Origin of the sequence: Streptococcus sp. SR1 (assembly GCF_000526075.1) — a bacterium.
Classification (GTDB): domain Bacteria; phylum Bacillota; class Bacilli; order Lactobacillales; family Streptococcaceae; genus Streptococcus; species Streptococcus halitosis.
Genome location: NZ_JATR01000020.1, coordinates 1 through 54,343, shown reverse-complemented (window position 1 = coordinate 54,343; position 54,343 = coordinate 1). Strand labels below are relative to the sequence as shown.

At 40.1% G+C, this 54,343-nt stretch carries 74 protein-coding genes and 1 pseudogene (1 of these 75 cut by a window edge); 2 read left to right on the top strand and 73 right to left on the bottom strand.

The features are described 5' to 3' along the window. From gap to tgt, 30 genes are all read right to left on the bottom strand, one after another. A protein-coding gene (gene gap / locus HMPREF1518_RS07065; protein WP_000260673.1) for a type I glyceraldehyde-3-phosphate dehydrogenase crosses the window boundary here: on the bottom strand, positions 1-130 show its 5' end (the start). The gene continues 881 nt to the left of window position 1, outside the view; 130 of the gene's 1,011 nt are visible here — the first part of the coding sequence; the start codon lies at positions 128-130; its stop codon lies off the left edge, out of view. A 165-nt stretch (positions 131-295) separates the two neighbouring features. Beyond that, on the bottom strand, positions 296-1,597 hold the full coding sequence (locus HMPREF1518_RS07060; RefSeq protein ID WP_162281873.1) for an ABC transporter permease: 1,302 nt from the start codon (positions 1,595-1,597) through the stop codon (positions 296-298). Further along, positions 1,566-2,249: an ABC transporter ATP-binding protein gene (locus HMPREF1518_RS07055; protein ID WP_033585165.1), complete on the bottom strand. Its 684-nt coding sequence runs from the start codon at positions 2,247-2,249 to the stop codon at positions 1,566-1,568. Before HMPREF1518_RS07055 ends, HMPREF1518_RS07060 begins: the two co-directional genes overlap by 32 nt. After that, entirely contained in the window at positions 2,230-3,438 is a 1,209-nt protein-coding gene (locus tag HMPREF1518_RS07050; protein WP_033585163.1) for a hypothetical protein, read from the bottom strand. Before HMPREF1518_RS07050 ends, HMPREF1518_RS07055 begins: the two co-directional genes overlap by 20 nt. 11 nt (positions 3,439-3,449) lie before the next feature. Further along, the gene (locus tag HMPREF1518_RS10695; RefSeq protein WP_142357862.1) at positions 3,450-4,034 is read right to left on the bottom strand and encodes an ABC transporter ATP-binding protein; all 585 of its coding nucleotides are present in this window, start codon (positions 4,032-4,034) and stop codon (positions 3,450-3,452) included. Between the two features lie 495 nt (positions 4,035-4,529). Beyond that, complete coding sequence (locus HMPREF1518_RS07040) at positions 4,530-4,820, bottom strand: hypothetical protein (RefSeq protein ID WP_033585161.1); 291 nt, start codon at positions 4,818-4,820, stop codon at positions 4,530-4,532. A gap of 153 nt (positions 4,821-4,973) precedes the next feature. Continuing rightward, positions 4,974-5,894 (bottom strand): helix-turn-helix domain-containing protein, encoded by a 921-nt coding sequence (locus HMPREF1518_RS07035; RefSeq protein ID WP_033585159.1) that lies wholly within the window; start codon positions 5,892-5,894, stop codon positions 4,974-4,976. Between the two features lie 124 nt (positions 5,895-6,018). Next, positions 6,019-8,670, bottom strand: coding sequence for a bifunctional acetaldehyde-CoA/alcohol dehydrogenase (gene adhE / locus HMPREF1518_RS07030; RefSeq protein WP_033585157.1), 2,652 nt, complete (start codon positions 8,668-8,670; stop codon positions 6,019-6,021). A 295-nt stretch (positions 8,671-8,965) separates the two neighbouring features. Further along, positions 8,966-9,379 (bottom strand): MORN repeat-containing protein, encoded by a 414-nt coding sequence (locus HMPREF1518_RS07025; protein WP_000413196.1) that lies wholly within the window; start codon positions 9,377-9,379, stop codon positions 8,966-8,968. Further along, a complete protein-coding gene (locus HMPREF1518_RS07020; RefSeq protein WP_033585155.1) occupies positions 9,366-9,809 on the bottom strand; it encodes a low molecular weight protein-tyrosine-phosphatase in 444 nt (147 codons plus the stop codon). The genes HMPREF1518_RS07025 and HMPREF1518_RS07020 overlap by 14 nt, the downstream gene beginning before the upstream one ends. 47 nt (positions 9,810-9,856) lie before the next feature. Next, positions 9,857-10,177 carry a preprotein translocase subunit YajC gene (gene yajC, locus HMPREF1518_RS07015; RefSeq protein ID WP_001069055.1) on the bottom strand — a complete coding sequence of 107 codons (321 nt, stop codon included), beginning with the start codon at positions 10,175-10,177 and terminating at the stop codon, positions 9,857-9,859. A gap of 117 nt (positions 10,178-10,294) precedes the next feature. Then, a complete protein-coding gene (gene tkt, locus HMPREF1518_RS07010; protein ID WP_033585153.1) occupies positions 10,295-12,271 on the bottom strand; it encodes a transketolase in 1,977 nt (658 codons plus the stop codon). Between the two features lie 117 nt (positions 12,272-12,388). Further along, the gene (locus tag HMPREF1518_RS07005; protein ID WP_033585151.1) at positions 12,389-13,012 is read right to left on the bottom strand and encodes a hypothetical protein; all 624 of its coding nucleotides are present in this window, start codon (positions 13,010-13,012) and stop codon (positions 12,389-12,391) included. Between the two features lie 51 nt (positions 13,013-13,063). Further along, on the bottom strand, positions 13,064-14,050 hold the full coding sequence (gene jag / locus HMPREF1518_RS07000) for an RNA-binding cell elongation regulator Jag/EloR (RefSeq protein ID WP_033585149.1): 987 nt from the start codon (positions 14,048-14,050) through the stop codon (positions 13,064-13,066). 14 nt (positions 14,051-14,064) lie between these two features. Further along, complete coding sequence (locus tag HMPREF1518_RS06995; RefSeq protein ID WP_002879448.1) at positions 14,065-14,892, bottom strand: membrane protein insertase YidC; 828 nt, start codon at positions 14,890-14,892, stop codon at positions 14,065-14,067. Further along, positions 14,867-15,238, bottom strand: a complete 372-nt coding sequence (rnpA, locus tag HMPREF1518_RS06990) for a ribonuclease P protein component (protein WP_033585147.1) — start codon at positions 15,236-15,238, stop codon at positions 14,867-14,869. Before rnpA ends, HMPREF1518_RS06995 begins: the two co-directional genes overlap by 26 nt. A gap of 149 nt (positions 15,239-15,387) precedes the next feature. Beyond that, positions 15,388-16,578, bottom strand: coding sequence for an acetate kinase (locus HMPREF1518_RS06985; protein WP_033585146.1), 1,191 nt, complete (start codon positions 16,576-16,578; stop codon positions 15,388-15,390). 51 nt (positions 16,579-16,629) lie between these two features. Beyond that, positions 16,630-17,583, bottom strand: coding sequence for a class I SAM-dependent methyltransferase (locus tag HMPREF1518_RS06980; protein WP_033585145.1), 954 nt, complete (start codon positions 17,581-17,583; stop codon positions 16,630-16,632). A gap of 58 nt (positions 17,584-17,641) precedes the next feature. Next, on the bottom strand, positions 17,642-18,232 hold the full coding sequence (locus HMPREF1518_RS06975) for a class I SAM-dependent methyltransferase (protein WP_033585144.1): 591 nt from the start codon (positions 18,230-18,232) through the stop codon (positions 17,642-17,644). 32 nt (positions 18,233-18,264) lie between these two features. Next, a complete protein-coding gene (gene comGG / locus HMPREF1518_RS06970) occupies positions 18,265-18,678 on the bottom strand; it encodes a competence type IV pilus minor pilin ComGG (protein WP_033585143.1) in 414 nt (137 codons plus the stop codon). Beyond that, positions 18,656-19,117 (bottom strand): competence type IV pilus minor pilin ComGF, encoded by a 462-nt coding sequence (gene comGF / locus HMPREF1518_RS06965; protein WP_002876748.1) that lies wholly within the window; start codon positions 19,115-19,117, stop codon positions 18,656-18,658. Before comGF ends, comGG begins: the two co-directional genes overlap by 23 nt. Continuing rightward, a complete protein-coding gene (comGE, locus tag HMPREF1518_RS06960) occupies positions 19,080-19,382 on the bottom strand; it encodes a competence type IV pilus minor pilin ComGE (protein WP_000413368.1) in 303 nt (100 codons plus the stop codon). Before comGE ends, comGF begins: the two co-directional genes overlap by 38 nt. Beyond that, entirely contained in the window at positions 19,345-19,779 is a 435-nt protein-coding gene (gene comGD / locus HMPREF1518_RS06955) for a competence type IV pilus minor pilin ComGD (protein WP_001180051.1), read from the bottom strand. The genes comGE and comGD overlap by 38 nt, the downstream gene beginning before the upstream one ends. Next, positions 19,742-20,065, bottom strand: a complete 324-nt coding sequence (comGC, locus tag HMPREF1518_RS06950) for a competence type IV pilus major pilin ComGC (RefSeq protein ID WP_000735798.1) — start codon at positions 20,063-20,065, stop codon at positions 19,742-19,744. Before comGC ends, comGD begins: the two co-directional genes overlap by 38 nt. A gap of 1 nt (position 20,066) precedes the next feature. Then, positions 20,067-21,083, bottom strand: a complete 1,017-nt coding sequence (gene comGB / locus HMPREF1518_RS06945; RefSeq protein WP_081730835.1) for a competence type IV pilus assembly protein ComGB — start codon at positions 21,081-21,083, stop codon at positions 20,067-20,069. Then, entirely contained in the window at positions 21,031-21,972 is a 942-nt protein-coding gene (gene comGA, locus HMPREF1518_RS06940) for a competence type IV pilus ATPase ComGA (protein WP_033585142.1), read from the bottom strand. Before comGA ends, comGB begins: the two co-directional genes overlap by 53 nt. A gap of 61 nt (positions 21,973-22,033) precedes the next feature. Continuing rightward, on the bottom strand, positions 22,034-22,399 hold the full coding sequence (locus tag HMPREF1518_RS06935) for a DUF1033 family protein (protein ID WP_000286396.1): 366 nt from the start codon (positions 22,397-22,399) through the stop codon (positions 22,034-22,036). A 156-nt stretch (positions 22,400-22,555) separates the two neighbouring features. Beyond that, the gene (gene nagA / locus HMPREF1518_RS06930) at positions 22,556-23,707 is read right to left on the bottom strand and encodes an N-acetylglucosamine-6-phosphate deacetylase (protein ID WP_001134442.1); all 1,152 of its coding nucleotides are present in this window, start codon (positions 23,705-23,707) and stop codon (positions 22,556-22,558) included. Positions 23,708-23,847: 140 nt separating this feature from the next. Next, positions 23,848-25,665, bottom strand: coding sequence for an acyltransferase family protein (locus HMPREF1518_RS06925; RefSeq protein WP_033585141.1), 1,818 nt, complete (start codon positions 25,663-25,665; stop codon positions 23,848-23,850). Positions 25,666-25,795: 130 nt separating this feature from the next. Further along, positions 25,796-26,938: a tRNA guanosine(34) transglycosylase Tgt gene (gene tgt, locus HMPREF1518_RS06920; protein WP_033585140.1), complete on the bottom strand. Its 1,143-nt coding sequence runs from the start codon at positions 26,936-26,938 to the stop codon at positions 25,796-25,798. A gap of 609 nt (positions 26,939-27,547) precedes the next feature. On the opposite strand from tgt, the gene HMPREF1518_RS10935 reads away from it, so the two are divergent. Together HMPREF1518_RS10935 and HMPREF1518_RS06915 are read left to right on the top strand one after the other, a co-directional pair. Then, positions 27,548-27,697 (top strand): hypothetical protein, encoded by a 150-nt coding sequence (locus tag HMPREF1518_RS10935; protein WP_197018565.1) that lies wholly within the window; start codon positions 27,548-27,550, stop codon positions 27,695-27,697. A gap of 141 nt (positions 27,698-27,838) precedes the next feature. Then, complete coding sequence (locus tag HMPREF1518_RS06915) at positions 27,839-28,018, top strand: hypothetical protein (RefSeq protein ID WP_033585139.1); 180 nt, start codon at positions 27,839-27,841, stop codon at positions 28,016-28,018. A gap of 14 nt (positions 28,019-28,032) precedes the next feature. On the opposite strand, the gene HMPREF1518_RS06910 is transcribed toward HMPREF1518_RS06915, so the two are convergent. The 43 genes and pseudogenes from HMPREF1518_RS06910 to HMPREF1518_RS10915 form a co-directional block, all read right to left on the bottom strand. Continuing rightward, positions 28,033-28,635: an AP2 domain-containing protein gene (locus tag HMPREF1518_RS06910; RefSeq protein ID WP_033585138.1), complete on the bottom strand. Its 603-nt coding sequence runs from the start codon at positions 28,633-28,635 to the stop codon at positions 28,033-28,035. Between the two features lie 5 nt (positions 28,636-28,640). Continuing rightward, positions 28,641-29,036: a hypothetical protein gene (locus HMPREF1518_RS06905; protein ID WP_231458942.1), complete on the bottom strand. Its 396-nt coding sequence runs from the start codon at positions 29,034-29,036 to the stop codon at positions 28,641-28,643. A 16-nt stretch (positions 29,037-29,052) separates the two neighbouring features. Then, on the bottom strand, positions 29,053-29,262 hold the full coding sequence (locus tag HMPREF1518_RS06900; RefSeq protein ID WP_033585134.1) for a hypothetical protein: 210 nt from the start codon (positions 29,260-29,262) through the stop codon (positions 29,053-29,055). Between the two features lie 13 nt (positions 29,263-29,275). Next, the gene (locus HMPREF1518_RS06895; protein WP_197018564.1) at positions 29,276-29,605 is read right to left on the bottom strand and encodes a hypothetical protein; all 330 of its coding nucleotides are present in this window, start codon (positions 29,603-29,605) and stop codon (positions 29,276-29,278) included. A gap of 212 nt (positions 29,606-29,817) precedes the next feature. Further along, a complete protein-coding gene (locus HMPREF1518_RS06890; RefSeq protein WP_033585131.1) occupies positions 29,818-30,822 on the bottom strand; it encodes a GH25 family lysozyme in 1,005 nt (334 codons plus the stop codon). A 9-nt stretch (positions 30,823-30,831) separates the two neighbouring features. Continuing rightward, positions 30,832-31,062 carry a phage holin gene (locus HMPREF1518_RS06885; protein WP_033585128.1) on the bottom strand — a complete coding sequence of 77 codons (231 nt, stop codon included), beginning with the start codon at positions 31,060-31,062 and terminating at the stop codon, positions 30,832-30,834. 14 nt (positions 31,063-31,076) lie between these two features. After that, on the bottom strand, positions 31,077-31,355 hold the full coding sequence (locus tag HMPREF1518_RS06880; protein ID WP_006154951.1) for a DUF7365 family protein: 279 nt from the start codon (positions 31,353-31,355) through the stop codon (positions 31,077-31,079). A 9-nt stretch (positions 31,356-31,364) separates the two neighbouring features. After that, a complete protein-coding gene (locus HMPREF1518_RS06875; RefSeq protein WP_033585125.1) occupies positions 31,365-31,973 on the bottom strand; it encodes a hypothetical protein in 609 nt (202 codons plus the stop codon). Beyond that, the gene (locus HMPREF1518_RS06870) at positions 31,960-32,172 is read right to left on the bottom strand and encodes a hypothetical protein (RefSeq protein ID WP_033585123.1); all 213 of its coding nucleotides are present in this window, start codon (positions 32,170-32,172) and stop codon (positions 31,960-31,962) included. The genes HMPREF1518_RS06875 and HMPREF1518_RS06870 overlap by 14 nt, the downstream gene beginning before the upstream one ends. Beyond that, a complete protein-coding gene (locus HMPREF1518_RS11000) occupies positions 32,169-35,975 on the bottom strand; it encodes a phage tail spike protein (protein WP_033585122.1) in 3,807 nt (1,268 codons plus the stop codon). The genes HMPREF1518_RS06870 and HMPREF1518_RS11000 overlap by 4 nt, the downstream gene beginning before the upstream one ends. Then, complete coding sequence (locus tag HMPREF1518_RS06860; protein WP_033585121.1) at positions 35,976-36,698, bottom strand: hypothetical protein; 723 nt, start codon at positions 36,696-36,698, stop codon at positions 35,976-35,978. After that, complete coding sequence (locus tag HMPREF1518_RS06855) at positions 36,692-39,715, bottom strand: phage tail tape measure protein (protein WP_033585119.1); 3,024 nt, start codon at positions 39,713-39,715, stop codon at positions 36,692-36,694. The genes HMPREF1518_RS06860 and HMPREF1518_RS06855 overlap by 7 nt, the downstream gene beginning before the upstream one ends. A 114-nt stretch (positions 39,716-39,829) precedes the next feature. Then, positions 39,830-39,985, bottom strand: a complete 156-nt coding sequence (locus tag HMPREF1518_RS10835) for a hypothetical protein (protein ID WP_156025216.1) — start codon at positions 39,983-39,985, stop codon at positions 39,830-39,832. A gap of 8 nt (positions 39,986-39,993) precedes the next feature. Beyond that, entirely contained in the window at positions 39,994-40,413 is a 420-nt protein-coding gene (locus HMPREF1518_RS06850) for a hypothetical protein (protein ID WP_033585117.1), read from the bottom strand. Between the two features lie 11 nt (positions 40,414-40,424). Continuing rightward, on the bottom strand, positions 40,425-41,003 hold the full coding sequence (locus HMPREF1518_RS06845) for a major tail protein (protein WP_033585115.1): 579 nt from the start codon (positions 41,001-41,003) through the stop codon (positions 40,425-40,427). 11 nt (positions 41,004-41,014) lie between these two features. Beyond that, positions 41,015-41,338: a hypothetical protein gene (locus tag HMPREF1518_RS06840; protein WP_033585113.1), complete on the bottom strand. Its 324-nt coding sequence runs from the start codon at positions 41,336-41,338 to the stop codon at positions 41,015-41,017. Continuing rightward, positions 41,335-41,682: an HK97 gp10 family phage protein gene (locus HMPREF1518_RS06835; protein WP_033585111.1), complete on the bottom strand. Its 348-nt coding sequence runs from the start codon at positions 41,680-41,682 to the stop codon at positions 41,335-41,337. Before HMPREF1518_RS06835 ends, HMPREF1518_RS06840 begins: the two co-directional genes overlap by 4 nt. Beyond that, entirely contained in the window at positions 41,679-41,978 is a 300-nt protein-coding gene (locus HMPREF1518_RS06830; protein ID WP_033585109.1) for a phage head closure protein, read from the bottom strand. The genes HMPREF1518_RS06835 and HMPREF1518_RS06830 overlap by 4 nt, the downstream gene beginning before the upstream one ends. Beyond that, positions 41,965-42,246 carry a phage head-tail connector protein gene (locus HMPREF1518_RS06825; RefSeq protein WP_033585107.1) on the bottom strand — a complete coding sequence of 94 codons (282 nt, stop codon included), beginning with the start codon at positions 42,244-42,246 and terminating at the stop codon, positions 41,965-41,967. Before HMPREF1518_RS06825 ends, HMPREF1518_RS06830 begins: the two co-directional genes overlap by 14 nt. 2 nt (positions 42,247-42,248) lie before the next feature. Next, on the bottom strand, positions 42,249-42,539 hold the full coding sequence (locus HMPREF1518_RS06820; protein WP_033585105.1) for a hypothetical protein: 291 nt from the start codon (positions 42,537-42,539) through the stop codon (positions 42,249-42,251). 11 nt (positions 42,540-42,550) lie between these two features. Continuing rightward, entirely contained in the window at positions 42,551-43,714 is a 1,164-nt protein-coding gene (locus HMPREF1518_RS06815) for a phage major capsid protein (protein WP_033585103.1), read from the bottom strand. Then, positions 43,699-44,289, bottom strand: coding sequence for an HK97 family phage prohead protease (locus HMPREF1518_RS06810; RefSeq protein ID WP_033585101.1), 591 nt, complete (start codon positions 44,287-44,289; stop codon positions 43,699-43,701). Before HMPREF1518_RS06810 ends, HMPREF1518_RS06815 begins: the two co-directional genes overlap by 16 nt. Further along, positions 44,273-45,475, bottom strand: coding sequence for a phage portal protein (locus tag HMPREF1518_RS06805; protein ID WP_033585100.1), 1,203 nt, complete (start codon positions 45,473-45,475; stop codon positions 44,273-44,275). The genes HMPREF1518_RS06810 and HMPREF1518_RS06805 overlap by 17 nt, the downstream gene beginning before the upstream one ends. A 19-nt stretch (positions 45,476-45,494) precedes the next feature. After that, entirely contained in the window at positions 45,495-47,225 is a 1,731-nt protein-coding gene (locus HMPREF1518_RS06800; RefSeq protein WP_033585098.1) for a terminase large subunit, read from the bottom strand. Beyond that, entirely contained in the window at positions 47,218-47,610 is a 393-nt protein-coding gene (locus HMPREF1518_RS06795; protein WP_033585096.1) for a P27 family phage terminase small subunit, read from the bottom strand. Before HMPREF1518_RS06795 ends, HMPREF1518_RS06800 begins: the two co-directional genes overlap by 8 nt. A gap of 136 nt (positions 47,611-47,746) precedes the next feature. Further along, on the bottom strand, positions 47,747-48,067 hold the full coding sequence (locus HMPREF1518_RS06790; protein WP_033585094.1) for an HNH endonuclease: 321 nt from the start codon (positions 48,065-48,067) through the stop codon (positions 47,747-47,749). Between the two features lie 460 nt (positions 48,068-48,527). Then, the gene (locus tag HMPREF1518_RS06780) at positions 48,528-49,070 is read right to left on the bottom strand and encodes a site-specific integrase (protein WP_033585091.1); all 543 of its coding nucleotides are present in this window, start codon (positions 49,068-49,070) and stop codon (positions 48,528-48,530) included. A 192-nt stretch (positions 49,071-49,262) separates the two neighbouring features. Beyond that, positions 49,263-49,664 (bottom strand): transcriptional regulator, encoded by a 402-nt coding sequence (locus HMPREF1518_RS06775; RefSeq protein WP_033585090.1) that lies wholly within the window; start codon positions 49,662-49,664, stop codon positions 49,263-49,265. Further along, positions 49,661-49,999 (bottom strand): helix-turn-helix domain-containing protein, encoded by a 339-nt coding sequence (locus HMPREF1518_RS06770; protein ID WP_033585088.1) that lies wholly within the window; start codon positions 49,997-49,999, stop codon positions 49,661-49,663. Before HMPREF1518_RS06770 ends, HMPREF1518_RS06775 begins: the two co-directional genes overlap by 4 nt. Next, entirely contained in the window at positions 49,990-50,241 is a 252-nt protein-coding gene (locus HMPREF1518_RS06765; RefSeq protein ID WP_033585086.1) for a hypothetical protein, read from the bottom strand. The genes HMPREF1518_RS06770 and HMPREF1518_RS06765 overlap by 10 nt, the downstream gene beginning before the upstream one ends. Positions 50,242-50,260: 19 nt before the next feature. Continuing rightward, positions 50,261-50,662, bottom strand: a complete 402-nt coding sequence (locus tag HMPREF1518_RS06760; RefSeq protein WP_033585083.1) for a hypothetical protein — start codon at positions 50,660-50,662, stop codon at positions 50,261-50,263. Beyond that, entirely contained in the window at positions 50,659-50,919 is a 261-nt protein-coding gene (locus HMPREF1518_RS06755) for a DUF1372 family protein (RefSeq protein ID WP_033585080.1), read from the bottom strand. The genes HMPREF1518_RS06760 and HMPREF1518_RS06755 overlap by 4 nt, the downstream gene beginning before the upstream one ends. Next, the gene (locus tag HMPREF1518_RS06750) at positions 50,916-51,257 is read right to left on the bottom strand and encodes an HNH endonuclease (protein ID WP_033585077.1); all 342 of its coding nucleotides are present in this window, start codon (positions 51,255-51,257) and stop codon (positions 50,916-50,918) included. The genes HMPREF1518_RS06755 and HMPREF1518_RS06750 overlap by 4 nt, the downstream gene beginning before the upstream one ends. A 12-nt stretch (positions 51,258-51,269) precedes the next feature. Beyond that, positions 51,270-51,434, bottom strand: coding sequence for a hypothetical protein (locus HMPREF1518_RS10920; RefSeq protein ID WP_197018563.1), 165 nt, complete (start codon positions 51,432-51,434; stop codon positions 51,270-51,272). Further along, positions 51,434-51,721 carry a hypothetical protein gene (locus HMPREF1518_RS06745; RefSeq protein WP_033585074.1) on the bottom strand — a complete coding sequence of 96 codons (288 nt, stop codon included), beginning with the start codon at positions 51,719-51,721 and terminating at the stop codon, positions 51,434-51,436. The genes HMPREF1518_RS10920 and HMPREF1518_RS06745 overlap by 1 nt, the downstream gene beginning before the upstream one ends. 12 nt (positions 51,722-51,733) lie before the next feature. Further along, positions 51,734-52,150, bottom strand: a complete 417-nt coding sequence (gene ssb, locus HMPREF1518_RS06740; RefSeq protein WP_033585071.1) for a single-stranded DNA-binding protein — start codon at positions 52,148-52,150, stop codon at positions 51,734-51,736. Further along, positions 52,143-52,478, bottom strand: coding sequence for a hypothetical protein (locus HMPREF1518_RS06735; RefSeq protein WP_033585068.1), 336 nt, complete (start codon positions 52,476-52,478; stop codon positions 52,143-52,145). The genes ssb and HMPREF1518_RS06735 overlap by 8 nt, the downstream gene beginning before the upstream one ends. Then, complete coding sequence (locus tag HMPREF1518_RS10685; protein WP_081730834.1) at positions 52,475-52,795, bottom strand: 3-dehydroquinate synthase; 321 nt, start codon at positions 52,793-52,795, stop codon at positions 52,475-52,477. Before HMPREF1518_RS10685 ends, HMPREF1518_RS06735 begins: the two co-directional genes overlap by 4 nt. Beyond that, positions 52,792-53,055, bottom strand: a complete 264-nt coding sequence (locus tag HMPREF1518_RS06725) for a hypothetical protein (protein WP_033585065.1) — start codon at positions 53,053-53,055, stop codon at positions 52,792-52,794. Before HMPREF1518_RS06725 ends, HMPREF1518_RS10685 begins: the two co-directional genes overlap by 4 nt. Next, positions 53,052-53,372, bottom strand: coding sequence for a hypothetical protein (locus HMPREF1518_RS06720; protein WP_033585063.1), 321 nt, complete (start codon positions 53,370-53,372; stop codon positions 53,052-53,054). Before HMPREF1518_RS06720 ends, HMPREF1518_RS06725 begins: the two co-directional genes overlap by 4 nt. Positions 53,373-53,374: 2 nt before the next feature. Further along, positions 53,375-53,746 carry a YopX family protein gene (locus tag HMPREF1518_RS06715; RefSeq protein ID WP_050589086.1) on the bottom strand — a complete coding sequence of 124 codons (372 nt, stop codon included), beginning with the start codon at positions 53,744-53,746 and terminating at the stop codon, positions 53,375-53,377. Between the two features lie 12 nt (positions 53,747-53,758). Then, a complete protein-coding gene (locus tag HMPREF1518_RS06705; RefSeq protein ID WP_033583944.1) occupies positions 53,759-54,037 on the bottom strand; it encodes a hypothetical protein in 279 nt (92 codons plus the stop codon). Position 54,038: 1 nt separating this feature from the next. Next, a pseudogene (locus HMPREF1518_RS10915) lies at positions 54,039-54,343 on the bottom strand (MazG-like family protein); the annotation flags it as partial.

Below are 54,343 nucleotides of genomic sequence, written 5' to 3'. Positions count from 1 at the left end.
AGTGTGCAAGCATCACTGGATCTGTAAGGTCGTTGATGCGAGTAACTTCAACACCTTCTACGTTTTGGATACGGCGGAAAGCAAGACGACCGATACGTCCGAAACCGTTAATACCAACTTTAACTACCATTAGTGATTTCCTCCTTATGAAAATCATGAAAATTTTATTGTGAAAAGAGTAACTTGAATCACTACAAATCACCTTTCAACACACCTATTATATAACTATTTGAGTTTAATTGCAAGTATGGGCGTCGATTTTCTCTGTCAGTTTCTTTTTGATAAACTTCTTTCCCTACTCATAGCGTAAGGATTCCACTGGATCCATTTTACTAATCTTACGTGCTGGGAAGTAGGCTGAAATATAGCCAAGAAACAAAGCAAAAATAAGAGTTCCTGAAACGGAGAGAAGATTTAATTCAAAAACTTTAGAGATAGACGGATAGAAATGGTGGACAATAATATTCGCTAGGCTTCCTAGTCCTTGTGCAATGATAAAGGCTATTAGCAAGGCGATCCCTACAATCCAAAGAGCTTCGTAGATAAAGATTCCTTTCACATCTCTATTTTGATAGCCAACCGCCTTCATGACACCAATTTCCTTAGAACGTTGCATGATATTGATGTAAATAATGATCCCTATCATAACTGCTGCCACCACAATCGCTTGTGAAGAAAGCACAATCAGTAATCCCTGAATGACACGAATAAAGGTAATCACAATATCAAGAACGGCCTGTTGAGAAAGAACTGTATACTTCTTATTTTTCTGCAATTCTTCTATTACTGTTTTCGTACGAGAAGGATCTTTAAGTTCCAGAATAAAATAGGATACAGCCTTTGTAAATTCAGCTTCTTTTAAAATAGTTTCCATCTGGTTGGAAGCCATGAAACTATTGCTATCCTCTGCATCATCTTCGTCATTGATGACACGCACAATATGAGTTTGAAAACCTGCCAACTTGCTACCTTCAGCAGCATTTTCTACAATGGTTGCTGAAACTGGCTTGCCAATAACATCACTAGCTGTCAGATTTTCCCCTGTTTGTTCATTCCAATTTTTGAGCAAACTCATCGGAATCGTCAATCCCTGCTCGTTAACATCCGTATAAAGAGTGCCTGCTAACACTTTTTCTTTTTCATTGCTACTAACAGAAATACTTGTATCTTCATACAAACTCACGACTTGAGCATAAGAAGGCATAGATTGGCTAAATTCTACTTCGTGTCCGTCTATGCTAATCTTTGACATGGTCATGCCAAAAGGACTTTCTAGATATTTAATATTTTCTTTCCCAATCGTATCCACGATATAGTTCTTATCATCTTGGTTCAAAAAACCTCTGCCAGCAACACTAGAATTCAGCGCAATCTGAACTTGGGAAGGGAGCTTCCCCCCGTTGGTATTCTCATCAATCATCGAAATCAAGGCATTTCCTAGCCCAAACGAAACCAATACACCTACAAAACCAATCGAGGTCGCTACTGCAATCAGCAAGTTACGCCACTTTCTTTCCAAAAAGTTACTTAAAGAAAGTTTGAATTTGTTTTTAAAGGACAATCCTTTATTTTTTGACTTCTTCAACGACTTCACCATCCTTCATTTTGATAATCACATCTGCATATTCAGTAACCTCTGGGTTATGAGTAACAATCAGTACTGTTTTCCCAGCTTGGGCCAAATTTTTGAACACTTCTAAAACCATCTCTTGAGATTGAGAATCGAGCGATCCAGTTGGTTCATCAGCTACAATCATATCTGGTTGGTTTACCAGAGCACGCGCAATGGCTACACGTTGTTTTTGTCCACCAGAGAGCTGTTTAACATTCTTAGCCATAAAAGGCTCCATCCCTAAATTATGAAGTTGTTCTTGGGCTATTCTTGTCATTTCTTTATCCGATAAATCTTTGACATAGAGAGGCAACTTAACATTATCCAAAACAGATTGATGGGGGATGAGATTGAAGTTTTGAAAGACAAACCCAATGTTGTCTTTGCGAAATTGCGTCAATTCAACCTCTGACAATTCCTTGAGAGACTCTCCTTTAAAGTCTAAAATTCCCTCGTACTCCCTATCTAAACCGCTGATAATATTTAATAGACTGGTTTTGCCACATCCTGACGGGCCATAAATCGCAGTGATTTTCCCTTCAGCAATTTGCAGGTTAATATTCCTTAGAGCCTGCTCTTTATTATTCCCATCCAAGGCGTAAAATTTTGAAATATTTTTAATGGATAAAATGGACATTACAATCTCCTTTAATCACTTGTGATATCGTGTACCGATACAAACTAAAATAAACAATACCAATATAAATTATATTTAACAGTATTAAACTCCATAAACCAAATAATTTAATCTGATTGAATAATAAGCAAACTATGATTGGTATGAGGCGCATAATATATAACTTAATCCTCATATTCACAGGAATCGAAAAAGCTTCTAGCTCTTTCGCATCTCGAAAACGATATTCTCTAAATAGCAATACCTCTAACATTTGTATGCTTTGACATAAAAAATATGCTAGAGAAATTCCGAAAAGAAATAAGAAGATATCTATCAAACCATACCCCAAATAATTTAGAAAGAAATATAAAGAAGTAGCAGGAAATAAAATACTAATAACATTTAAAGACCAAATTCTTTTTTTTATAAATTTATTTAGATCGATTCCTACAGCCTTCAGATAAGGAAAATCTTTGTTTAAGGTAAGAAAATAGAAATTTATTCCTTTATTGCTAAAAAATATTGTCCCTGAGAATAAAGCTGTATTCAATATCATCACTTTGTTTGAGGTATCAATTCCTAAAAAATCTGGTAAAACCAACCACATAAACATAAAAATAAATGTTGAAAAGATAGGTACGGTAATAGCTTTAAACACTGTTAAGCTATCAACGACAGACAGTAAATATGACACGTTGAATAATTGTTTAGATCTTGACCTCACATATCTAATCTTTGGTATATAAAATATGCTATTAAGTAAAAAAATAAGTAAACATGAAAATAGTCCTAAAAAAATATTATAGAAAAAAATAACTACTAAGATGGGCAAAACTAGAATTAAATTCTTAAAAAATACTATATTCCAAAATTCTCTCCCTGTTATATTGAAAAATATCCTCATTGTACTTTCTGTTTTAGTTTTTAAAACATAAATATTTTCATAAAGTATTCCTAATAACAGAATTGCAGGAACCAATATTGTTGCTAATTCAAAGTATGATAGGATTCCCCAAATTTGATTTTCTTTTAATATATTATAAATTTCTGATTTAGCAATCAAAAAAATAAAAACCAAAGCAATAGAAGATAAGAAATATTTGTAAGTCAATTGAATTAGCGATAATTCCTTGACATTATTCGAATCGTTCCAGTATCCTTGTCGTGATAGGAACAACAGAGTAATAGAATAATAAAACTTTTCCATACAATTTCCCTCTACAAAGAAATAATCTGATCAACTGTCGGTAAAATTTCCTGTCTCTCGTGGCTTACAATAATGAAGTGTTTACCTAAATTTATCTTTTGCTCAATCAAATGAATCAGATTTTCAACCGAAACTTGATCTAATCCCGATAAAGGCTCGTCCATAACATACAAATCAGAATCCAATAAAAATGCTGCTATAAGCATTACTTTTTTCTTTTCTCCTAATGACAATGATTGAATTGTTTGCGTCATCAATTTCTCATTCAAATAAAATTGTTCTCGTAATTCTCTTAACCGTTCTTCAAACAAATTTGTTTCAATAAAAAATTGTTTCTGTAAAAATTCGAATAATAAATTAGGAGATAAACCGATGAAATAGTTGTCCGAAGAATCTGGAACATAACTGACCTTTTCGTCAGAAATCAATGAGCCAGAATATGGTTGAACAATTCCTAGTAATACTTTTAATAATGTTGACTTCCCTGCACCATTTTTCCCAGTAATCAGTGTGAGACCTGAATTCGAAGTATCAAAAGAAATATGATCAAACAGTATGCGACTATTTACCCTATATGAAATATTTTCTACTTTCATTTTTTCTCCTTTTATATTATAATTAAAATAGTTGATAGTTATGTCTATAATCTTTTTGAGAATGCCCATTTTCAAACCGAGACATAACTATCAATTATTTTTTTATTCAATTATAATCATTCTAGTAATTTCTAATAGAAATTATTTATTTATTTATCTGTTATTAACTAAACCATTGTTTAATCCAGCCCCAAATTGCTGTTAAAATCCAGTCAATAATAATCCATTTGATAATTTTTTTTACCCAACGCCACATAATAATTCCTCCTATTTACTAAACCACTGTGCAACCCAAGCCCAAATAGCTGTCCACATTAAATTAATTAAAATCCATTTTACAATTTTCCATACCCAACGCCACATAACAATTCCTCCTATTTACTAAACCACTGTTTAACCCAGCCCCAGAGAGCTTCCCATAGTAAATTAATTAAAATCCATCTTACAATTCTCCATACCCAACGCCACATATATTTTTCTCCTTTTCTTTGATTCTTATTTTAATCTTCTAAAAAAATTAAAATTCCTAAATGTCCTGTTATTCTCTAACGTCATATCAAGTCCTACACTTACTTCTTGAACGAGAATAAGTGCATTTTTTTTAATACCTACTAAAGGATAAATTTTTAACTTTTTGGGTTTTATTGTAATCAAATCCAGTAAGTAGCCATTAACTCTTATTTCTACTTGAATAAGATTTGATAGTGTTTGTCGAATGAGCAGTACATCTCCTACTTCTGACATGCCAGTCAATAAAACATTGTTTATTCGTTCAAATTCTAGCATATCATTCCTCTAAACTCAAGTCCACCACCCACCCGTGATAAATAGAAAAATCAGTATTTTAATCATAGTAAATTCCTTTCTCTTTATTATGAATCCATTTTAACAAAAAAGCGACATTCCTCCAATGACAGAAATGTCACTCCTATAAACTCTTTAACGATATCTTTCTAGATCCTCCGTCCATTCATTGTCTAAACTAACGATTAACTTCTCATTTCCAAACATTCTCGCCATCATTTTTGCTTCTTCATACTTTTGTTTGGCTGTTTCATAATCCATCTGAATATAATATTTCCACTCCACCATCAAGACAATTGGTTGTTTTTGAAAATCTCGTGTTTTCTGTCCTATTTTATTTAAGGTCTCAACTGCTCTCTTAAAATAATGAAACAGCCCCATAATTTCTATACAAGCTAAAGAAGCTAACAAGGAATCTCTAAGCAAGTCCAAACAATCGAACTCTATCTTATCAACCTGAGAACTTAATTTGTCATGAAAACAAAGAATGGTTTCATGCTCAGACTTTTTTATCTCACCCTCGTTTAAACCATCCATTAACTGACAGTTGAAATACAGTCTCAATTTCAACAATTCCTCAGCCCTGTATACATCTCTGGATAGTAAGTCTTGAAGACTGTCCTCAATCACACTACTTCCGTATAAGGAATTACTAGTCGCCCTCACCTCATCTATAGCTTGAAGACAATCCACTATCACTTTCTCATCACGTGGCAAATCATCATAAAAACATTCAAAAATCTCATCAAAATATTTTTCCTTTCGTTCCTGCAACTCTTTGTCTCCATAGTCAGGATGATGAAGAAGAAAGTATTTTAATTCTTGGTAACGTTTGGGCAATTCCTTGTAGTCTGGCATCAAGACATACGATGGAATACCTAGCCTATCCGCAATATATTCCAGTGTTTTTATCGTAGGACGAAACTCTCCCTTTTCAATGCGCACCAACTGACGAACGGACAACTCTGACTCATCCCCACAAAAAACTGGACGACTAAGACCCTTCTCCTCTCTAAGGAGTCTTACCTTTTCCCCTAAATCATTCACTTCTCTCATTTACCTCTCGAATCTTTTCAAAAACTTTGATATTCAAATAACTATATGCGCTTATTATAACATTTTTCAAGAAAATGTACAAAAAAAGAGACAGGATAACTCCTGCCTCTAGGCTGATAAACAATTATTTGCGACGTCCTGGTCGTTCTGCATAACCATAGTAAGCATCTGCCATGATTTCTTCCATGTCAGCTACCATTGGCAAGCGTGGGTTTGCAGGTGAACATTGGTCTTCGTAAGCAAGTAAGGCAATTTCATGCAAGCTGTCTTTCCAAGCTTTTTCATCAATTCCAAAGCCTTTGAAGTTCATTGTGATTCCAACTGCTTCACCAAGATCGTAAACTGCTTTGGCATAAGCTTCAACCGCTTCTTCTGGTGTTGAGCAAGGAAGACCTAGCATACGAGCGATATCTTGGAATTTTTCATCAGCTTTCCAGTAATTGTACTTAGGCCATGTTGTAGTTTTAGATGGACGAGTTCCATTATAACGGATAACATAAGGAAGTAAAATAGCATTTGTACGTCCGTGAATGGTGTGGTGAACAGCACCAATCTTATGCGCCATTGAGTGACTCATTCCAAGGAAGGCATTTGCAAAGGCCATACCAGCCATTGTAGAGGCATTATGCATCTTTTCACGGGCTTCTGGGTCAGCTGTTTTTACAGATTTTTCCAAGTATTTGAAGACTAACTTGATGGTTTGAAGAGCAATACCATCTGTATAGTCATTGGCAAAGTTAGAAGTATAAGCTTCAGTTGCGTGTGTCAAGACATCCATACCTGTGTCAGCAGCAATAAATGCTGGAACAGATTCTACCAAAGCAGGGTCAACAATTGCAATGGTTGGTGTCAAAGCGTAGTCAGTGATTGGGTATTTCCGGTTGTTTGCCTTGTCAGAGATAACTGCAAACGGTGTTACTTCTGAACCTGTACCAGATGTTGTTGGAATACCGATATATTGTGCTTTCTTACCAAGTGATGGGAATTTGAAGGCACGTTTGCGGATATCCATGAATTTTTGAACGAGGTCACCGAAGTCAACGTCTGGCTGTTCATAGAACATCCACATACCTTTAGCTGCATCCATTGGTGAACCACCACCAAGGGCAATGATAGTGTCTGGTTCAAACGAACGCATTACTTCAACACCACGACGAACTGTTGTGATATCTGGATCTGGTTCAACATCTGAGAAGACTTGAATCGTGACTTTGTTTTTACGAAGATTCAATTGGTCAATCACACGTTGTACAAAACCGAGTTTTTCAATTGATTTATCGGTAACAATCATGACACGTTCGATACCTTCGCAAGTTTGAAGGTATTGGATAGAATTGCGTTCGAAGTAGATTTTTGAAGGAACTTTAAACCATTGCATATTATTTCTACGTTTTCCTACTTTCTTGATGTTAAGAAGGTTGATAGCGGATACGTTATCACCAACTGAGTTGTGTCCATATGAACCACATCCAAGTGTTAATGATGGAATGAAGGCGTTGTATACATCACCGATACCACCAAAGGTAGATGGAGAGTTCCAGATAATACGCATTGCCTTTATTTCCGTACCGAAACGTTTTGCAAGAGCTTCGTCTTTTGTATGGATAGCTGCTGAGTGACCAAGACCATTGAACTCAACCATTTGACGAGCTTTCTTAAGTCCGTCTTCAGTGTCTTCAGCTTTCAATACTGCAATGACTGGTGACAATTTTTCACGAGTCAAAGGCTCGTTTTCTCCAACTTCCATACATTCTGCTGCAAGGATATTTGTTCCTTCTGGAACTGAGAAACCTGCTTGTTCTGCAATCCATGCTGCTGGTTTACCAACGATGTTTGCGTTTAGTTTAGCACCTGCACAGTTTTTGCTGTTTGCTTTCACGCCGAAACAGAATTCTTCAAGAAGTGCTTTTTCTTTCTTGTTTACAAAGTAAGTATGGTATGATTTGAATTCATCTACAAATTCGTCATACACTTCTTTATCAATGATAACGGCTTGTTCTGATGCACAGACCATCCCATTATCAAATGATTTTGACATAACGATGTCATGAGCAGCTTGACGAAGGTCAGCAGATTTTTCTACATAGGCAGGAACGTTTCCGGCACCTACCCCAAGAGCTGGTTTTCCACATGAGTATGCAGCTTTAACCATAGCATTCCCACCAGTTGCGAGGATAGTCGCAACACCTTCATGGTTCATAAGTGCCCCAGTTGCTTCCATAGATGGCTTTGTAATCCATTGAACACAGTTTTCAGGAGCACCAGCTGCAATCGCTGCATCACGAACGATTTGTGCAGCATGAGCAGAAGATTCTTGAGCTGATGGGTGGAAGGCGAAAACAATTGGGTTACGTGTCTTCAAAGCAATGAGTGATTTAAAAATCGCTGTTGAAGTTGGGTTTGTTGTTGGAGTGATACCACAAATAACTCCGACCGGCTCCGCAATCTTCGTCAAACCTGTAATTGGATCATCTTCAATAACTCCAGCTGTTTTAACTCCACGCATATTGTTCACTACGTGTTCACAGGCAAATAGATTTTTTGTCGCCTTATCTTCAAACACACCACGACCAGTTTCTTCAACTGCGTGTTGTGCAAGGATACCGTGCGCATCAAGTGCTGCAACAGACGCTTTTGCTACGATGTAGTCAACTTGCTCTTGGTTCAACTTGCGCATTTCATCAAGCGCAACCAAGGCTTTTTTCACGAGACCGTCGACATGCTTTTCAGCAGCAAGTTGTTTTTCCTCTGGTGTTACTGTTTTTTTATCAGCCATATTATCCTCCATAGCCTTTAAGGATGTTATCCTTTGTTAATTTTTTCACAAGTTCATTATAACTCTTTTTTTATACTTTGTAAACAGTTTCATAAGCATTTCACAAAGAAATTTCCTGAGTTTGTGAATTTTTTCTCAACCCACCTGTGCAATAGAGTTTTATCTGGATGATTGTGAAATTATGAAAAATATTTTTTTATTTCACAAAGTTTTTCTAGTTGATAGTTATTTATCGAATTCAAGGCAAGAAAGCGTTTTCTTTTTTGGTTTTGAAAATAGTCTCCTAACTTGGGGACTACTGTTTTTGCTGAAAAACGCCTTGTTTAAAGGTCCCTTCATAAACAACCTCTTGCTCTGTAGTCAACTTCCCTTGACCTTCAGCCTGACCATTTACAAAATCACCTTCGTATTTCCAGCCATCTTTTGATTGGAAAGTCCCTTTTCCATTAAAGGCTCCATTATTGAAATCACCTGTATATTGGTCTCCATTTTCAAAGGTCAGAGTTCCTTGGCCATTCATTTTTCCTCGTACCAAGGTACCATCATAAACAAGGGCACCGCCATCAAGTGTCAGGGCACCCTTTTTAGGTGTATTTAGTAGAAATACTGAAAGGGCACAGAGTGCAATTACGACTACTGCAATGAACTCTAGCCTAGGGCGAGTTAGGTAAACTCTATACTTTTCATAGATTTGTTTAAGCTTTTCCATTGTCACTCTCATTTTCTAATCGATCTAGCCAGCTTCGACATCCACTTGTGATGCGAGCATAGGTTTCCTCAAAATCTCCTGTATACCAAGGATCCGGGACACTTTCAGATGCAAAAGGGGAGATCTTATGCTGCAATTCCTGAGGACACATTTGACGCAGATCTGAAACGTTTGAAGCATCCATACCGATAATGTAATCAAACGATTCAAAGTCTTCTCTACGAATCTGGAGTGATGTTTTGTCTTTGTCATAAGGAATCTGATACTGCTGGAAAATTCCCTGCGTTCCCTTATGAATCGGATTGCCATGTTCCCATGATGACGTGGCACGGCTCTCGACTTGGTAATCGCTCGTCATGGATTTCATCACAAACTCTGCCATGGGGCTACGGCAGATATTTCCTAAGCACACAAATACTATTTTTCTCATCCCTTTTCCTCTCACTTCATAGAAAAACGGGAGTGACAGGTCCCGTTTTATTCTTCGATTGCTCCGCCTTCGTCAACAACTGTTCCTTCTGGTGTCACAGCCTCTTTGAGTGGCAACACTGTCTTGATAGCAGCCAATTCAAAAGTCAAATAAACGCCATCTACATCAAGTACGATTGTTCTCTTCTCAGTGTCTACTTCATCCACTGTTCCGTAAAGGCCGCCAATTGTAATAACTTCATAGCCTTTTTGAAGCTTGTTCAAGCTTTCCATACGCTTTTGAGCTTGTTTCTTTTGAGAACGTTGCATAAAGAACATCAAGGCCATCATACCTACAAGCATGATTAAAAAAGTAATATTTGGATTCATTGTTTTCTCCTTTGTCTTTTACATAGGACTACTATATCAAATTTCAGCTACTTTTACAAGGTTGTACCTTGTTTTATGATGATAAAAAAATCAGAGTGAGGACTCTGATTTCTGCGATTATTTCAAGTTTTGAACGACTTTGACTAGATTTTCAACTGTGAATCCGTACTCTGCCAATACTTTTGGTGCTGGGGCAGACGCACCAAATGTATCAATACCGAGAACTGCACCATCTAGACCAACATATTTGTACCAGTTTTGAGTTGCACCCATTTCGACTGCAACACGACGGCGAACTGCATTTGGAAGGATTTCTTCCTTGTATGCTGCATCTTGTTTATCAAAGACATCTGTAGATGGCATGCTGACTACGCGGATTTTTGCGCCTTGACTAGCTAATTCTTTGGCAGCTGCGACAGCTAGATTGACCTCTGAACCTGTTGCAATCAAGATCGTATCAAAGTCTGCCGCATTTTCATAGACGACATAGGCACCTTTCGCAACCTTGTCAAAGTCTGTCCCTTCTTCAACAGTCAAGTTTTGACGTGTCAAGACAAGAGCAGTTGGTGTTTTCTCACTTGTCACTGCAAGGTACCAAGCTGCTTGAGTTTCACGCGCATCTGCTGGACGGAAAACATTCAGATTTGGCATGGCACGGAGACCTGCTAAGTGTTCAACTGGTTCGTGAGTTGGACCATCTTCACCAACTGCAATAGAATCGTGGGTAAAGACATAAGTCACAGGAAGTCCTTGCAAGGCTGACAAACGAACAGCCGCCTTCACATAGTCAGAAAAGACGAAGAAAGTTCCACCATAAACACGAAGTCCACCGTGAAGAGCCATCCCGTTCAAAATCGTTCCCATTGCAAATTCACGAACACCAAACTGAATGTTGCGGTTCAAGCGATTAGCGTCGTCTTGAAGTCCATCCGTTTTGATATAAGTCATGTTTGAGTGAGCGAGGTCAGCTGATCCACCTAGGAAAGTTGGCAACTTAGCAGCTACAACGTTCAAAGCATCCTGACTTGAATTACGAGTTGCTTGAGAGAAACCATTTTCTAAGGCTGGAAAGTCTGCTGGAGTCACCTCAACTGGGTCACGGCCGTCGATAATGGCTTCTACTTCTGCAGCCAGTTCTGGATGTGCTTCTTTATAGTCAGCGACTAGTTTTGTCCATGCTTCATAGGCTGATGCACCACGGTCTGCAACATTTTCCTTGAAATCAGCATATACTTCAGCTGGGATTTCAAATGGTTCATAGTCCCAACCGAGAGCTTGACGAGTTGCTGCAGTTTCGTCTGCACCAAGAGGAGCACCGTGTACAGCATTGGTTCCTTGTTTATTTGGAGAGCCATATCCAATCACAGTCTTCACTTCAATCAAAGATGGTTTGCCTGAAGCTTTAGCTGCTTCGATAGCCGCATGGATTGCTTCCAAGTCTGTTCCATCTTCAACCAAGGCTGTATGCCAACCGTAAGCATTGTAACGGTCACGAACACTTTCTGTAAAGGAATCTTTTGTCTCACCATCCAAGTTGATGTCATTTGAATCATAAAGAACCACCAACTTGTCAAGTTTTTGCAAGCCTGCGTATGAAGCTGCCTCACTGGAGACACCTTCCATCAAGTCTCCGTCTCCACAGATCACATAAGTATAGTGGTCAAAGATATTGAAGCCTTCACGGTTATACTTCGCCGCAAGGAAACGTTCTGCTTGGGCAAAACCAGTAGCAGTAGAAATCCCTTGTCCTAGAGGACCAGTTGTAGCGTCAACCCCTGCTGTATGGCCAAATTCTGGATGACCAGGTGTTTTAGAACCCCATTGGCGGAAACTCTTGATTTCATCCATGCTAACATCTTCAAAACCAGAAAGGTGAAGAAGGGCATAGAGAAGCATAGATCCGTGTCCTGCTGAAAGAATAAAGCGATCGCGGTTGATCCAGTTTGGTTGGGCTGGATTGATACGAAGTTGTTTTGTGAAGAGGCTATAGGCCATAGGAGCAGCCCCCATAACCACCCCTGGGTGACCTGAGTTTGCTTTGTTGATGGCGTCAATACCTAGAAAACGAATTGCATTAACAGATAGATTTGACATAGAATTTCCTTTCTCTTTGAGGTGATTAATGAATCACACATCCTATTTTACTATTATATGAAAAAATGCATAGAATAGCAATAAAACAATTTGCGTTCATCTAACACATTTGATTTTCTATTTCCTCGTCACTTCATAGTACGGAAGCAAGCGAGTATAAGCGCCCTCTAGCTTCTCCAATATCGCTTCTACTGACTGATTTTCAATAAGGGAAACATCTGACTTGACCAAAACCTTACGGACTTCCTGACTTCTCACCTTCTCGCGTAAGAGCCGACGGTTTTCTTCATTAGCTTCTACCTTTTGACTTTGACCATCGGTGTATGCTAGATAATAGATCCCTTCTACTGGTGGAATATCTAAAATTTTGGCTTGTTTGCTCAGCGTCTGCTCATCCTTCTTGCGCTCGATGAAACTGACTTCTAAGGAAATCCCAAAATCTGAACCTTCCCCATACAAACGCAGCGCCAACATGGGTTCTGTTACCTGCCCCTCTCTCTGTAAATAGGCCCAGAAATGCGGTCGCAAGCGCTGCGCTTGATTCATCCACTGACTAGTCTGTTGCAATTGCCATTCGGGATGACTTGCTTGGAAGGTCTTGGCTAGGTTTGTAAAAGCCTTACGAGCCTCCTGGCCTTTGTGGCGCAATTCCAGCATCTTCTCTCGCTCATCCCCAGACTTATCTGGATTACGATACTGGATCCCCGCGTAAGATAGATAGTTTCTGATGGTTTCCATCATCGGTCTCTTCTCCTTTTTTCTAGCAAAAAATCAGGTCAAGCCTGATTTTGTTTATTCTGTATCTACAACAACATAACGATTTGGCTCGTCACCTTCAGAGTAACTCGTCACCCCATCCATGCGTGAAATGATGCGATGGATAATCTTGCGTTCGCTATTCGACATTGGATCTGTTTGCTGGCTACGACCTTCCTCCAAAACGCGATTCGCCAATTTTTGAGCGTAGGTTTGTAACACTTCTGCACGGTGTTCAACATAATCATTGACATTAATCGTAATGTAGAAAGTTCTTGAATAGCGATTATAAAGATAATTTTGTGCCAAGAGCTGAAGGGCCTTCAAGACTTTTCCATGATAGCCGATAATACGGCCTGGTTCGTTGGTGTCAATTTGAAGATTGATGGTACGACGATTGTAGTCGCTTGAAATCGTACCTTCAACATCCATATCATCCACAATGGTTTGAACGTAGCTCGCTACTTCTGTTGCCACTTGTTCGATATCATAACTTGGCTCTACTTTTAAGCCCAAATCTTCCAACGATTGGCTCGCTACTTCTTGCGTTTCAGCTTCTTGTTCTGGGGCAGACTTAACTTCCTCAGCAACATCTTCTGCTTGCAGTTCATTTAAAATTGAAATATGACCTGTTTCTTCCAAAATCGTGCTGGCATGTTTTTCATTTTTCAAGATTTCAGCCTTGACCTCTTCAGAAACACCTTGACCTTCTTCTTCAATCTTCTTGATGGCTTCCACTACATGCCCCAAATCAACTGTTGCTTCGCTGACGCTCTTTACTGGTTCATTCTTTTCATTGACTTCTTTTGGAACCCCTTTAATAGCCTGCTGATTGGCTTTGATCACTGTCGTTTCACTAATCGCTTCGATATCAACTTGAGCTGGCTTCTTACCAAACAAGCCTAAGAACCCTTTTTTCTCTTTCGAAACAACCTTGATGTGGGCCTTCATTCTTGGAATGTCTAATTCTTTCAATCCTTTTTGGATTGCCTCTTCAACCGTTGAACCTGTAAATAATACCATTACAAGATTCCTCCTTATTTTTTCTTTTTCTGTGCTTTTTTCAAGGCTTTTCTCTTCTTACCTTCTAAATCTTTTTCTGCTTGCGCCACTGCTTCTCTTTCAGCAATAATCTTGAAAGGATTGTTCAAGAAATAGGTTTGCAAAACTTGGTAAGCATTGGATACAGCCCAGTACAAGGCAACTCCACTAGGTGCAGAGATGGCAAAGATAAAGATCAGTACCGGCATACCATACATCATCCCTGTCGTAGCTCCACTTTTTTCGGATAAAGCTTTATTCGATAACCAGCTACTCAAGAAGGTAAAGACTGCCGCCAAAATCGGAAGGACAAAACTTGTATCTACTCCTCCCAAATTAATCCATAAAAAGTGACCTGTTTTCAAAAAATCTACTCGGCTCAAGGCTTGAAAGAGCGCCAATAGAACCGGCATTTGTATTAAAATTGGCCAGAGTGAGGATGAATGCTTAATTCCTAACTCTTTATAAACCTTGCGCATTTCCTGGTCTAGCTTGGTTCTACTTTCCATATCACGACCCGGATATTGCTCTCGCAAAGCCTTGATGCGTGGTTGAGCCTCTTGCATTTTTCTAGAGGCAACCATCTGTGTCTGAAAGACCGGTAATAGAATCGTCCGAATCAAGATTGTGAAGAGGATAATCCCCACTCCGATACTAATGTCAAAGGACAAAAAGCGGATAATTTCAGCAAAAAAATAGACGAATTTACTCCAAAAATCTGTCGAATCCGCTGTTATATCGCTAGCTGTACCATTTGTTGCACAGGCTGTCATGATAAACAAGGACAAGCCCAACAAACTAGTCAACTGTAGTTTCTTTTTCACTCCCATTTCCTTCCTGGTAAATCTTTGATAACTTTAATACGTGGAGTAGGTTTTTCTCCATCTCTGCATATTCCAAGGTTTCCACCCCTTTTCGGACAATCACGACAAAATCAACATGCTCTACTAAACTCCCTTTTACACTTTGTAGAATGTGCCGGATTCGTCTCTTAATTTGATTTCTGGTAACTGCATTCCCCAGCTTTTTGCTGACGGACAGTCCTACTCGAAAATGGTTTTGCTGGTTTTCCAATTGGTAGACAACAAATTTTCGATTGGCAAAACTTGTTCCGTCCTTGAAAATCGCCTTAAAATCTTTCTCTCTTTTTACACGAAAGCTTTTCTTCAAAACTCAACTCCATCTATTAAATTACTACTATTATACCATATTTTTTGAAAAAGCCAATAACAGCAAGGTTTTAGACATTTTCTACATAAAAAAAGCTGGAAAATCTCTTTCCCAACTTCTTTTCACAATCAAATTTTACGTGTATTTACTTATTTTTTCAAGCGCTCAACATCGCGTGCAATCACCAATTCTTCATCTGTTGGAATAACCAAGACACGTATTTTTGCTTCGTCCGTTGAGATGTCTCCCGTTACACCAAAGACATTCTTTTCTGGATCTACATCACAACCAAACCAAGAGATACCTGAAATGACATCCTCACGGAAATTTGCTGCATTTTCACCGATACCTGCTGTGAAGATAATCGCATCTGCTCCATTTAGGACTGCAAGATATTGGCCAATATGTTTTTGGATACGATCAATATACATTTCATAAGCCAAAGTCGCATCATGGTCTCCTGCTTCCATGGCAGCAATCACATCACGCATATCGCTTGACTGACCAGAAACTCCCATGAGCCCTGATTCACGATTGAGAATGCGGCTAATATCTTCTGGGGTATTGAAATCCTCTGTATATTGCATGAGATAAGGGATGATAGCAGGGTCAATATCTCCTGTACGAGTTCCCATCATCACACCTCCAAGTGGTGTGAATCCCATAGAAGTATCCACAGACTTCCCACCCTTAACAGCTGTGATAGAAGCCCCATTACCAATATGGCAGGTAATCAATTTCAAGTCTTCTAGAGGACGGCCCAAAAGTTTCGCTGCTTCTCCTGCGACAAACTGGTGGCTTGTCCCGTGGGCACCGTATTTACGAACCTTGTTTTCTGTGTAGTATTTAGTTGGTAGAGGGTAGCGATAAGCCTTTTCTGGCATGGTTGTGTGGAATGAAGTATCAAATACAACAACACTGGTAATATCTGGAAGCAATTCCTTAAATGCACGAATTCCAGCTGCGTTGGCTGGATTGTGAAGAGGAGCCAAGAGTCCCAACTCCTCAACTTTTTCTATCACATCTCCCTCAACAACTGTTGATTCCTTGAAATATTCACCACCTGCAACGACGCGGTGTCCGACACCTGTAATCTCGTCGTACCCTTTGATGATGTCAAAACGAATCAAGTCATCCAATAAAATTTTAACGGCTTGTGTATGGTCTTCAATATCAAGAATTTGTTGCTCCGAACGACCGTTAAATTTTACTGTTGAAATTGAATCTTTCAATCCAATACGTTCAATCAAGCCTTTAGCCAAAACTTTCTCTTCTGGCATTTGATAAAGTTGCCATTTCAAGCTTGAGCTTCCGGCATTGATTGCAATTGTTTTTGTCATAAGATGATACCTCTTTTTTAAGCGTTTTCATCTATTATAACAAAATCTCTTTTATATTTCAGTACCTTTGCTCCAATTTTGAAAATTTTCTTTAAAGGTCAACAAAACTGACGGATCTTGCAAGCTAGTAAGAGGATAGACAAAGGGTTCTATTTCTTTATCTCTTTTCTTCTGTAAGACAAAAATACTTTTAGCTTGGCTTGCAGTTGAGAAAATATCCTCTGGCAGAGTGATGATAGCAGCCAGACTCACTTCGTCTTTGAGCCACCCTTTTAATAAGTCACTTTGAGGACTGGTCAATAAATCACTCGGAGCTAGAAAAATAGCATAACCATCTGACTTAAGGTACTTGAGGCCTTGTTCCATTAGCAAATGGTGGGCATAGGTATGCTCTTGACTAGAAGCCACTTGATAGCGCGAAGCGATAGCATCGTCTGGGTAATAGCCAACAGGCAAGTCGCTGATGACCACGTCGCTTTCTTTAAGCATTTGCGGACGAACCGCGTCGCCTTGAACAAAACCAGCCTGTAAACCAATCACATCTGCCATACTGGCTGCCAAATCAATCAGCAAGTCATCCACTTCGATTCCCAAGTAATCTACTTTTTTAGAGAGAGAAGTCAAGAAAGTAGCCCCCAAAATGCCCATACCAGAACCTATTTCGAGGATGCCAATTTCCTCTTGTTCAAACAATTCTTCCACAACAAGTACTAAGAGGAGGGCAATGGCATCTGGAGTAAACTGGTGATTGGCCTGTAAAGGCTCCGTTTGTCCTGCCTTCATCAAGAGAAACTGGTAGGTCTTGAGCCACTCTTCCTTGCGAAGCGCTAAGCGTTTAAGGGCTTGATTGTTCTCTTTGACCTGCTCTAGTTCGGTCTCGCCATCTAGGTAGATACTATTTTGCTCTACCAAGGCATCATAAAAGTTGGTCGCCAAATCACTTTGGATGACTTGGACATTCTCTAGTAAATACGTATAAGCTTGTTCAATTTTTTCAAAATCCATATTTCTATCTTATCAAAATTCCCCTATTTTTTCCATCTGAAGAGAAAAAATCACTGCTTTAGTCAGCGAGTGATTTTTGGGCTACAGTTAAAAAGAGCTCTGCGTAATTTCCTTGAAACAAGTCTTCAGCACTGTACAGAATCTGACTGTCAATACTTGAAAAACCAAACTGGGCGAGCTTATTTTCCAGTTCAGGCAATTCAAAACCGTGATGGTTGGTATCTGTCTTGACAAAATCAGCAATAAGCACTTGTCCATTCTCCCTAAGGTGATGGTGAAACATGGCAAGAGTCGCATCTAGATCAGGCATATGATGAAGAACCCGACTGACAACAATCAGGTCAAATTGATGCTCCAAGGGATTTACTAGTAAATCCTGCTCCAAAAACTGGATATTCTTGATTTCTTGTTGCTCTGTTTTCAAACGGGCTTGCTCCAGCATTTTCTCCGAGATGTCTACAAGGGTAACCGACTTGGCCTGCTTGGCTAGGGGTAAGGCTAACAGACCCGTCCCACCACCAAAGTCCAGTATTGCCTTGTCTGATAGAAAATCAATCTGTGCTTCAACTGCTTGACAAATCAAATTTGCAAGAAAGATATTTTTGGGCGAATCAAAAGTTTCTGCTTTGTGATTAAAATCATGTTTCATGCTTTTAGTTTAGCACAAAGAAGTTGAATTGACTAGGATTTGTCTTTCTTTTCAGGCTTTTCTTCTGATTTTTTCTTCCCTGCTTGATTGCTTGAATCAGTCGCTACCTCTTCCTTTTTAGCTGTTTTCTTTTCTTGGGTTTTCAGCGGAGGAAAGAGAAATTCATAATTGCCCTTATTCATACGAACACTTGTTACAAAACCTGTTTTCGTATTTTGATACCTGACTTTTCCTAAGTTGAAGACTCGTTCCCCACTTTCTTGCTCAACCTTCTCTTTGCTTCGCTTGGCCATGGCAAAAGCTGCCAACTTTTCTTTGTTTAGGGCAAAATCTTTGTGATGGGCTACTTGCCGATTCAAATAAAACTGCAACAAAAGGCTAAAAATGGCTGCCATGGTGACTGCATAGAGGAGAACTCCTGCCTTAACTTTTTGCTTTTTCCACACGATAGATGAACTCCCTTTCTAAGCCCTTTTGAAATTGGAAACGAAAGTGAACCAATTGATTTTCCTCTGTAATTTGAGCTGATTTAAGTCCATAAACCATAGGTTGGTAGCCCCGTCCGCTGGTATCCGTTTTTCGAAAATCATCCGATTTAGACTTACCTATAGAGATATCCTTACCATCCTGTTTCATGTAGAGGCGATTGCCTTCTACCTTTTCAAACTGCGAACGCTCTAACTCTGCCTCCAGTTGACCCACAAACAAGAGCCACTCCTTTTGCTCGCTTTGCTGCTGGTAACGAACTTCTGAAATGAGGAGCTGACTCATAGCTTGAAAGAGGAGCAAGCCTCCGCTAATGACGATAAGGGCAATCAGAGATTCTAAAAGAGTGAACGCTCTTACCTTACTGCTCTTTAAGGTCGAGCAACTTCTCTGAACCATGGTAGACCTCCACTTCTTTTTCACTAGCAAGCACCTGAATCTCCACTCCATTTATGTTTACCTGATTTTGACCTGTCTGCAGAGCCATCTTAGCCACACGTAAGACTTCTTCCTTTTGCAAGATTTCTGCCTCTTCTTGTCTATTTTTTTGAATTTGTCCCAAAAGAAGGGTCGCAATGCTGGCAAACACAGCCAAAGCTACTACTGCTTCTAGTAAGATTACTGCCTTAATTTTTAGTTTCCTTAATGCGTTTAATTTTTCCATTTCCTAGATATAATTGATAGCGAATCGCTCCTTTGCTAGTCTGAAATTCAACCTTAGCCAGGGACGAATTGCCCCCAGCTCGATCAAATATAATGCTTTGTCCTGATGGTGCCTGAATTCCTTTTGGAACGGTCAAGTTTTGATTGCCATTGCTGATCGTCTGTCCATCTAAGTTCAGACTGGTTTTTTGCTGACTAGCAACACTGCGTTTTTGCGTTTCCCTATAGAGTTCTTCAAACTCCATAAAGAAAATCTGCTCCTCTACCGCTGCAAAACTGGACTGAACTGAGCCGGACAAGCCCAAAGCAAGGATACTCACAAGTCCCAAAACTAAGAGACTTTCCAGCATAGTAAAGGCCTTAATCTGCAACGGTTTGGCTTGTTTTTTGTTTTGCATGGTAGTCTTTATAAGCTTTGGCTTGCTCAGCAGTGATACGACCGTCCGCTTGTAATTTGCTGAGGCTGGCATCATCATTTTTATCCAAACGATAAAGTTCTGCCTGGCTTTCCACGACCTTGACAACAGCAGCTTTTCCTTTGTCATCTACGGCATCCTTTTGCTTGGTCAAATTGGGCACAAAGAGCAAGAGAAGAACGCTGATGATTAAAAGGACGACTAGCATTTCTACCAAAGTGAAAGCTTTAACCTTGGCTTTTTTTAAATTTGTCATGAGTTTTTTCATTTTAAAAATTTACCTCCATATTTTGATACATGGGCATAAGCATTGCCGCATAAAGTAAAACGATAATCAGGGCCACAAAGATGAAAACCAGTGGCTGTACCAGATTCATGGTACGATTAACTCGGGTAAAAAAGGCTTCCCAAGTTTTTTCAGCATAGATTTCCAACTCACTCCCCAGCTTGGACTTGACTTCCCCATACTCGATGATGAGACTCAACTCCTTTTTAAAGAAAGGATAAGTCGCTATGGTTTGAGAAAATTCGCGGCCATTTTGCAGGGCTTGAGCCAGATCTTGACCGATTTCTTTAAAGAGCTGGGAGCCTTGTTCCTGCATGATATGAAAAATCTGCGTCAGCTCCATTCCCTGTGAAACCATATTGCCCCATTCACGCGCATAATAAGCTGTCAGATAAGTCTGGACAAAGATTCCAAGAAAGGGAATCCGTGCTAACATAGAGAAGACCCGCATCTTAGAACTTCTTTTGTAGAAAGTGAGAGCTAAAAGTAGAGACAGAGAGCAAGCCAATACTAGTCCCAGAAAAATTTGTGGCAGATTGCCAATGATTTGAGTGGCGATATTGCTACTGTCCAGTTGAGGCAGCAAATAGTTTCTCAGCCCCAACATGATTAGCAGGAGAAATCCCAGTAAAATCAAAGGATAGGTCGCTACTTCAATTAACTTCTTCTTGACCTTGGACAGATTATCCAGATATTCTTCTATCTTTCCCAAACTCAGGTGAAGATTTCCATGAACTTCAGCTAGAGATAATTGGGTCACAATAGCACTTGAAAAACCCAAGCTATCCATCATCTCTGAGAAAGATTTCCCCTGAGACAAACCTTGGTGCATCTGGGCCACATAGTCCTTTTCCAGCAGGGCACTTCTGCTCAAGAAAGAAATAATTTCCACCAAATGAAAGCCACTGGAGAAGAGGTTGTTAAACAAGGTGATGATTTTCTTCTGCTTAGCTGTAGCTAATTTTTTCCGTTTCAGCCTGAAGACTTGTGATATGTCCATCTTTAAGAAGCTGGTCAATCTGCTCATTCCAGTTAGTTGGCTGGTGTTCTTGATAGTCTTTGTTTGCAAAGTCAACGATTCCTCCTCCCCCGATTAATCTCTGGTAGCAGACTCCTTGCAGAACAACTGCTAATTCCTCCTCCGTCACACCCAACTCCAGAAGGCGTTCATAAACTCCTCGGATACTCTTGGCATGAATGGTTGAAAAGACTGTCGCACCTGTCAAACTAGCTCTGACCACTGCACGTGCCGTCTCACTATCCCGAATTTCACCAATAATCAAGAGGTCCGGACGATGTCGGAGAGACAGTTTGATCAGATTTTCATAGGTCAAGCCAATCGCTTCATTCAACTGCAACTGGAGCATGTCTTCCTGCTTGATTTCTACTGGGTCTTCAATGGACATGACCTGCTGCCCCTTAAAGAGGGACTTGGCTAATTCGTGCATCAAGGTCGTCTTGCCACTGCCGACTGGGCCAGCAAAGAGATAGAGCCCCCGTTGCCTGTACTGCTCACCCAGTTCGTTCATATCCTGAAACCAGAAATGCAGGTCCTGTTCCTCATCGTGCAACAAACGAATGACCAAACTCTCATGTCCCCGATAATCTCCTACGGTGGACAAACGCAGAGAAGACACCTTCTCCCCATGCTGATAGTCGCAAGATCCCAGCTGACTACGCCTCTTCTCTCCTACATTCATACCCGCTACAAACTTAAAATGACTAATCACAGCAGCTAAAACATCAAACTCATAGGAGTCAACTAGACACCGCTCGTCTCCAATCCGCATGTGAAGCTCATAGCACTTTTCCTTGGGGATAAAATAGATATCCTGAGCCTTCTTTTCTTTCGCAGTCGCAATAATTTTCTGTGCAATTTCTTGTACCATACCGCCCTCCTTATCTAACTATTCGCAAAAAAATAAAAAAAGCAACTTAAAAAGTTACTTTTTATCTCCATTTCATACGGCAAGAACGGTGCTTTTCTTGGCCTGTTTGTTTTTCGTAGCCTGGACGTAGCTTTTCATCGGGGATGACTTGCTCATCCTGTAAAAGTGCCAAAGAATGGTACTGCTGCAAATACTCATCGCACTCATCACACCAGCGTTTATCAGCAGGATCCCAAAAAATAGTCATCAAATCACTCCGACTCTTATAAAGAGGATTCTTCTTTTCCAGCTCAAACCAGCATGATTTATAATATTTTAGAGCATCATAATACTTATCAAAAGATTGACTCATGATGACATCTTCTTCCCAACCTTCTATGAACCACCACGGTTCAAAATCCCCATACATTTCTATAACACGATACATTCTTACTACTTCCTTTGTACCGTATATTATATCTAATTTTTTAATACAAGAAAAGGATTTTGCTTATTTCCCCCATTAGAAACTTCTTTAAGAAGCCTGTTATTTTCATCTGATAATAAAAATAGGAGTCCTTTATTGACCCCTATTTTTATCTTCTTAGGCTTGATAACGTTTCACACCATCTAGGTAGGTTGCTACCAATTCCAAATCTTTATCTAGTACGATAAAGTCGGCATCGTAACCTTCACGGATTTGACCACAGACATCATCGATGTGAACAGATTTTGCTGGGTTGAGGCTGGCCATCATGACTGCTTCATGCGGATTCGCAATTCCCCATTCGACCACATTCTTCAAACCATCTTTGAGTTTAAGGATAGAACCTGCCAAATTGCCTGTCGATTTGAGGCGAGCAGTTCCATTAGCAACAACTACTGGGAATTCTCCCAACATGTAATCTCCATCTTCCAAGCCACCAGCTGTCATACAGTCTGTGATAAGGGCGATATTTTCAGTTCCTTTTTGCTTGAGCAAAATATCACAGGCCTTTGGATCTACGTGGTGACCATCACAAATCAATTCAGCGTAAGTATGTGGCAACTCATACATGGCTCCCACCATACCGAGCTCACGGTGAGTCAACCCACGCATTCCATTGTAGGCATGTACCCAAACACTCGCTCCAGCATCGACTGCTTTTTTAGCTTCATCAAAAGTCGCATTGGAGTGTCCAAGAGCAACAGTCACTCCTTCACCCGTAATTGTACGAACAAAGTCTTCTACACCTTCACGTTCTGGCGCAAGGGCAATTTTATTGAGCAGGCCATTAGCTGCTTTTTGCCAAGCACGAAACTCATCCATACGAGGATCTTTCATGTAAGCAGGATTTTGAGCTCCTTTGTATTTCTCTGTGAAATAAGGGCCTTCAAAATAGATCCCACGAATCTTGGCTCCACTTGCTTCCTGGTAACGAGCACCGATATTTTCAGTTACCGCAAGCAACTGCTCGTAAGAGGAAGTCAACGTCGTTGGCAAGAAGCTGGTAACACCTGTGCTAAGCAATCCTTCACTCATGGTATGAAGGGTTCCTTCGATATTATTATCCATGACATCGACACCGCCAAATCCATGAATATGGGTATCCACAAGTCCTGGGGCAATGCTATAACCGGTATAGTCAATCACCTCAGCTCCTTCAGGAATCTGTTCTACATGCTTGCCAAACTTGCCATCCACAAGTTCCAAGTAACCGCCACGACGAACTCCGTGTGGGTAGAAAAACTGATCCGCTTTAATATAATTAGGCATAATGATAACCTCCTTGATAGATTGATTCTAGAATTTATTATGTCAATTACATTATAAACCTTTCTTTTTCATTTGTAAATGGTATAGACCTATTTTCTAGAGATATTTTAAAAGAGCTGGATTTCTCCAACTCTTTGATCTTATTTTGATTTTACAGGTAGCTCTTGAGCAGCCTTGACAGCAGCTGCAATCGTTTCTGCGTAAAGTTTAGCACCTTCTTCAATCATGTTGCTATCATTTCCAAAGTGGACTTGGTCAGTTCCAGCCCAGATTTCAGGGTGTTCCTTAGCGACCTTATTCCAGTCAGCAATGCTCACATATGGATTCTTTTCAGCTAATTCTCTCGTATAAGCCGCATACTGCTCCACTGATGCATAAGTGTCCTTGCTCTTGTCTCCCTCATAAGGTGTCACCAGTATCAGATGGTGCCCTTTCGGTAGATTGTTCACGATACTGTCCAAATCATTCTTATAACCTTCAGGATTGTTGACTCCCGTTGCAATGACAACTGTTTTTAAAAGCGCCTTGTTCTGGCTATTATTGAGCATGATGTCATTGGCTTGCTTGGTCGTCCGACTAACCTGAGCATTGATATTTGCATCAGGAAGTGCCTCTTTTAAGGCTGTATTGGCACGTAAAGTCACTGAATCCCCAATCAGACTCGTTCCCTCAGAAATTCCTAGGCGACTGACTTCAGCTTGTTCAGCCAGAGTCTTTGTTTGTCCTATATTGGTCTGAGCTTGCTTGAAACCATTGATCATCAAGTCTGTCTCAAAAGCTCCAACCTGAGGAGCTGCAGCTATGATAATCAAAGTAAGTAAAGAAAGGGCGCCCACAACACTAGCACTAATAGGTTTGATATGACGCAGTTTAGTGATTTTTCTAACTAAAGCGTTGGTCTTACCAGCAATCAATGGCTCAATAATATAGAAGGATAGGATAGCGAAGAAATAGGAAAAGATAACGGTTAAAATAACAGCTGGCAGATTGCTCATCAACTGCGAAAAGATAATATAGAAAGGCCAGTGGAAGAGATAAACCGCGTAGCTGGTATCCGCTAAAAATGTGATTATATGAGGCTCTCGTATCTCAGGCGTTTTCTCATGCAAGACACGCGCAGCAAAAATCATGGTCACGGCCGCTAAACTTGCCAGTAAGAAACCGAATAGATAAGCAAACAGGTAGGTGAACTTGACAAAGAAAGTCAAGAGCACTAATACCAAAAGACCTGCAGCAAACACCAGTAAATTCTGACGAAGATCCCACGTCCGGTCAAACTGCTTGACTAAATCGCTCGTCTGACGAACCCCTACAACTGTCGCTAAAATGCTTCCTAAAAAGAAGGGATAGACATGGGTTAAACTTGAAAAGTAGACAGATGAATGGGAACTAGCCATTAGACTACCAATAAACATGGAGAAGAAGCTAATGATGAAAGCTCCCGCAGAAAGAAGAAAGACCATCCCTCTCAATTGACTACTAGATTTTGAACGTTTCGATAAGAACCAAACCGCCAATCCCCAGAGAATATAGTAGTGAACCTCAACAGCTAGACTCCAGTTATGAACAAAGAGATGCGGAATGAACTGGGATTCGTAACTTCCCCCTGTTAACATCTCATAGAAGTTGGTCATGAAACCAAAAACTCCAGCAATCTGGCCACCAATTCCAGCAACATAGTCTTGGCGAACTAGGAGGGTAAAGGGCATGGTCACCAAAACCATCAGAACCACAGGTGGTACGATGCGGTAAAACCGTCTCTTAAAAAAGCCTAGTAAATCAATCTGGCGTTTTTTCCCAAATTCTTCTAAAAGGAGGGCAGTGATCAAAAATCCTGAAAAAGTGAAAAAGACATCTACCCCAAAGAAGCCTCCAGGAAAGATTGTTTGAAAGAAGTGGTACAAGAGCACCAAAAGTAAACCTGTAATCCTAATCAAGGAAAACCATTTAATACGCATACGAGTTTATTCCCCACTCAATTAGATCGTAAAAACATCTAATTTTATTCCATAATACACCTTATTTTATCAAAAAAAGAAGAAAAATCCTAAGAGAAAACTTAGGATTTTGGCATTCTATTTTTACACTTTAAAAATTGCGTCCTGACTTGTTGTAGCCATATTTTTCTACAAAATACTCACGAAATTCCAAGAGATTGTCATTCATGATGGCTTGGCGTACTTGCTTCATCAGGTTGAGCAAGAAGTAAAGGTTGTGATAGCTAGTCAAGCGGATGCCAAAGGTTTCGTCAGCCTTGAGCAAGTGACGAAGGTAGGCGCGTGTGTAGTTCTTGCATGTATAGCAATCACACTCAGGATCCAGTGGCGTAAAGTCTTCAGCGAATTGGGCATTTTTGACAACCAAACGACCTTGGCTGGTCATACAAGTTCCGTTACGAGCGATACGAGTCGGCAAGACACAGTCAAACATATCCACACCACGAATAACCCCATCAATCAAGCTATCTGGCGCTCCCACTCCCATCAAATAGCGAGGTTTGTTTTCAGGAAGGAGTTGGGTTGTGAAGTCCAAGACTGCATTCATCTCTTCGTGCGTTTCTCCCACTGCCAAACCACCGATAGAGTAGCCTGGAAAGTCCATGCTGACAAGGTCGTGAGCTGACTGACGGCGAAGGTCTTCAAATCCTGCCCCCTGTACAATCCCAAACAAACCTTGATCCTCCGGACGACGGTGAGCCTTTAAGCCACGTTCGGCCCAACGACTGGTACGCTCGATGGATTTCTTAACGTAGTCGTAAGGTTGATAAAACTGAGGACATTCATCAAAAGACATCATGATGTCTGAGCCCAGATTATTCTGAATAGAAATAGCCTTTTCTGGCGACAGGAACATCTTGGAACCATTGAGATGGTTTTTAAAGGTTACGCCTTCTTCTGTGATATTTCGGCTATCTGCTAGGGAATAAACCTGGAAACCACCACTATCCGTCAAAATTGGCTGGTCCCAATTCATGAACTTGTGGAGACCGCCTGCGCGTGCGATGAGTTCATCTCCAGGGCGAAGCCAGAGATGATAAGTATTAGAGAGGATAATCCCTGATCCCATCTCCTTTAACTCTTCAGGTGACTGGGTTTTAACAGTGGCTTGGGTCCCAACTGGCATAAACATGGGTGTCGGGAAGGTACCGTGTGGGGTGATGATTTCTCCTAGACGAGCTCCTGTGTGTTTTTCTTTCTTAATCAAACGGTATTTGATTGGTGAATCTGACATTTTCTACCTCCGAAGCTGGGAAAGACAGTCCCAGTTCATACTTTGTGCCCAAAGGCATACTGTATGATTTTATCAAAAAAACCAGGAACTGTCACGAACTATGGTATAAGTGACAAATGTTTACCAATGCTTTCTGTTGCTTATCAATAGTTGAGTTTTCGCTTATTTTTATTTAAAATCATTTTCGTTGATTTTCGTCATTTTTTTAAATCGTATTCATCTTCGTATTCATTTTCATACTCACCTTTGCCCGTATAGTTGAGAAGGCTGCAATTTAGTTCTAATAGTTTACAAAAGAATCAGTGAGTAATGTCACTGTTTTTTTCCTTGTCTTAAAAGGAGTACTACTTTCAGGAAGACACCTAAATATGACTTAGAAACTGACAAAAAGGCCACCTGATTGGGTGACTTCTTTAGGGAGATTATTATGAAAAAGGTAAAATAAAATCTTATTAAATCAATGCTTTTGGAGGGTGTCCCCTCCAACTCCCCGACCTCTGGACAAGGTCTATTTTTTTGAAAAAATTTAAAAAAACTTCATCAAAACGCTTGACTTTCTCGGTATACCGTGATATAATATAATCAAGATAAGGAAAGGAGGTGAGGAAGTTGAACAAAGAAGATTGGCTTAGGTTACTTGAAAAGGCGATAGATAATATCCCTGAAACGGTAACTGCTATAGCAAGTCTGGTGACTGCAATAACAGTCGCAAGGCAAAACAAAAAGCGTAACCCCAACTCCCGCAAAAGAAAAAGGTAAACGCTAAGAGGTGGGGGCGAAAGCCCCTCACACCTCTATTTTATCAAATGAAAAGAGGAAAAGCAATGGTTAGTGCAATAGCTATTTTTATAATTGTGATCAATGTATATATCTATCTAAAAAATAAAAAGGACAAATAATATGAGAAAAGTTATTCAAGAATTACTTAACAGTTCTATTTCTACATCTGCTATTTCACAAGGCGCTGGAGTTCCTTGGACTACTGTTTCTGACCTCAGAAAAGGAAAAACAAGCATGGACAAAATGGCGCTTCTAACGGCAGAAAAGCTCTATGAATTTGCTATAGCTGATAAGCAGTGATTTCGGTCACTGCTTTATTTATACCCATATTCAATTTCAGCTTTGCGTCTGATGTCTGCTGCTTCTTTCAAATCTACGCTACTGCCTAAATATTTTGGTTTCTTGTCAACATTGATATAAGCAACATATCTCTTTTTTCGCTTGTTGTAGTAAACACCTCGAACTCCAGTCGTACTTTTAGCGGTCGGTCTGCTTGTCTTTAATGATTCAGGATCACTGATTTCAGCCATTCGCTCTTTTGAACTGCGATTGCGCTTGCATCCGCAACTAGAATATCGCTCTATCTGATTGCTTTGTAATTCGATGTGATTTCCGCAATGCTTGCAAATACAATTCCAGTAAACACGCTGATTCTTAGAATACGCTCTGTCAACAATCTTGAAGTTATCTGTTTCAGTTCCTGATAAATCTTTGAATCTCTCACGCTTTTTCTCGTCGTTAAGGCACCCGCAAGATTTGGTTCGACCATCCTTTAAATTTTGGGATTGAACGTGAACTTTATTACCACAAGAACATTCGCACAACCATAAGACTCTTCCTGTCTTAGTTCTTGAACCATCATCTGTGATAACAGTCAGACGGCCGTAAATGTTGCCTGTTAAATCAACCTTCCTCATTTTAATTAAAATATCTCGTTATCTTTCTCCATTTCAGCAAGCGCCGAGCTAGTCAAGACTTTTTCAGCAATATCGCCTTCTGCAATTTCTTCAGGATCATAATAATAGTCGATAATCATGCACTTCTCCATGACCTCGTTGTATCCACCACGAACAATATAAATATATTCGTCTGCCAGCCCTTTCTCTATGTCTGCTTCTAACTTTTCGATTAGTTCACTGTAATCGTAGCTAAAACTATAATTGCCGGCATCAATCCAAGCCTGAACTCTCATAGCTACCTCAAGGCTTAATTTGTCAAGGTCCTTTTTGCCATTTCTCAAGAGAGATATAGAGCTCTCCTGTATGCCGATCTCTTTTGCTAAGCGATAAGCTGAGATAGCCTTATTCATTAAGACCATCTCAACTCGTGATGTGTTAATAAGCATATATCACCCCGTTATCTACGTGACCTACTTTTTGAACTCCGTCAATCGGTTTCATGCCACGCCCCTCAATTAAGATGTCTCCATCTTTGTCAATCCAAAAATCCCAGCCATCTGCGTACTCTTCAAACGTTTGTTCATCCTTATATTCTGTTTCATAAATGCCAACAAGCACTTCTTTTAATTGTTCTTCAGTAACCATGATATTCTTCTCCTTAACCCCAAATTTTTTCTGAAATATAGTAAGTTCCGTAGTTAGAACCGTCTGCAATAACTTCGATGCCGTAGTAAGCACCAGCTTTGTGCATCACTTCGTTGAAGTGTACTTCTTTAGCTTCGCCGAGCATATTAGCGTATCCATATTTACCAGCTTGGCGCATTTTTGCTTCAACTGCATGCCATTGTTTTAAGTTATAGTGTTCTGTTTCTTCTTGTTCTGATTTAACGATTCCCCATGCGATTTTCATAGCTTCTGCGATATATTCAACTGTTGAACCGCCGAATCTTTTAGCACCACGTTTTGCTATTTCCCATGCTAGTGTCATAACTTCTTTTTTCATTTTTGATTTCCTCGTTTCCTTATCTTGATTATAGTATATCAAAATACTTGACGTACGTCAAGTATTTTGATAAAGAAATTTCAACTTTTTTTAATTCAGAAAGTACTTTCAGAGCAAACAAAAAAACCGCAAGCCTAAGCCTGCGGTTACAATTAGAACAATATTTTAGAAATTTTCCTTTCTTTATTTTAAAAATATTATTTAGTGGTAACAATTAGTCCATCAGGTAATACATCAAGTGCTGGTTTGTCTGAGCGGCTTCCATCTTCGTTGACGTAGTACCAGCCACCTTCAACTTTAACAAGTTCTTCTGAAGACATTGCTCCATTCTCTTCTTTGAGATGGTATAGTTTGTCCTTGTATTGAACCCAGCCAGTGACCATTGCTCCTGAAGCATCAAGATAGTACCATTTGCCATTCACAAACACCCAACCAATGGCCATTGCCCCATTTTCTTTGAGGTAGTACCACTTATCATTTTCTTTGAACCATTGACTGGTTAGACAATATCCTTTAGCATCAAAGTAGTACCACACACCGCCGATTTTTTCCCATTCTTCTTTTGGATAAGATCCGTCGGGGTGTTCCCACCACCAACCAGTATCATTTCTTTTCCATTTTGGCTCGGCTTCTTCGTCATCTAGTAAAACAATGTTCTTGTCGTATGGATTTGAAGAGTATTGCCACCAACGGATTCCGTCCATACTTGGGAAATATTCAAAGTCAGCGTTACCATCATTTAGCCCATAGCCGGCAATCCAAAGGCTATTTGGGAATTTAGCAAGAATCTGCTCATAATAGATATTATTGAGCGTGAATGGCTTGTAGCTGTAATAGATTGGCTCATAGCCATTTTCTTTGAGGATTTCCATGAAGCGAATACAAGCATCTGTATTTGCCTGTTTATCTCCGCTAGCGTGATCTTCGTAATCAAGACACAAGTATTTTACTTTTTGAGGCACATTATCAAGGAAGTAGCGTGCCTCTCGCTCAGCTTCTTCTACGTCTCCGCCGAACCACGCAAAATGGTAGAACCCGATAGGATTTGATTGTTCTACTTGGGCATGTCGGCACGGATTTAGGTAGCTTGTGCTTTCTGAGATTTTGATGATGGTATTTTGTGTACCCATTTCCTCCAAAATACCTGTAATATCGTATCCATTATGGCTAGATACGTCGATGAATAAGTCGTTTTTCTTCATTATTCTCTCCTAATCTTCGCTTGGTTCGTAGTATTCAAGAGCACGTTTGCTATCAGAAATTCCTGCAGTTGTTGGGTCATTTACAACGCCAATTAAAACAAGAATGTAAACGAATGTGTTCACACCGTCTTGGATATTTTTGGGAATTTCAAGACCGAATTGTTGAGCCATCAAGAAGATTGCCCCCAAAAGGGCAATAAGTGTTGCTTTATTTTGCAAACGCAATTTCCAGTTAATCATGTGTATTTCTCCTTTTATTGTTTATTTTGAATTAAATTTTTAAGCTCTCTCACGTCTTCACCAAGCGATTTCACTTGCTCAGCTAGTACTAAGATAGCCTTATTCTGTTCATCGTGGTTATCGAGCCGCTTGTTGGCTGATGTCTTGAATTCGTTCAGATTTTCGATATCTTTCTCTAAAATCGTAAGACGATTCTCTTGTTTGGTTGCTTTATCTTTCATCGAAAAATAAAGACCAATCACAGGGATAAGGGTGATGAAGATCTGTACGAGAAATCGTTCATATCCTGGCATATATCCCCCTTAATCAATCCGTGGCATGACCACGGTCAGAATGCCCTTCTGCAACATTTCAGCAAGAGGTTGTTCTTTCCAGGTGTACCCTTCCGACGGCTGCATCTGGAATTTCAGGATGGTAAGTGTTTCCTTCGGCCACTTCGGATTCGTGTCGTACGGATAAGGCATTGATACGATATCACCGTTCGCATAACGACGGTCTTTCACGAGCGGCTTGATGAACTGCGCAACCTTTTCATAAGTATTCGTTGGCATGCCCCCATTCTGGCCAATCGCAAGCGCAATGAGGACTTCAGTAATTGCTGATACGCTATCGATGTTCTCTTTGTTAGCTGAGAGATCAGTCTTAGCTTTTGCCAAAGTTTGAACTGCTTGTTCGATCTCAGCTTGCGCCTTCACGATTGCTGCTCCTGGATCTAATTCAGCTTTGATGATATCAAGCACTGCTTGAATCAAGACGTCCTCTTGCTCAGTCGTGCGGTCTCCTACCAGCTCACGCATGTTCGTACTGTATCGAGTCCCATCTTCTAAACGGATTTCAACTACTGTTCGGATATTATCGCCCGAACCACGAAGATATGGTCTGGTTGCTAGTTCGTAATTACTGATTGCCATTTGTCATTTTTCCTTTCACTTCTTCAAATTTAGTTTTGAGCTCTTCGTCAGATTCAATGATTCGTTTCATCTGCTCGAGTTCCATAGCGGTTACCGTGTAGAGAGCTTCTAGCATAGCCGATTGAGTGGCTTCATTACTGACTCGCTCGCTTAGTGATTTAATCGTCAGGCTGTTGATTTGTTTGTCTTGTTCGTTCATGCTGTTTTCTCCAATTTTTCTATTTTTTGATTGAGCTCTTGAATGGCCTTGATAAGATAAGGCACAAGAGCAAATGTTTTGTAAGAGTATGCACCATCTGGATTCTCAAAGAATGCTTCAGGAGCATATTTCTGGACATCCTGCGCCATGATACCGCAGGCGATGTCTTCTATTTTCCCATCGTATTCCTTACGATAACTATACGTCTTCAAGTTTTCGATTACATCGAGACCAGAAACTGTACTAGCTTCGATATTTGATTTGTAGCGACGGTCAGAAATTTCCTTGTTCATCGGAATCCAACTAGAACCGCCACCACTCCAAACAAAATACATATAGCCATTCTCGCTCAAGATTTGTTTGTATTGCGGAGAGTAAATCCAGTATCCAGATTTACCTGAATTCTTATTGTTATAGTAGATATCGCCTGTGACACGTAGGTCGCCATTTATTACCGGCGTGTTCCAAAAATACGCTCGATTATAACAGAACATTTCGCCCGATTCTTTAACGAACCAAGCATAATTTCCTGGAGCATCCCAAGTCGTGCCCCAATTAACCCAAAGAGCTGTTTTGCCCCAATTACCAGCACCATTGCTCATTCCTACATAAAACTGATTCTGACCAGTCAACCAGTAAGTTGACGGGTCTTTATCATGCGTACCAATTTGAAAGCCACCTATTCGACCTTTAAAACCTTCAAGCAAGGTCGCAGATACTACTACCGACCGAAGCTTGTTGATGAAGGCTTCTTTAGCTGCAAGCGTATCCGTGAAGATATCGCTTGAAACGAACATCCGAGCCATAGCCTGGTCCATAATCAGCTTATCAGCTGTGATGGTCCTTGAACCGATAATTTCAGCGTTCAGTTTCGCAAAATTACCCTCACCCACGAATAGTCTCTTGAAGTATCCATCAATGGCCGTCAATTCGTCCAGCAAGGTCTTACCTTTTAAACGAATTTTCTCAGCTTCAATCAAGATTTGATTGTTCGTCGCATTGATTTGCGAAACAATTGAACCTGCGCTGGTCAGATTTTGAACAGCCCACGAGCCAGTCAGTTGGCTTTGAACCGATCGAATCGCTTCGTTGGTGTCTTCTGGGGCTTCCGAAAAGTCTGTAGAGACTGTTCCGATTTCGACTTTTGGAAAAGCAATCCAAACAGTCGCAGCGGTGAATACATGCATGATTACTTCATTACTTGCATTTGAATTCTCTCTTTTAGTCAACTGAATATCATAGAATTTCCAATCGGTGGTTAACGAGACACCTTCAACAGTATTTCGATATCCTACTCGAGCTTGAAAATTCGTGTTATTGACAGTAGACTTTGCCCAAAAACTGAAACGCACAGATTTATTGCGCATTTCATCTGCTGTATTTAAGCGCATATCTCCGCCAGTTCTAAAAGTAACTTTCTGATTGTTTGCCTTTCCGTTAAAAGTCGATACAATCTTTAACGTATTAGCTCCTCTGAATTTCGTATTCGTATCTATACTTAAAGCAAGTTGTCCTTGCGTTTGCTCAATACTGTCATCTACATGATATGTTGAATAACGTTGATGAAGATCACGTTTAAACAATGAATTAAGAAATAGATTTCGTCCACCAGCCGAAGCCTTTGCAACCTCAACCTGAAACAACTGATTCGTCAAAGCCATGCGAGCAACCTTGTCAGCAATATCAGACTCGCTACGACCGATAATGCGCTCATACAGCTTGCTAGTCTCTTGCACTCGCTGGAAGTCGAGCAAGTTCGCTTTGCCAGCTATCTGAGAAGCGATATTCGCAAATCGGCCATCGACCGTCGTTCTGTATTCTGATATTTTTGCGTCTGCGTAGTTTTGACTGTTTTCAGGAGCAGGCTGATAAGCGCGCTTCATCGTGCCTTCATAGACATCAATTTCAGTTATCCAGACAGTCGCACTTTGCCCATCAGTTGAACCAAAATTATCAAAACGCAAAGAGAAGCCATCGTAATCACCACTATTAAATTGAACCGTGAAACGCTCTGCTTGTTTAGGAGAGAGACGTTGATTGAAGACACCTAACGTTTTCTTCCAAACGTCGTCTTTGTTGGACAACAAGCCTATCATGACCCTGAAGCCAGATACGTTTCCAGACATGAATCCTGTGAAAGAAAGCGTGTAGTCCGTGTTCTTCTTGAGCTGATTGTAGCGACCTGTCTGGATATAGCACAATCTGGCTTCTTTTGTGTCGAGGGTAAATAGCGGGGCAGAACTGTTCTTGTAAAAACCATGCGTTCGGTTTGTGAACCATTTTCCGTTCGTTCCACCCCAATTCTTATCTCCCAACTCTGCAGCTCCATTGATGACCAGGTTTGGACTGCCTAAATTAATTTCTTCAAATCGTCTTGTCAGTCCTCTTACATCTTCTACATGCTGAGACTTCGCGACATAGTCGTTCGAAATATTTTGACGAAGAACTGCGATATCAGCTCTCGCTCGCTCACTGATCTGTTTCGCTTCTTGAGCGAGTAAGCTGCTTGCACCAGCATTTCTCAACGCTTCTTCGGCTCTGCGTTTGGCTTCTTGCAGAGGACCATTGTTAAAACTGCTAAACCGTTGGTTGATAGTGTCAGACAGTTCTCTCTTGACTTCTTCAGCTCTGGCTTTTGCCAGTTCGACACCGTCCGCAATTTCTTGTCTCAGTAATCCTGCCTTGTGATCAAAGTCTAAGCCAGCATTTTGAAGAGCCTTTTCAAGGGCAATTTCTTGTGCGGTTCCTGTCACACCAAGGATTGCATCCGCTGCGCTAGATAAGCCACCAGAAGCTCTAGAGCCACCAACTCCTGCCTTATCATCAAAAGTCAGAGAGATATATTCTTCCTTCAAAGCGTCGAACTCATAAGCAATAGCTTTCTTGAATGCATCGACATTGTGCTTCCAACTCTTGAGATTGACCGTATCACCCATATGGACCACTTGCCCATCAAGTTCATAGGCTTCAATCTTGATAGCATCAGAGACCTTGTCAATGCCCTCATTTGAAAACTTAGCCTGTGCCCATTTCTGCAACTCTTCAACAGTTTTAGCATTGTTGTTCTCATACTCTTTTTCATTGATATAAGGGTATGAGTTGATAAGAGGACTATCAACAGTCACTCTGATAGTCGTTTCTGTTTTAGCACCTTCAGGTTTAAAAGTCGATTTAGCATGGATTCTTGTGACAACATTCTGACTGTTCCTTGTGCGTTGGTAGTCTTTAAGATTCTTGTGTGTCGTGATAACAACACCACGATTCTCACCACGACTCTTTTTGACAGTCATCGCAAAGTTATCACGAACCAGCTCGCCTTCCCATGTACCAACTATACTGTGCTTACCGTCCAGCAATACAGAGTACAGAGTTTCTGTTTCAGTTGTGTTGAAGGTCCTACGATCCTGGATATCGCTACTGAAAGAAAAATCTCCCAAAGCAGTTTTTGTATTTTGGACCATGCGAGAAAGAGCCATGCCACAACTCTGACTAGTCACGCTAACTGGTGTGATAGAACGTTTCATCACATCGTCTGAGATATGATAGGCTGTGATTTCCAGATGGTCATTGTGTTCAACGGGTTTCTTGATACGAAATAGCTGCGCACCAAGAACAGGAGCCGGAGCCTTTATCAGCATATCTTCTTTGATGAGCTGATAAATACCAGAATCAGAAATAGGATATTTCACAGTTAAGGTGAAATCGCCATTCATGGTCTCTTTAACAATCGCCGAAGTAGTTTCATGAAGTGGCTCTCCGTTCCACCGAACAGTTCTCACATCTTTATTAAGTAGATAAAGCAATTATGCCCACCCCCAAACCGTCTCGATTTCAAGCGATTGAATACCTTGACCTAGAACAACCCCAACATTCTTCACTTTCGCTGGATCGACTGTGATAAAATCCCCTGACCATTTCACTGGTTTCCCTGTTGTCATTTTAAAGCTAGGATTGTCAGGATTGTTGACCATCACAAGCGACTCAGTAAGACTTTCAAGGCGAATGACCTGACCAGCGATTGTAAATGAAGTCTCAGAAGCGCTCTGGCCAACGATTGTGATTTTAGGAAATGCAAGAGCAGAACCTTGAACGGTCAAGGTTCCGCTTCTTGTCAACCTCTGTGTGTCAGTAGTTTTGAAGTATTTGGTAGGGTGGCAAGTGAAAGTTGCCTTGGTCATGTAAAGACCAGGTTTCACTTCTTCAAGGTCGCTTACATTGACCTTATAACACCAAAGACGAGTTGTTTTGACTCGCTCACTCTCTAGCCAGAACTTCTCACGGATAAACAAACTCATAAATTGGTTCATCTGTTCTTCAGTAGGTTTAACCAAGTAAATCGTATAAGTTTTCTTGACCAGTTCCCTATGCTTGTTTGTCTGAACAATTGCACCACTGATACCGCCATGCTCCAAAAGAGCTGTCTTGCTGTCTCCCAGAGCGATTGAGGGAGAATCATGGACAATGACCTTAAAGGGAAAAGACGATGTTCTCACACCGTCAATCACAAGCTCATTATGTTTTACCATGCAACCCCTCCTCTCAATTGTGTCTTACGTTGCAATTCGTCAGCAATCCGCTGCGCTACCTCATCAGCAATCCGACTGATGTCAGATTCTTCTCTGACAGTGTTACCAGTAATAGTAATGTTGATGGTCGGTGAAGTTCCACCCATTGTCTGAGCAATACCTCGACCGATAGCACCAAGTGTTTTATCATTGAGTGGCAATACCGCCTCATTTCCAGCTTCACCACCAACCATAAGATTATTGCCATTCATTCCGAATATTGTCGGTTTCGTCATGATACCACCTTTGGCATACCATTCGATGCTGATGCTTGGCACTCCTTGGCTCAACCAATCTAATGGGTTGGCCGAACCACTTACAGAGAAGTGAGGTAGTGGGATGTGTGGCCAACTAATGCTGAAGTTGAACAATCCTTTGATAGTATTGATAGCCGTACTGACAAGGTCCTTCGCCCCATTGATAGCACTACCGATGGAATTTTTAATCCCATTCCACACGCTTGATACTGTGCTTGAAATGCCATTTAATACGCTTGATACTGTTCCTGAAATCCCATTCCACACACTTGATACTGTGCTTGAAATAGCATTCAAGGTATTTGATATAAATGACTGTATCGCTGAAAAGATAGTTTGAGCCACGATTTGGATTCCTTGCCATACACTTGAAAATACTCCCTTTATAGTTTCCCAAGCGCCTGACCAATCACCAGTGATGATCTGCATAACTGCTTGTATAATCCCAAGCACAACGTTTATCGCAGTCTCAACAACTGTCTTGATAATTTCCCAAGCGGTCGTGATGACCAATTGAATATTGTCCCAAGTAGCTTGAATGAGTGGACCTAGATAGGTCATGACTGTATCTATAACTGCTGAAATAGCATTCCAAACAGTCTCGGCACTTGTCCTGATAAGTTCCTGGTTCTCCGTCCACCAAGTGACGACTGTCCCAAAGATGCTCATGACAAAACTAGAAATCTCTGATACGACTGCATTGATAACTTCAAGAATCGCATTCCAAACGATCGTGACCGCATCTCGAAAACCTTCGTTTGTATCCCAGAGATATTTTAAAGCAATTACTACTCCTGCAACAGCAGCTGTAATCGCTAAAGCTGTCCCAATAATTGGGAGAGCAGCTGTAATCATTGCACCAATCGAAATTTCCAAAGCAGTTGCAGCCGCTTGTAGTGTTAAAAATATAGGGGCAATTATACCTACAATAGCCACGACAGTACCCATAACCACTACAAACTCTTTAATTGGCCCAGGTAAACTGCTAAACCATTCAGCAAGCCCCTTTACAATATTTCCTAACATTTCAAAAACAGGAGCTAAGACTTCTGCAATTGCAGCACCTAGTTCAGACATGGCCAAAGTAGCTGAATTTTGAGCTGTCTTAAATTTGTCAATAGGATCAAGCGTAGATTCGTATGTTGAAGATACTAGTCCTGCTGATACTTGGGATGTATAGCCTAATTCTTCAAAACTTAGTGCTCCACGTTTGATTGCGTCAACCATTTGAGGAGCTTTTTTTGCTCCAAAAATTTCCATCGCAGTGCTAAGAGCTTCTGTCTCGCTCTTACTATTTTTGATAGAATCAATGGTTTCTTTCAACCCCTCTGTCATAGATTTGCCTTTTTTGGCATAAGCTCCCGCAGCCTTTGTCAAGCCTGATAATGCGGCAGATGAATCAACACCATGTTGTTCCAATTGGCCAATAAGAGTTACTGCTTCTTCAAAACTTAGACCTAGTAACTTAATTTGAGGTGCACCGTCAGTTGCCTTTTTCATCAGGTCATCTACCGAAACACCTGTAGCTTGAGCCACGAAGGTAGTCGAATCTAAAACAGCAGATAAATTTTCAACAGACAATCCATAAGCTTCCAATGCTTGTTTTGATTGTATGGTCGCATTAGTTACATCAGAACCATTTATTTCTGAAAATTTGATAATGTCCTCTGAAGCATTTTTCAATGCTTCTCCGGTCAATTGAAATTGTGTGTTGACTTCTCCCACGGCATTCCCGACAGTTGAGAAGTCCGTTGGTAACTCTGTCGCAATATCATTTGCGATTCTTTGCATGCCTTCAAGTGCTTCACCACCAGCACCAGTTTTTGTGACAATGGTATCCATACCTTCATCTACTTGACGAAAGGCTTCAAGAGCACTCTTCCCGAAATCAACCAATTTTTGACTGATATCTGATAGTTTTTCAGAAAATTGATTGAGCAATTCAGCTTTTAAGAGATTGTTTGTTTCGCTTAAGGTTCCGCTCGCTTGTTTGCCAGCACTCCCAAGATTATTCATCTCTTGAGAGAGATTCGAGTAAGCTGTTTTAGCTTGATTCAACTGGGTTTCCATTTTATTGGCTTGTGTGGAATTTTCACCAAATTCTTTTTTGGTGAGCTCCAGTTGTCGTTCTAAGTTTGAAATCTGCTTATTGACAATATCAGACTGTGCGCCAATCTTTTTCTGAGCAAGAGCATTTCTCTCGGCTTCACTAGCGTTTGAACCTAAAGCACTTTCTTGCAGTTTAAATGAACTTGTCACCTTCTCCATCTCGGATGCTAGTTGGCTCTGTTCATTCTGCAAATTGTTTAGCTTACTGATATTGTTCTCTGTCGCTTGACCGTTTCCAGATAATGCCTGGTTCACACTTGCAAGCTTACCCTCATATCCTTTTAGGACGTTTTGAGTAACTTCGACTTCGCGTTGAAAGGCACGGTACTGATCAGCACCGATATCACCATTTTTGAATTGTTGCTCCACCTGAGACTGAGCTTGTCTCAAGGTTTCTAGTTTCTCCTTGGTCGTCGAAACTTGCTTTTGCAAGACTTCTTGCTTCTGAGTCAGGAGCGTTACGTTGCCTGTATCAAACTTCAAGGCCTTGTCAATCTGTTTCAACTCCTGACTTGCATCAGTAGCAGCCTTATTGACATTTTTCAGGGCCTTCTGCAAGGGTTGCGTGTCGCCATCGATTTCAATTTTGATACCTTTGATATTTCCTGCCATATTTCCTCCTTTCACAAAAAATAGAAAAGCGCTGAGAGAATTTCTACGACTGATAATGCAGTCAGTCCACGGAACTTGGTCTCAGAATCGCTCTCTCAGCACTCATTTTTTTATTTAAAAACTGTCAAAATCAGCTTGCGTGGCTTTCCGTTCGCCACCCTTATCCTCACTCCGTAAATTCACATAATCCGTCTGATAATCCAGAGCCATTCCGATTGAGATGTGCTTTAGATCATCGATAGACAGACCAGTTTCTTTACAGCAAGACAAGTATGACTCTACTGTGAAGATTTCTTCGCTAGCTGATTCTGATTCATCTGGTGCTTTTTTGTCGTCATGCTCGCATTCAGCATTTCCATCAGCACAGGCCCAACTTCCTGAATCGGGAAGACTTCCATTTCCATGAAGAATTGTTCATAAGGCTTGATGTGAGGATTTGCAGATTTAGCAAAGGTCCAAAAAAGACGGTTGAAAAAGGTCATGTCAAAATCTGACAACATAGAAATATCAATATTAGTCGCTGTCAACTCCTTGTCGGTCTCCAGCTTATTCAATTCATTCATGAATGATTGATTTTTCAACATCGAGAACAAATCTTGAAAATAATCTTTTCCAAATTGTTGTTTGTAGGCGATAGGAGTATAGCCATTTGTGCCTAACTCATACTCCTGATCGCCAACCAAAACGATTTTACGCATAGATTTTCTCCTTAAGCTGCCACCGCAGTAGGTTCATACACTTTCTTGAACCAGTTGTCATAAATTTCTTTATTATCAGCTGATGTGATAGAACGTTTAACAACTGAATCTAGAGGACGAGGACTTGCCTTAAAGCCAAGTTCACGCTCGTTGACGTTTGTACCATTTTTGGTTTTTGAGCCATTGCCTGGACGGCTTGCTGAACAGTAGTAAAGGACGTGACGTGTTTTATTCTTGTCACCTGAAAATTCAAACATCAAGGCAAATGATGTGAATTCTGCATCAGCTTTTTCAGTCAAAACACCCGTCTGAGCATCTTTGATTTCACCCAAAATCTTAGTCGCAAACATTTCAATAATGTGAGAGATTTTGAATTTCCCTTCATACCCTTCATTTGAGTTCATGAAGTGATAATCGATATCGTCTGCTTTGATTGGTGTTGATTCACCCTTTGGATCCAATGTTAATTCCATTGCACCAGGAAAACGGAAAATTTCATCATAAGCAATCACTCCATCGGCACCAATCGATTTAATTGGCGCAACGTGAACATTTTTTAAACCATAGGTTACTTTATTTTCTTGAGTCATGTCATTCCTCCTTAATATAGATAGATCGTATAAGACTTGACATAGAGTCTTTCCGTCTCGATAAATGTTTCTTCTTGAACATCGAAAAAGAGCTCGTGGGTTGTCCACAGCTCTTCCAGACGTTCTTCCAAATCTTCATCCTTACTCTCAAAAGCCAGCTCAACCGTCACGCTCTTAATCTGATGATTAACCGTGTTATCAGCTGCATTGATGGCTGGACTTGATTCATAATAGACTAGGTAAGGTAGGTCAGGAGCGTTCCCAGTTTTAAACGCTCGATAAGTGACAGGCAAGTTTGCCTGTTCCAAAATAGCAGCAAAGTCTGATAGCTTCATTTTCCAATCTCCTTGATACGCTTCTCAAAGTTTTGAATTGCTTTTTCTTCAGCGGGCTTGATGTGGATGATACCAGCGACACGACCACCATTTCTTGAAAGGTGCCCGTTCTCAAGTATGTGAGTAAGACTTGCAACTGCGTTGAAGACAACAAAAGAGCCGTTGGCCAGCTTCTTCTTTTTCCAACTTCTACGATACTTTCCGTACCGTTTCGGACTTGTCTCCTTCAACTCATCCACAGTCTCATCAGCTATTTGCTCGGCAATCTTATCCACTTCTTCAGTAACCTCATCAGAGTAAGCTGCAAGCTCTTTCGCTATCAAATCAGCAAGGTCATTACTCATTTCAAGACCTCTGATAAAGTCAACTCTAAAATTTCAGAATCGAAAGGATAGGTTTTCAAAATGCGATATTGCTTGCCTTCGAACTTCGCAAACTCTTGATTCTCATACTCAAAATTTCGAATCTCAACGACCAAACTCGGCTTTAGACCTGCCTGGTTTGCCTGATAAAATTCAGAGCGAGTGACCCTCTTTTTGCGACATAAGAGAGTAATTTCAACATCTTCAGAGATTGGTTGTAGTAGCTTATCCTTACCTGTAACTTTCTTAGAGATCAGCGTGATTTCATGATTCCACATTCTTGACCTCTTTCTTTGATGCTATCTGTAAATTATGCAGTCGCCATTGAAGGTGACGTGGCATATCCACCCCACCCTCGTAGCGATAAGCAGCATAGTCAACGATAAACATTTCATGGTCAGCACGCTCACCGACAAGCTCGATACCGAGATTATCGGTCAATTCAGTGATGACACTTGAAATGATTTTTTTTAACGGCTTGTCTCTCAAGCTGGTTGAAATACCCAACTTAAGCTTCAGCAATTCCAAAAGCTGACCTTCGTCCATGTTTACTCCTCAACTTCCTTAGCAGGCTCTTCAGCAGTTTCATCAACTGTTTCTTCCTGCTTAACTGCGGGCTCTTCCTTCACTTCTTTTGTTTCAGGAGCTGGCTTTTTAGGTTCATCATCTCCCAAAACTTCAAGGAAGATAGACCCAGCAGTGTTAGCACCAGTCAAAAGGCCATTGGTAAAGCTATCTGTGGGCTCATATCCTTCACGAGGAAAGATATCGCCAACAGCATAGTCATGTTTTTCAGGATCAGCCAAGTCCTTGAAAGGACGGATTACTTTATAGCTCATACGTTACCTCCTTAAGCTACAACATCAGTGTAGGTTCCGAATACCCCAGCATCTTCATCAGTCTTCTTGATGTCAAAACGTAGGTATGATGCAAGGTTTTTACCAAATTTATGATTGTCTTCCCAATTCACGCTCAATTCCATACGGTCAAACAATGTAAGGAAGTATTCAACATCTCCGATAAAATACTTCATTTCCCCTTCTTGACCCAAAAGAGTGTCATCAACAGGGTAGATAGTTTTTCCAGAGAATGAATATCCTGTTGGTGAAGTGATGTCAGGTTGAAGCATGTAGCGGCCGTCCTTGTCCTTAACTTTATCCAATGCGTTGAACATAGAGTCAGTAACAACAAGAGATTTTTTATAAACAGATGAAATCTTAGTATTCAAAATATCTTTAAGTCCATCATAACCGCTAGCATTTACAACTTTTGCAGTTTTCAAAACATCCGCAACAATTGCCAATTTTGTTTGTTCGTCCTGATCTTGAATATCTTCTTGCATGATTCCAATAAGGTCATATTGTGCATCTTCAATCGCTTCACGAGAGATAGGAAGTTCCCCACGATAAGTCTTAATTTTGTAATCTACTTCAGTGATTTTTGTTTTTCCTAATTCTGGATTTTCTTCAAGTTCACCAACCTCTGTCATCTTACGATTTGATTTCTTCATGACTGGGTAAGTACCTGAGCCACTTGTTACTTTTACAATATGGATTAGATTAAGCAGCGGGTTCTGACGTTCAGGTGTTTTTTGTGGTTCCAAAACCTCTTTCGGAATAATCGCTCCTACATCTGTTGTTTTAACACCTGTGCGTTTTTGTCCACGAGAGCGGATGAATTCTAGTACTGCGTCACGTTTTTCCAATTTCTGTCCTCCACGTTTTTCTTGACTTGGGTAAGTCGGGGCTTTGCGATTCAATTCTTCAACTTGATTTTGCAAATCTTCGATTTCCTTTTCAAGTTGTTCTTTTTCTGCCAATTTTTCATCCAATTCTTTTTGAATGTCTTCCAGGTTCTTTTCAACTGCTGAAACTTCTTCATCATTTCCAGCTTGATCCAATTTCTTCGCTTCAAGTTCAGAACGCTTGTTCAATTCTTTGATTGATTCTTCAAGTTCTACCACTTTTTCTGCTTTGTTGCGCATGCGAGCGCCTAAAATCAATGATTTGTGCATAGGTTAAATTTCTCCTTAATTTCTTTCTTGCGCTTGTCCAGCGCTTCACGATTGGCACGCTGTTGACTTTCAAAGTCTTTCTGTCGTGCAGCAATTTCCGTTTGAGGATAGGCTGGGAAAGTACATGGACTCACTTCAAAGATTTCTAATTCTAAGATAGTGTCCAGGTACGAACCATCTGCTTGCTCTTCCGTATTGATTTTGATTGGGATGAAACCAAAGCTACATCCAATCACATCGCCACGCTGAACACGAGCATAGGCCCCAACAGCTTGCGGGTCATCCTTATTGATGATGATATCACCGTAAAGTCCGATTTCATCAACTCCTAAAATGACCGTCCCGTTACCAGTACGACCAAGCACTAAACTATCATCATGGTTAAACAATGCCCGGATGTCAGCGTTTTGAATTGCTTTTTCAACACCTTCACGCTTAATCACTTCAAAGTAACCTGGCCATAATTCAGTAACTTCATCAAACTTGATAAAGTACCCACTCAAAATCAAATCACCAGTTTCACTTTCTTCTCGTGTTTTGAACTGAGCAGTGCGATAGCTATTCCGTTTGTTCATTCTCTTCCTCACCCCCTTTCAGTTTCTTCTGGTCCCCAAGTCTGTCTTGCGGTAGATAATTTTCAAGAGCAAGGAGCTCATCCATATCAGGATCTGGTGGCATCCCAAGCCAATCTCTCCACTCATTTCGACGCATTGCCATGCTTTTAGTCATCTGTTCAGCAACTGAAGATAACTCTGTAATGTCATACGAATAAAGCGAGCGAGCATTAAGTTTGAAATACCGATTATTTGAAACGAGTAAGTCTCTCGTTAAGGTCTGAGTGATCGTCGTTGCAATGCTCATGACCGTTGTATTGACAAAGTTGTTGTATTCTTCTTTGTCAAAGCTACCAACTCCCAAAATAAAAGCTGGAACTCCCAAAAGCCCAGCAACTGTTTTCTTGTCAATTTCAACAGATTCATTAATAGCGATATCTTTTAAGCTAAGCGGTTTAACCTGCTCTACACTCAACAAAGCGTCAGGAATAATCCACGGCTCACCTGCCTGACTTGTTGCTAAATATTTCTTAGCAACCTTGTCTCGTCCCTCTTGCGTGCCCAATTCTCCATTCGAAGAATCAACCTTAACAATCAGGCTAGGAACGTTCTTGCCATTCATAAAGCCTTTTTTGATTTGAGTAGCAAGGTTTAAATTCCTAACAATATCCCTCAGAGCAAGTCTATATCCAGTTCCTACAAATGGATTGTCTGGATCTGGGTTGATTACAAAGTGGACGATTTCGCTTGGGTTGTAGTCGATACCACGATAATTCACGATATAACCAACATCATCACTTTTGAAAGAAACCTCACTCATTGCGAATGGTCTCAAGTTCAAAATATAATCATTCACAGGATCATACTCAACATGAAGAACTGAATTTCCGTCACCAAATAGCAACAGGTCACGCACAATCTTGAAAATCCAAGTTTTGCGAGTCATATTGTCGCATGGGTTTACATCGATCTTGCGAGCCAGTCCGTCTTTTATTCGGATATCGCCTTTATCAGTATTCTCCATCAAGTGAATAGTCATGTTAGACACCATGTCAGCAATTTTGTTGACCGCAGCAATCACATCAGGATTGCGGGCCAAAGGCACATAGCTATCACCGTCAATATAAAGTCCAAAATCTGAATGAGTGATAACATTCGTTCCACCTCGACTCTTACCACGTTTCAAAAACCTATCTAAAAGCCCCATCTTTCCTCACCTCCTTTCTCTAATCAAAGAAGCTCATGACATTCTGATTCTTACCAAGATTAGCAAGAGCTTGAATGCAAGCAAAAACGCTGGCATCGAACAAGTCAATTCTTGCAGTACCACCGTCACCATCTAATTTCTCATATTGCACAGCATCGTCCACCTTTTCAATTGCTCTAACGTTGCTCACACAGTATTCGTAAGCGTCAGAATGAAGATAGTAAAATTCTTTATTCTTAACTTTGAACTCAATCCGTCTGAACCCCTCTGATTTCAGATAAAAAAGCTGTGGTTGGTCAATCATCTTAAACCGAGCTTGTTTCATCTTCGTCAGAAACTCACGGCCAAACTTCCTATCCATCCCAACAGCAGCAATCTTGAACCCTTTCTCCCTCATCTTGATGAACCATTTGACAATATCATCATAGAGGACGGTCGGAGTGTTGCTCATCGTCAACCAACCATCAGACTGCCACCCAAAAAGTGGAATCCCGTCATCGTTGGCCTTTTTCTGAGCGTTGACACGAGGGAAGAAAGCATGTGTGATACAGATATCAATATCTTTTTCACCATCATGATAGACACCATAGAGAGCAGCAGCGGTTAAGTCGTGCAATCTTGACAAGTCAGCACCACCGTACCATTGTATAGGCAAGCGTGCCAGCTCCTCTAGGGTCCAATCGTATTGACTATCTGAAGCAATGAACTCATCAGGATTGAAGTAAGCATTCATAGAGTTTGTGAAGACATTCAAAGTCTTGTTAAAAAACTCATTTCTTGTCTGTGGATCATTCATAGCCTGCTCAGCTTCTTCTCTCAGAGCTTTGAGCGATACCGTCACACCCCACGATGGGTTGGCTTTCTTAAGCACATTCTCGTCTAGGTAATCACCGACATCTCCATCTGTTGACTGGTCAGCTTTGCAGATAAACATAAACAAGGAATCATCCTTGACCAATTGCTTAAGGACCTTTTGACAGTATTTAAGACGGTTAGCAAGGAAACCAGTAGGAATATCACCAGCCGTAGAGATAACAAAAAGCATACTGTTTCGGTATGCTGACATTGTTTTCTTCATAAGACCGTACTTCTTGCTGTTTCTCATCGTGTGAGCTTCGTCTAGGATAATTACGTTACCGTTCAATGAGTCCAAACGACTTTCATCGTTGGCCAGTGCCTGGATAAAGAAAGAACCCTCAATACCAAAATTAGCAGTGATTGAGTGTTCCTGGTTGTTATCCTTGATACGAATGTTCTTGTCATTCCATCGCTCTACATTGAATTTTAAGAATCCAAAGGCTTCCATAGCTTGCTTAACCGAGTTGGCCACGATGTAGCATTTTGAACCGCTATCCGTGTCTAATATTTGATAAGCAAGTGCGATTGCAGCAGTAAATGAGGTCTTCCCATTCTTCCGAGCAAGCATGATAAGCGCTTCTTTGAACCTGCGCTCGTTTGACCCCTTGTAGTAAAACCCAAATAGATTAACAACCACAAAGTGTTGCCAGGGTTGCAAGAGCAAGGGTTTGTTACGGATAGACACCGCAAACATATCATCACCCTGCTGATGGACTATCGTGTTTTCGATGAAGTGGACAACGAAATCAACGATTTCCTCATCCATGTCAAATTCTGGATTCTCAAGATCACGAATGAACCTTTCAGCAGCAAGAATATTCTCCTCGCAATGTTCCTCTCTGTGAGAAATGACGTGCCGAGCATACTCTTTCGCTTTATCAAGATTACCCATTGCCAGTCACTCGCTTCTTCTTGATTTCGTTCTTGAACTTCAGTACCTCAGTAAGAACTGAATCACCTTCTTGTTCTACTACCTCACCGAGCGACTTAGGATTCATCATCAACTGATTAGAGTAGCTGAGGATGTCTTTTCTCAAAATTTCCATCGCTGTCAAGATTGGAACTTTGCGCTCATTTTCAGCACCAGCCTTATTGACGTAGGTGTCTGTTACTGGATAACCCATGTCAGCATAATCTTGAGCAAGTTTCTGATACTGATATAGCATACCTGCAAAGATGTCAATGATCATTTCAAACTCTTTACGATAAGTGCCCAAATCTTTCATCTGCTTGACCACTTTTGACTTAATAGACTTCGCTGTAATTGGTTTAGCCAAAAACTACCTCCTTTCGTCAAAATAGCTTAGTTTTTACCCCCTTTTTGTTTGAAGGCCCCCGGCTTGGAAAAAGTTCCCTTCACCGGTACCCTACTGGCCAAAATGATTTTTCAAAAAGAGGGGGGACTAAAAATTTTCATTTTTCATTTTTGAAAAAATTTAAAAATTCTTTTTTTCTTTTTTTCTGCCAATACAATCCTTGATTGATTACTCTATCGTTCACTCTATCATGAAACGTATTGTGTTTCTTATTCGTCAACGGCAAACAATTCCATTCAACGAATTCAAGTTCAGGGTATTCAGATACAGGAAAGATATGGTGAACCATTTCTGCTTGAACAGAAATTCCGTAACGCAAACTTTCTTGACAAAGATAATCATGCTTACGCATTATCCTATCACGGAACTTCTCCCACTTCTTAGATCTCAAGGATGGTCTGATAGGTTTGTTATACATCTCAAACCTCCTTTCTCAATGCAAAAGGGACAGGCCTTTGACCTATCCCATCTCATACAAGAAATCTATGCTACCATAATAAACCTTTTTTTGTGAGACTTCAAGATGCCTTTTGTCTCATTTTATTTTGTTTATAAAATCATAGGCCAATACAAAAACAAATACGAGTGGTAAGAAAAGAAATATCAATCCGTTCTCAACTAACTTTAATACATCACTTTTCCCCCAATCAAAAATAACGACTAAAAAAATTAAGGTTAAAAAATAGACAACTAGATATCCTAAAAATAATCCCAATGTTTCATCCTCCAACTATACCAATTTTATCCCTCACTTTCACATATCTTATATTTTGTTAAACTCACTCTAAATCTCAAACCCTTACTAATCATGGGTTTTGAAGAGTTTCATTTTTTCAGTTTATGCTTAACTCATTATGTGAAAGTGATATCTAAAAAAATTAAATGACAAAGTTTCGTAAAGCATCATCAAGCTCTGCTTGTTCTATCCCTATGTATCTAAGAGTAATTGCAGGTGATGAGTGATTGAACATTTTCTGTAATGTCCCTACGTCCTTTGTCTTGTTGTAATATTTATAGCCGAATGTCTTGCGCATTGTATGTGTTCCAACATTATCAATGCCAAGTTCTTCAGCTGCTTCATGTATGATTTGATAGGCTCGCTCACGAGTGATTGCTTTATTCTGACCTTGCCTACTCTTGAATAAGAAATGATGAAATGGTTTCCCCTCGACATATCTCCTCATTTCTTTCTTGAGTTCTTTTGTCATCCGTCTTGTAATCTGCTTGCCAGTCTTCCGTTCTCTCAGTTTGATGTGCCAACCTTGAACATCTTTAACTTTCAATGTGAGTATATCTCCGACTCGCAAGCCCGTATTCAGGCCTGTAATGAATAGCATATAATACATCTCATTCCACTCTTTGAGATAATCTTTCATTGCCTGAATGTCATCATTATCTTTTATCGGTGATACAAATTCCATGTTCTACCTCCTTTCCACAAAGCAAAAAGCCAGCATTTGCTGACTCTTGACGATACTTCTGTTGGACAACTTTTCTGACTAGAATTAAGGATGACTCCTAAAGTGTGATGTGTGTTTTTGTTTCAGAAGTTCATGCTATCATAATAAACCTTTTTTCATGAGACTTCAAGATGTCTTTTGTCTCAATCTTATTTACAACTCACCTTTCAGTATAGCGTACTGTTCTAAGATAATCCTCCTCCTTCTATAAATTGTGGCTTTGCTCATGAATTTCTGTTCTGCTATTTCTTCCCATCTCAGTTGAGGATATCTCCAGCGCAAATTAAAGATTTCCTTGTCTTCATCAACTAGATTGATCAGGAGTTTGTTAATAATCCCTTTGAAGCCTTCGAGAAATTTTAAGGTTGGATCATCTGCAATTCTGATCGCGATAGTTTCGGTAGGTTTGCTTATTCCTACGCTAGGACCACTTTGAATATCTGGGTTTCGAGTTTCTAGTTCTAGCCTTCTCAAATCTATTGTACGTTGAATATTTTGAAATTTGAAAAGTTCTCTGTCTAATGTTTTGAGGTCTTCGTCGCTCAATTTCTTCAAATCCTACCTCCTCGAAATCTTCGTGATTGCTTCCACTTGATAAGCTTACCGTTGTTATTGTTGTTGAAATAAGCTGGCAATCTTGCTGTTGGACTTTCTTTATAGATCACTTTTTCAACGACCTGGACTCCAGGCATCATTTCATCATCTATCCACCCAACAAGCCAAGCAGGATTTACATCATAGGTTTTAGCAATCATTTCAATTTGCTTAATGGACGGATATCCACCACGTTCATACAAATGAATTGTATTTTGGGAGACACCTGTATCTCTGGCCATATCTTTGACAGATAGACCTAGGTCCTCTCTAAGTTCTTTCAATCTTAGCTGCATCTTGCTCTCCATTTCCTGGTATTAGCTTTTATGAATGCAGCCTGCTCTTGCATCTGCTTCCATTCGTAATCCATGATGATTTCAAGTTGATTGTTACAAAGACCTTTTAAGAAATCATTTTGAGCTTCTAGTTTCTCAATATCCTTATAGGCTCTTTCATACAGTTCATCTTCCAGAAATCTAATGCGCTTTGCCATTGCTTCTTGAATGATGATGTAAGTTGGTTTCTTGTACTTTGTCATTACAATCTTACCTCATCTCCTACAATTCTTCCAACTCAAAATACTCTGTCAGCTCGTTCTTCAATTCTTCCAGAGTTTCACATCGTCCAATTAAATCCGACACATCTAGCATTGTGTCCTCTTTATTCAACGTGTTCTCTGCCACTGCATCTGCCACCCATTTTGGATGTGTACCAGCTCGAGAAAATTGATCTTGTGGCAATAGCTCTAGTAATGCTTCGTATCGTTCTTCTAGTGAAGTCAAAGCGCCAAGCGTGTCAATAAATGCAGTATCCGATTTTCTTTTTTTAAAAATTTCTGGGTAATTTTCTTCTGCAATCTCTGCATAAATAGCAGACCATTCTTCGTCTGAAAAACTTGATTTTTCAACTAGTGCACCGTATTCAATTAATTTACCGTTGACTCTCACTTTGTAGTTCATAATTTTACCTCTTCTCCAACTTTCACATTATCATACACGTCCTTCGTAATCACGAACACACCGTAATCACGAATTGTGATTGTGTATAGCTTGCCATGTCGTCCTTTCTCAACAACTTTACCGAATATCTCAGCGCCTGCGTTATCTGTCTTGTAGACAACCATTGGCTTCTTCTCTTCTAAATCTCGAATCCTGTTCATCTGCCAGATGTTCAATCCGGCAGACAGCAGAATCCATATTGCGATGAATCGTTTCATGTCTCCTCCTCAAAATAAAATTTACCATTAAAAGGCTTGATTTCAATAATTCCATAATCTAAACCAAGTCTTGCTATAAACGGCTTACTGATTCTCTCGTGCAAGGTAGACATCTGCTCTCTGAATTCATCTAACAGAAAAGTAGATTTGTAGAAATTGCATTGATAACAAGCAGGCATATAGTTTTCAAAACTATCCTCTCCGCCTCGATAGTGAGGATGCAAATGATCCACTCTCAAAGTTTTTAAATCCAATTCCTTGCCGCAATAAGCACAGTGACCACCATACTTATCTAAAACTTTTTGTCTAGTGGCTTTAGATATGCTTTTTCGTTTCAATCTGTGACCTCCTTAAAGCGCCCATCTATTTTTGGACTTATTTCTTTTGAAAATAGGATTTTTCTTTTCTTTTTTCTTCTGCTTGTGATATTCACTGTCTTTATTGAAGATAATATCTTCATCTTCAATCAGTTCAGGAATGAAGTATCCAGATGGGTATTGTTCAGGTCGTTCCATTACTCCACCTCCTCAAAATAACTATGAAATTTACTTAAATTGACAATGGCGACCTCTTCGACAAAATGTTTTTCGATATCAAAGTCTGGATCATTTTTCCCAAACTCTTTCTTTATAGCTTTTTCCGCTAGAGAAGGTAAGGCAAATATATTTGCTCCATTTCTTAAGGCAAGCGGTTGACCATATTCGTTCACTATTCGATAACCCACATCAAACGGTCTGATTTTCGTTGGGATTTTTATGCGTTTACTTTGATTCTTCATTCCTTCTTCAAGCGTTTGTATCATCCCTCCACCTCCCTAAAACGGCAATCCATCATCTGGAATATCCATCGGATCACTTGCTCCAAAACTTGGTGGCATTTGGTTTTCCATGCTTGACTGGTTCGCAGAATTATCCTTCTTTTCAAGCGTTTGAAAACTTTCAGCTACCACTTCTGTCACATAGACACGTTGTCCTTGCTGATTATCATAGCTACGAGTCTGGATGCGACCTGTGATTCCCACAAGAGCACCCTTTTTAACCCAATTTGCGAAATTTTCAGCCTGTTGGCGCCACATGATGCAACTGATAAAATCAGCTTCACGATCACCTGCCTGATTCTTAAAATTGCGATTCACTGCCAAACTAAAAGTCGCAACTGCAACATTTGATGGTGTGTATCGCAACTCAGGGTCACGAGTCAAGCGGCCTACTAAAACGACATTGTTAATCATTGTTTTCCTCTTTTCGAACTCCATAAATAATATATACAGCTATTTCCATTTGCGCGATATTATAAGCGTTACCGACCCAATCATTAAATTCTTGAGACATCGGCAACCAATCCTTTGTAGCTCCGAAATCATAACTTTCGGGCTTTTTGTCAGCAAATATACACTCCATAATTCCCATAAATGTCATGCCATCTTCAGCCATGTCCCTAAAGTAAGCGACTCTACTTTTAACAGCATCTGGTAAATCATGTGGTGGCGCTATTATTTCAGCATTTTTAACTGTCCAGCCATAAATTCCTTGAATCTTTTTTTGAATTTGATCAATCATTCTCTATCTCCTTCTTCATTTTCTAAAACGGCATTTTGTGTAAAAGTGTTGCCAATTTCATAGTGTTTGTATTCCTTAGCTGTTACTTCAAATGTTTCTTCAATTTGCTTATTTCCTGCATATCCTGAAACGACCAGAATGTATTTTCTTTTGGTTTTGGTTGGCACAAGTACAGAACTTTTACCTGTCGCAACAGGTATGAACGTTGTGTGAGGTTCATCAATGTACTTATCTACCACCGTCCCACTCGAAATCTGATGGCATGCTACGAGGAAGGATGCCAGTAAAACAACACATAAGATTTTAAAATATCTCATTCCTTATCCTCCAAAAGCTCTGAATTTTCGTAGTTCACATCTAAAAATTTTCCTAACCAGTTCAGCACTTCAAGGCTAGGTAACTTATCTTTCTTTCTATTCGTGCAGTAGTTTGCCACAACCATGTCCAAGAAATTTCTGCTACTGTTAAAATTTGGATGTGCCAAAATATGTTTTTTTAATCTTTCGGCAATTGACGTGTTCGGAACATAGACCAATTGTTTTCTTATGTGATTATAAAATCTTTTCGCATCGCTCATTTCATCAAACCTCTCAACTGTTTTCTGATAAGACCAACTTTTGGGAAATCTGCAATTGCTTTATTTCCATTTATAACAATAAATTTCCTTAACATTTTAGGATTTCGATGTATCATCTCTAATGCTTGTTCAAAATTTAATTTTCTAATTTGGCTCATATAATGTCCTGAACAAAATTCAAAATTATTAATAAAACATTGTTTGATGAGTTCATCCGTCCATGATTTTTTCACTTCATAATTTTTTCCTAAAAAATTAAGTTCTTCTTCCACTTTCTGCAAAAGCGGATTTTTAGGGTTTGTGTTTATAATAATCATAATTACTCCTTAGTTTCGTAGATGTTGCTGACAACTTCGAGACTTTCTTCGCTTGAAAAATTACACATATAATCTACAACCCATCTATCGTCGTGTGGTTTTAATCGATAGCATCCTTCCTTGATGTCGTAAAAAACAGTGTATAGACTATCGAAAAATTGAACGATGTCCCCCTCGAAAATCTCGACACCATTTAGGTCTTTGAGTCCTGTTGATTGCATGAGCTCGATTTCATCAAACTCAACTGACATTTCTGTACACCTTTCGGTGTCTCCCTGGTGACAGATATCTAAAAACTTGCTGTCGAATGAAATATTAGTAACATCGCACATCCATTTCAACGACTTCATCCACGCTCTAAATTTCGGAATCATGACATATCCTCCTTAAATAAACAAACTAGCTAACCAAATTAAAAATGCACATGTAATGATTTTCGAAATACTGCTCTTCACAGCATATGAATAATCCTCTTCAGATTCTTTTTTGCTGGGTAACACAGGCCAGATGAAAGATAGTAGTGCATCCATCCCTAATGCTTGCCAGACTGTAATTTTCCCAACTGGAACGATCGTTGTGATGATTTCATTCCAACCATACTGAACCACGAATGGCGATACAACAATTACAAATACAGAACCTAAAACAATACCTAGTTTTTTCATTTTACAAATCCTCCTCTTTCACAAACACCCCATCAACAATCTTGCCCTTTCGGTCTTTGATAGCATCATAGGCAATCTGCAAGCAACTGTCTGCATCTGTCCCGTTGAATAACGAAACAGAACTAATCACACTGTCGAGAAACATCAAGTCAGACTTAATCAGAGGCATCTGTGTCTCATTGTGACAGACATGAGCATATAGCTTCTGAGCAATATTCCCTAAACTCGAAACCATCAACAGCAATTCAAGTTCCTGTTGATTTGCTGAAATCTGAGCACCGTTCTTGATTTGTTGCTCAAGCCCAA

What these genes read in the sequence shown, in the direction of transcription:
- comGC (WP_000735798.1), bottom strand. Translation starts at nt 20,065, where the DNA reads ATGAAAAAACTCATGACAAATTTAAAAAAAGCCAAGGTTAAAGCTTTC.
- HMPREF1518_RS07005 (WP_033585151.1), bottom strand. Translation starts at nt 13,012, where the DNA reads ATGATGGAAACCATCAGAAACTATCTATCTTACGCGGGGATCCAGTAT.
- HMPREF1518_RS06935 (WP_000286396.1), bottom strand. Translation starts at nt 22,399, where the DNA reads ATGTATCGTGTTATAGAAATGTATGGGGATTTTGAACCGTGGTGGTTC.
- comGA (WP_033585142.1), bottom strand. Translation starts at nt 21,972, where the DNA reads ATGGTACAAGAAATTGCACAGAAAATTATTGCGACTGCGAAAGAAAAG.
- comGE (WP_000413368.1), bottom strand. Translation starts at nt 19,382, where the DNA reads ATGGAAAAATTAAACGCATTAAGGAAACTAAAAATTAAGGCAGTAATC.
- HMPREF1518_RS06780 (WP_033585091.1), bottom strand. Translation starts at nt 49,070, where the DNA reads ATGGAATTTGTATCACCGATAAAAGATAATGATGACATTCAGGCAATG.
- HMPREF1518_RS06725 (WP_033585065.1), bottom strand. Translation starts at nt 53,055, where the DNA reads ATGAGCGATGCGAAAAGATTTTATAATCACATAAGAAAACAATTGGTC.
- HMPREF1518_RS10685 (WP_081730834.1), bottom strand. Translation starts at nt 52,795, where the DNA reads ATGAGATATTTTAAAATCTTATGTGTTGTTTTACTGGCATCCTTCCTC.
- HMPREF1518_RS07050 (WP_033585163.1), bottom strand. Translation starts at nt 3,438, where the DNA reads ATGGAAAAGTTTTATTATTCTATTACTCTGTTGTTCCTATCACGACAA.
- HMPREF1518_RS06760 (WP_033585083.1), bottom strand. Translation starts at nt 50,662, where the DNA reads ATGAACTACAAAGTGAGAGTCAACGGTAAATTAATTGAATACGGTGCA.
- HMPREF1518_RS06805 (WP_033585100.1), bottom strand. Translation starts at nt 45,475, where the DNA reads ATGGGGCTTTTAGATAGGTTTTTGAAACGTGGTAAGAGTCGAGGTGGA.
- HMPREF1518_RS06925 (WP_033585141.1), bottom strand. Translation starts at nt 25,665, where the DNA reads ATGCGTATTAAATGGTTTTCCTTGATTAGGATTACAGGTTTACTTTTG.
- HMPREF1518_RS06825 (WP_033585107.1), bottom strand. Translation starts at nt 42,246, where the DNA reads ATGGACGAAGGTCAGCTTTTGGAATTGCTGAAGCTTAAGTTGGGTATT.
- HMPREF1518_RS06980 (WP_033585145.1), bottom strand. Translation starts at nt 17,583, where the DNA reads ATGGATTTTGAAAAAATTGAACAAGCTTATACGTATTTACTAGAGAAT.
- HMPREF1518_RS06735 (WP_033585068.1), bottom strand. Translation starts at nt 52,478, where the DNA reads ATGATTGATCAAATTCAAAAAAAGATTCAAGGAATTTATGGCTGGACA.
- HMPREF1518_RS06905 (WP_231458942.1), bottom strand. Translation starts at nt 29,036, where the DNA reads ATGGTCTTAATGAATAAGGCTATCTCAGCTTATCGCTTAGCAAAAGAG.
- HMPREF1518_RS06715 (WP_050589086.1), bottom strand. Translation starts at nt 53,746, where the DNA reads ATGATTCCGAAATTTAGAGCGTGGATGAAGTCGTTGAAATGGATGTGC.
- HMPREF1518_RS06840 (WP_033585113.1), bottom strand. Translation starts at nt 41,338, where the DNA reads ATGAAGCTATCAGACTTTGCTGCTATTTTGGAACAGGCAAACTTGCCT.
- HMPREF1518_RS06770 (WP_033585088.1), bottom strand. Translation starts at nt 49,999, where the DNA reads ATGCAGCTAAGATTGAAAGAACTTAGAGAGGACCTAGGTCTATCTGTC.
- HMPREF1518_RS06985 (WP_033585146.1), bottom strand. Translation starts at nt 16,578, where the DNA reads ATGACAAAAACAATTGCAATCAATGCCGGAAGCTCAAGCTTGAAATGG.
- HMPREF1518_RS06875 (WP_033585125.1), bottom strand. Translation starts at nt 31,973, where the DNA reads ATGGCAATCAGTAATTACGAACTAGCAACCAGACCATATCTTCGTGGT.
- adhE (WP_033585157.1), bottom strand. Translation starts at nt 8,670, where the DNA reads ATGGCTGATAAAAAAACAGTAACACCAGAGGAAAAACAACTTGCTGCT.
- tkt (WP_033585153.1), bottom strand. Translation starts at nt 12,271, where the DNA reads ATGTCAAATCTATCTGTTAATGCAATTCGTTTTCTAGGTATTGACGCC.
- HMPREF1518_RS06845 (WP_033585115.1), bottom strand. Translation starts at nt 41,003, where the DNA reads ATGACTCAAGAAAATAAAGTAACCTATGGTTTAAAAAATGTTCACGTT.
- tgt (WP_033585140.1), bottom strand. Translation starts at nt 26,938, where the DNA reads ATGTCAGATTCACCAATCAAATACCGTTTGATTAAGAAAGAAAAACAC.
- comGD (WP_001180051.1), bottom strand. Translation starts at nt 19,779, where the DNA reads ATGCAAAACAAAAAACAAGCCAAACCGTTGCAGATTAAGGCCTTTACT.
- HMPREF1518_RS06745 (WP_033585074.1), bottom strand. Translation starts at nt 51,721, where the DNA reads ATGATACAAACGCTTGAAGAAGGAATGAAGAATCAAAGTAAACGCATA.
- nagA (WP_001134442.1), bottom strand. Translation starts at nt 23,707, where the DNA reads ATGCCTAATTATATTAAAGCGGATCAGTTTTTCTACCCACACGGAGTT.
- HMPREF1518_RS06800 (WP_033585098.1), bottom strand. Translation starts at nt 47,225, where the DNA reads ATGGGTAATCTTGATAAAGCGAAAGAGTATGCTCGGCACGTCATTTCT.
- HMPREF1518_RS06975 (WP_033585144.1), bottom strand. Translation starts at nt 18,232, where the DNA reads ATGAAACATGATTTTAATCACAAAGCAGAAACTTTTGATTCGCCCAAA.
- comGF (WP_002876748.1), bottom strand. Translation starts at nt 19,117, where the DNA reads ATGGTTCAGAGAAGTTGCTCGACCTTAAAGAGCAGTAAGGTAAGAGCG.
- HMPREF1518_RS06910 (WP_033585138.1), bottom strand. Translation starts at nt 28,635, where the DNA reads ATGAGGAAGGTTGATTTAACAGGCAACATTTACGGCCGTCTGACTGTT.
- HMPREF1518_RS06720 (WP_033585063.1), bottom strand. Translation starts at nt 53,372, where the DNA reads ATGATTATTATAAACACAAACCCTAAAAATCCGCTTTTGCAGAAAGTG.
- HMPREF1518_RS06880 (WP_006154951.1), bottom strand. Translation starts at nt 31,355, where the DNA reads ATGCCAGGATATGAACGATTTCTCGTACAGATCTTCATCACCCTTATC.
- HMPREF1518_RS07025 (WP_000413196.1), bottom strand. Translation starts at nt 9,379, where the DNA reads ATGGAAAAGCTTAAACAAATCTATGAAAAGTATAGAGTTTACCTAACT.
- HMPREF1518_RS06900 (WP_033585134.1), bottom strand. Translation starts at nt 29,262, where the DNA reads ATGGTTACTGAAGAACAATTAAAAGAAGTGCTTGTTGGCATTTATGAA.
- HMPREF1518_RS06850 (WP_033585117.1), bottom strand. Translation starts at nt 40,413, where the DNA reads ATGCGTAAAATCGTTTTGGTTGGCGATCAGGAGTATGAGTTAGGCACA.
- HMPREF1518_RS06870 (WP_033585123.1), bottom strand. Translation starts at nt 32,172, where the DNA reads ATGAACGAACAAGACAAACAAATCAACAGCCTGACGATTAAATCACTA.
- HMPREF1518_RS07040 (WP_033585161.1), bottom strand. Translation starts at nt 4,820, where the DNA reads ATGCTAGAATTTGAACGAATAAACAATGTTTTATTGACTGGCATGTCA.
- HMPREF1518_RS06755 (WP_033585080.1), bottom strand. Translation starts at nt 50,919, where the DNA reads ATGAAACGATTCATCGCAATATGGATTCTGCTGTCTGCCGGATTGAAC.
- HMPREF1518_RS06830 (WP_033585109.1), bottom strand. Translation starts at nt 41,978, where the DNA reads ATGTGGAATCATGAAATCACGCTGATCTCTAAGAAAGTTACAGGTAAG.
- jag (WP_033585149.1), bottom strand. Translation starts at nt 14,050, where the DNA reads ATGGTATTATTTACAGGTTCAACGGTTGAAGAGGCAATCCAAAAAGGA.
- HMPREF1518_RS06790 (WP_033585094.1), bottom strand. Translation starts at nt 48,067, where the DNA reads ATGTATAACAAACCTATCAGACCATCCTTGAGATCTAAGAAGTGGGAG.
- ssb (WP_033585071.1), bottom strand. Translation starts at nt 52,150, where the DNA reads ATGATTAACAATGTCGTTTTAGTAGGCCGCTTGACTCGTGACCCTGAG.
- HMPREF1518_RS06860 (WP_033585121.1), bottom strand. Translation starts at nt 36,698, where the DNA reads ATGGTAAAACATAATGAGCTTGTGATTGACGGTGTGAGAACATCGTCT.
- comGB (WP_081730835.1), bottom strand. Translation starts at nt 21,083, where the DNA reads ATGGACATATCACAAGTCTTCAGGCTGAAACGGAAAAAATTAGCTACA.
- HMPREF1518_RS06820 (WP_033585105.1), bottom strand. Translation starts at nt 42,539, where the DNA reads ATGAGCTATAAAGTAATCCGTCCTTTCAAGGACTTGGCTGATCCTGAA.
- HMPREF1518_RS06885 (WP_033585128.1), bottom strand. Translation starts at nt 31,062, where the DNA reads ATGATTAACTGGAAATTGCGTTTGCAAAATAAAGCAACACTTATTGCC.
- HMPREF1518_RS06810 (WP_033585101.1), bottom strand. Translation starts at nt 44,289, where the DNA reads ATGAACAAACGGAATAGCTATCGCACTGCTCAGTTCAAAACACGAGAA.
- HMPREF1518_RS06855 (WP_033585119.1), bottom strand. Translation starts at nt 39,715, where the DNA reads ATGGCAGGAAATATCAAAGGTATCAAAATTGAAATCGATGGCGACACG.
- HMPREF1518_RS10920 (WP_197018563.1), bottom strand. Translation starts at nt 51,434, where the DNA reads ATGGAACGACCTGAACAATACCCATCTGGATACTTCATTCCTGAACTG.
- HMPREF1518_RS07035 (WP_033585159.1), bottom strand. Translation starts at nt 5,894, where the DNA reads ATGAGAGAAGTGAATGATTTAGGGGAAAAGGTAAGACTCCTTAGAGAG.
- HMPREF1518_RS06765 (WP_033585086.1), bottom strand. Translation starts at nt 50,241, where the DNA reads ATGACAAAGTACAAGAAACCAACTTACATCATCATTCAAGAAGCAATG.
- HMPREF1518_RS06705 (WP_033583944.1), bottom strand. Translation starts at nt 54,037, where the DNA reads ATGAAAAAACTAGGTATTGTTTTAGGTTCTGTATTTGTAATTGTTGTA.
- HMPREF1518_RS06890 (WP_033585131.1), bottom strand. Translation starts at nt 30,822, where the DNA reads ATGAAGAAAAACGACTTATTCATCGACGTATCTAGCCATAATGGATAC.
- yajC (WP_001069055.1), bottom strand. Translation starts at nt 10,177, where the DNA reads ATGAATCCAAATATTACTTTTTTAATCATGCTTGTAGGTATGATGGCC.
- HMPREF1518_RS10695 (WP_142357862.1), bottom strand. Translation starts at nt 4,034, where the DNA reads ATGAAAGTAGAAAATATTTCATATAGGGTAAATAGTCGCATACTGTTT.
- HMPREF1518_RS07060 (WP_162281873.1), bottom strand. Translation starts at nt 1,597, where the DNA reads ATGGTGAAGTCGTTGAAGAAGTCAAAAAATAAAGGATTGTCCTTTAAA.
- HMPREF1518_RS06895 (WP_197018564.1), bottom strand. Translation starts at nt 29,605, where the DNA reads ATGACACTAGCATGGGAAATAGCAAAACGTGGTGCTAAAAGATTCGGC.
- HMPREF1518_RS07020 (WP_033585155.1), bottom strand. Translation starts at nt 9,809, where the DNA reads ATGAGAAAAATAGTATTTGTGTGCTTAGGAAATATCTGCCGTAGCCCC.
- HMPREF1518_RS06835 (WP_033585111.1), bottom strand. Translation starts at nt 41,682, where the DNA reads ATGAGTAATGACCTTGCTGATTTGATAGCGAAAGAGCTTGCAGCTTAC.
- HMPREF1518_RS07055 (WP_033585165.1), bottom strand. Translation starts at nt 2,249, where the DNA reads ATGTCCATTTTATCCATTAAAAATATTTCAAAATTTTACGCCTTGGAT.
- HMPREF1518_RS06915 (WP_033585139.1), top strand. Translation starts at nt 27,839, where the DNA reads ATGAGAAAAGTTATTCAAGAATTACTTAACAGTTCTATTTCTACATCT.
- HMPREF1518_RS06815 (WP_033585103.1), bottom strand. Translation starts at nt 43,714, where the DNA reads ATGCACAAATCATTGATTTTAGGCGCTCGCATGCGCAACAAAGCAGAA.